General features: G+C 42.6%; 66 protein-coding genes, 3 pseudogenes and 1 riboswitch (1 of these 70 cut by a window edge). Of the genes and pseudogenes, 55 read left to right on the top strand and 14 right to left on the bottom strand.

Annotation, left to right across the window (positions count from 1 at the left end):
* The first annotated feature begins 92 nt into the window (after positions 1-92).
* From DW904_RS01575 to DW904_RS01645, 16 genes are all read left to right on the top strand, one after another.
* A complete protein-coding gene (locus tag DW904_RS01575; protein ID WP_243110271.1) occupies positions 93-542 on the top strand; it encodes a DUF3846 domain-containing protein in 450 nt (149 codons plus the stop codon).
* Between the two features lie 148 nt (positions 543-690).
* On the top strand, positions 691-819 hold the full coding sequence (locus DW904_RS01580) for a DUF3789 domain-containing protein (RefSeq protein WP_242989553.1): 129 nt from the start codon (positions 691-693) through the stop codon (positions 817-819).
* A complete protein-coding gene (mobC, locus tag DW904_RS01585; RefSeq protein WP_024721689.1) occupies positions 800-1,141 on the top strand; it encodes a plasmid mobilization relaxosome protein MobC in 342 nt (113 codons plus the stop codon). Before DW904_RS01580 ends, mobC begins: the two co-directional genes overlap by 20 nt.
* A complete protein-coding gene (locus DW904_RS01590) occupies positions 1,132-2,502 on the top strand; it encodes a relaxase/mobilization nuclease domain-containing protein (protein WP_024721688.1) in 1,371 nt (456 codons plus the stop codon). The genes mobC and DW904_RS01590 overlap by 10 nt, the downstream gene beginning before the upstream one ends.
* Positions 2,486-2,914: a PcfB family protein gene (locus tag DW904_RS24435; protein WP_279254377.1), complete on the top strand. Its 429-nt coding sequence runs from the start codon at positions 2,486-2,488 to the stop codon at positions 2,912-2,914. The genes DW904_RS01590 and DW904_RS24435 overlap by 17 nt, the downstream gene beginning before the upstream one ends.
* Positions 2,915-2,918: 4 nt before the next feature.
* Complete coding sequence (locus tag DW904_RS24440) at positions 2,919-3,281, top strand: DUF3801 domain-containing protein (RefSeq protein ID WP_279254378.1); 363 nt, start codon at positions 2,919-2,921, stop codon at positions 3,279-3,281.
* A gap of 5 nt (positions 3,282-3,286) precedes the next feature.
* Positions 3,287-4,171, top strand: a complete 885-nt coding sequence (locus DW904_RS01600) for a hypothetical protein (protein ID WP_015573064.1) — start codon at positions 3,287-3,289, stop codon at positions 4,169-4,171.
* Between the two features lie 9 nt (positions 4,172-4,180).
* On the top strand, positions 4,181-4,384 hold the full coding sequence (locus tag DW904_RS01605) for a hypothetical protein (protein WP_002606285.1): 204 nt from the start codon (positions 4,181-4,183) through the stop codon (positions 4,382-4,384).
* Positions 4,371-6,167 (top strand): VirD4-like conjugal transfer protein, CD1115 family, encoded by a 1,797-nt coding sequence (locus DW904_RS01610; protein ID WP_024721685.1) that lies wholly within the window; start codon positions 4,371-4,373, stop codon positions 6,165-6,167. Before DW904_RS01605 ends, DW904_RS01610 begins: the two co-directional genes overlap by 14 nt.
* Before the next feature lie 14 nt (positions 6,168-6,181).
* A complete protein-coding gene (locus DW904_RS01615) occupies positions 6,182-6,541 on the top strand; it encodes a glutamyl-tRNA amidotransferase subunit A (RefSeq protein ID WP_014635894.1) in 360 nt (119 codons plus the stop codon).
* Between the two features lie 73 nt (positions 6,542-6,614).
* On the top strand, positions 6,615-7,451 hold the full coding sequence (locus DW904_RS01620) for a hypothetical protein (protein WP_003525214.1): 837 nt from the start codon (positions 6,615-6,617) through the stop codon (positions 7,449-7,451).
* Positions 7,452-7,465: 14 nt separating this feature from the next.
* Positions 7,466-7,651: a hypothetical protein gene (locus DW904_RS01625; RefSeq protein ID WP_015573063.1), complete on the top strand. Its 186-nt coding sequence runs from the start codon at positions 7,466-7,468 to the stop codon at positions 7,649-7,651.
* The gene (locus tag DW904_RS01630; protein WP_015573062.1) at positions 7,651-8,016 is read left to right on the top strand and encodes a PrgI family protein; all 366 of its coding nucleotides are present in this window, start codon (positions 7,651-7,653) and stop codon (positions 8,014-8,016) included. The genes DW904_RS01625 and DW904_RS01630 overlap by 1 nt, the downstream gene beginning before the upstream one ends.
* Positions 8,009-10,342, top strand: coding sequence for a VirB4-like conjugal transfer ATPase, CD1110 family (locus tag DW904_RS01635; RefSeq protein ID WP_015573061.1), 2,334 nt, complete (start codon positions 8,009-8,011; stop codon positions 10,340-10,342). Before DW904_RS01630 ends, DW904_RS01635 begins: the two co-directional genes overlap by 8 nt.
* 37 nt (positions 10,343-10,379) lie before the next feature.
* The gene (srtB, locus tag DW904_RS01640) at positions 10,380-11,150 is read left to right on the top strand and encodes a class B sortase (protein ID WP_015573060.1); all 771 of its coding nucleotides are present in this window, start codon (positions 10,380-10,382) and stop codon (positions 11,148-11,150) included.
* 40 nt (positions 11,151-11,190) lie between these two features.
* Positions 11,191-12,900 carry a CHAP domain-containing protein gene (locus tag DW904_RS01645; protein ID WP_015573059.1) on the top strand — a complete coding sequence of 570 codons (1,710 nt, stop codon included), beginning with the start codon at positions 11,191-11,193 and terminating at the stop codon, positions 12,898-12,900.
* A gap of 58 nt (positions 12,901-12,958) precedes the next feature.
* Here the strand turns inward: DW904_RS01645 and DW904_RS01650 are convergent, their stop codons facing one another.
* Both DW904_RS01650 and DW904_RS01655 read right to left on the bottom strand, forming a co-directional pair.
* A complete protein-coding gene (locus DW904_RS01650) occupies positions 12,959-13,180 on the bottom strand; it encodes a hypothetical protein (RefSeq protein WP_015573058.1) in 222 nt (73 codons plus the stop codon).
* A complete protein-coding gene (locus tag DW904_RS01655; RefSeq protein ID WP_015573057.1) occupies positions 13,167-13,499 on the bottom strand; it encodes a hypothetical protein in 333 nt (110 codons plus the stop codon). The genes DW904_RS01650 and DW904_RS01655 overlap by 14 nt, the downstream gene beginning before the upstream one ends.
* 427 nt (positions 13,500-13,926) lie before the next feature.
* Between DW904_RS01655 and tet(O/32/O) the strand changes: the two genes are divergently transcribed.
* The 5 genes and pseudogenes from tet(O/32/O) (at position 13,927) to DW904_RS01685 (ending at position 19,319) form a co-directional block, all read left to right on the top strand.
* Entirely contained in the window at positions 13,927-15,846 is a 1,920-nt protein-coding gene (gene tet(O/32/O) / locus DW904_RS01660; protein WP_024721683.1) for a tetracycline resistance ribosomal protection mosaic protein Tet(O/32/O), read from the top strand.
* Positions 15,847-15,896: 50 nt separating this feature from the next.
* A pseudogene (gene tet(40) / locus DW904_RS01665) lies at positions 15,897-17,116 on the top strand (tetracycline efflux MFS transporter Tet(40)).
* Between the two features lie 599 nt (positions 17,117-17,715).
* On the top strand, positions 17,716-18,225 hold the full coding sequence (locus DW904_RS01675) for a sigma-70 family RNA polymerase sigma factor (RefSeq protein WP_105116765.1): 510 nt from the start codon (positions 17,716-17,718) through the stop codon (positions 18,223-18,225).
* Between the two features lie 94 nt (positions 18,226-18,319).
* Entirely contained in the window at positions 18,320-18,745 is a 426-nt protein-coding gene (locus DW904_RS01680; RefSeq protein WP_000323895.1) for a sigma-70 family RNA polymerase sigma factor, read from the top strand.
* A gap of 124 nt (positions 18,746-18,869) precedes the next feature.
* Positions 18,870-19,319 carry a GIY-YIG nuclease family protein gene (locus DW904_RS01685; protein WP_015573053.1) on the top strand — a complete coding sequence of 150 codons (450 nt, stop codon included), beginning with the start codon at positions 18,870-18,872 and terminating at the stop codon, positions 19,317-19,319.
* Between the two features lie 41 nt (positions 19,320-19,360).
* On the opposite strand, the gene DW904_RS01690 is transcribed toward DW904_RS01685, so the two are convergent.
* Both DW904_RS01690 and DW904_RS01695 read right to left on the bottom strand, forming a co-directional pair.
* Positions 19,361-19,894 carry an ImmA/IrrE family metallo-endopeptidase gene (locus DW904_RS01690; RefSeq protein WP_024721678.1) on the bottom strand — a complete coding sequence of 178 codons (534 nt, stop codon included), beginning with the start codon at positions 19,892-19,894 and terminating at the stop codon, positions 19,361-19,363.
* 100 nt (positions 19,895-19,994) lie between these two features.
* Positions 19,995-20,405, bottom strand: a complete 411-nt coding sequence (locus tag DW904_RS01695; protein WP_015573052.1) for a helix-turn-helix transcriptional regulator — start codon at positions 20,403-20,405, stop codon at positions 19,995-19,997.
* A 150-nt stretch (positions 20,406-20,555) separates the two neighbouring features.
* On the opposite strand from DW904_RS01695, the gene DW904_RS01700 reads away from it, so the two are divergent.
* The 13 genes from DW904_RS01700 to DW904_RS01760 all read left to right on the top strand — a co-directional run bounded on the left by DW904_RS01700 (position 20,556) and on the right by DW904_RS01760 (position 28,757).
* Entirely contained in the window at positions 20,556-21,791 is a 1,236-nt protein-coding gene (locus tag DW904_RS01700) for a DNA polymerase IV (RefSeq protein ID WP_015573051.1), read from the top strand.
* A gap of 12 nt (positions 21,792-21,803) precedes the next feature.
* Entirely contained in the window at positions 21,804-22,103 is a 300-nt protein-coding gene (locus DW904_RS01705) for a hypothetical protein (RefSeq protein ID WP_024721677.1), read from the top strand.
* Positions 22,104-22,105: 2 nt separating this feature from the next.
* A complete protein-coding gene (locus DW904_RS01710) occupies positions 22,106-22,357 on the top strand; it encodes a hypothetical protein (protein WP_003525178.1) in 252 nt (83 codons plus the stop codon).
* A gap of 19 nt (positions 22,358-22,376) precedes the next feature.
* Positions 22,377-23,108: an ImmA/IrrE family metallo-endopeptidase gene (locus tag DW904_RS01715; protein ID WP_024721676.1), complete on the top strand. Its 732-nt coding sequence runs from the start codon at positions 22,377-22,379 to the stop codon at positions 23,106-23,108.
* Positions 23,105-23,302, top strand: coding sequence for a hypothetical protein (locus DW904_RS01720; protein WP_074124429.1), 198 nt, complete (start codon positions 23,105-23,107; stop codon positions 23,300-23,302). The genes DW904_RS01715 and DW904_RS01720 overlap by 4 nt, the downstream gene beginning before the upstream one ends.
* Before the next feature lie 244 nt (positions 23,303-23,546).
* Positions 23,547-24,086 carry a sigma-70 family RNA polymerase sigma factor gene (locus DW904_RS01725; protein WP_015573050.1) on the top strand — a complete coding sequence of 180 codons (540 nt, stop codon included), beginning with the start codon at positions 23,547-23,549 and terminating at the stop codon, positions 24,084-24,086.
* A gap of 100 nt (positions 24,087-24,186) precedes the next feature.
* Positions 24,187-24,765 (top strand): type II toxin-antitoxin system PemK/MazF family toxin, encoded by a 579-nt coding sequence (locus DW904_RS01730; protein ID WP_024721675.1) that lies wholly within the window; start codon positions 24,187-24,189, stop codon positions 24,763-24,765.
* Positions 24,758-25,018 carry a helix-turn-helix domain-containing protein gene (locus DW904_RS01735; protein ID WP_015573048.1) on the top strand — a complete coding sequence of 87 codons (261 nt, stop codon included), beginning with the start codon at positions 24,758-24,760 and terminating at the stop codon, positions 25,016-25,018. Before DW904_RS01730 ends, DW904_RS01735 begins: the two co-directional genes overlap by 8 nt.
* A 105-nt stretch (positions 25,019-25,123) precedes the next feature.
* Entirely contained in the window at positions 25,124-25,375 is a 252-nt protein-coding gene (locus DW904_RS01740) for a helix-turn-helix domain-containing protein (RefSeq protein WP_015573047.1), read from the top strand.
* Between the two features lie 388 nt (positions 25,376-25,763).
* Positions 25,764-26,063, top strand: coding sequence for a helix-turn-helix domain-containing protein (locus DW904_RS24845; RefSeq protein ID WP_347562001.1), 300 nt, complete (start codon positions 25,764-25,766; stop codon positions 26,061-26,063).
* A complete protein-coding gene (locus DW904_RS01750) occupies positions 26,053-26,259 on the top strand; it encodes a helix-turn-helix domain-containing protein (RefSeq protein WP_015573045.1) in 207 nt (68 codons plus the stop codon). The genes DW904_RS24845 and DW904_RS01750 overlap by 11 nt, the downstream gene beginning before the upstream one ends.
* A gap of 12 nt (positions 26,260-26,271) precedes the next feature.
* Entirely contained in the window at positions 26,272-27,735 is a 1,464-nt protein-coding gene (locus DW904_RS01755; protein WP_015573044.1) for a site-specific integrase, read from the top strand.
* An 812-nt stretch (positions 27,736-28,547) separates the two neighbouring features.
* Positions 28,548-28,757, top strand: coding sequence for a stage 0 sporulation protein J (locus DW904_RS01760; protein ID WP_118577814.1), 210 nt, complete (start codon positions 28,548-28,550; stop codon positions 28,755-28,757).
* Positions 28,758-29,142: 385 nt separating this feature from the next.
* Here the strand turns inward: DW904_RS01760 and DW904_RS01765 are convergent, their stop codons facing one another.
* A complete protein-coding gene (locus DW904_RS01765) occupies positions 29,143-29,820 on the bottom strand; it encodes an ABC transporter ATP-binding protein (RefSeq protein WP_117510587.1) in 678 nt (225 codons plus the stop codon).
* A gap of 11 nt (positions 29,821-29,831) precedes the next feature.
* The gene (locus DW904_RS01770) at positions 29,832-31,331 is read right to left on the bottom strand and encodes a hypothetical protein (RefSeq protein ID WP_118577815.1); all 1,500 of its coding nucleotides are present in this window, start codon (positions 31,329-31,331) and stop codon (positions 29,832-29,834) included.
* 13 nt (positions 31,332-31,344) lie between these two features.
* Between DW904_RS01770 and DW904_RS23425 the strand changes: the two genes are divergently transcribed.
* Entirely contained in the window at positions 31,345-31,740 is a 396-nt protein-coding gene (locus tag DW904_RS23425) for a hypothetical protein (protein ID WP_243110256.1), read from the top strand.
* Here DW904_RS23425 and DW904_RS23430 read toward each other — a convergent pair.
* The 4 genes from DW904_RS23430 to DW904_RS01790 form a co-directional block, all read right to left on the bottom strand.
* The gene (locus DW904_RS23430) at positions 31,733-32,101 is read right to left on the bottom strand and encodes a hypothetical protein (protein WP_243110257.1); all 369 of its coding nucleotides are present in this window, start codon (positions 32,099-32,101) and stop codon (positions 31,733-31,735) included. The genes DW904_RS23425 and DW904_RS23430 overlap by 8 nt on opposite strands.
* A 127-nt stretch (positions 32,102-32,228) precedes the next feature.
* Positions 32,229-33,551 carry a GHKL domain-containing protein gene (locus DW904_RS01780; protein WP_226815829.1) on the bottom strand — a complete coding sequence of 441 codons (1,323 nt, stop codon included), beginning with the start codon at positions 33,549-33,551 and terminating at the stop codon, positions 32,229-32,231.
* A 2-nt stretch (positions 33,552-33,553) separates the two neighbouring features.
* Complete coding sequence (locus DW904_RS01785; protein ID WP_118577817.1) at positions 33,554-34,267, bottom strand: LytTR family DNA-binding domain-containing protein; 714 nt, start codon at positions 34,265-34,267, stop codon at positions 33,554-33,556.
* A 1-nt stretch (position 34,268) separates the two neighbouring features.
* Entirely contained in the window at positions 34,269-34,457 is a 189-nt protein-coding gene (locus tag DW904_RS01790) for a helix-turn-helix domain-containing protein (RefSeq protein ID WP_117524900.1), read from the bottom strand.
* 158 nt (positions 34,458-34,615) lie between these two features.
* Between DW904_RS01790 and DW904_RS01795 the strand changes: the two genes are divergently transcribed.
* The 6 genes and pseudogenes from DW904_RS01795 to DW904_RS01820 all read left to right on the top strand — a co-directional run bounded on the left by DW904_RS01795 (position 34,616) and on the right by DW904_RS01820 (position 37,949).
* Positions 34,616-34,972 carry a helix-turn-helix transcriptional regulator gene (locus tag DW904_RS01795; RefSeq protein WP_118577818.1) on the top strand — a complete coding sequence of 119 codons (357 nt, stop codon included), beginning with the start codon at positions 34,616-34,618 and terminating at the stop codon, positions 34,970-34,972.
* Between the two features lie 218 nt (positions 34,973-35,190).
* Positions 35,191-35,520 carry a MobC family plasmid mobilization relaxosome protein gene (locus tag DW904_RS01800; RefSeq protein WP_117854901.1) on the top strand — a complete coding sequence of 110 codons (330 nt, stop codon included), beginning with the start codon at positions 35,191-35,193 and terminating at the stop codon, positions 35,518-35,520.
* Positions 35,481-35,828 (top strand): annotated as a pseudogene (locus DW904_RS01805) (relaxase/mobilization nuclease domain-containing protein); the annotation flags it as partial. The gene DW904_RS01800 and the pseudogene DW904_RS01805, both read left to right, overlap by 40 nt.
* A 107-nt stretch (positions 35,829-35,935) precedes the next feature.
* Positions 35,936-36,367 carry a radical SAM mobile pair system MarR family transcriptional regulator gene (locus tag DW904_RS01810; protein ID WP_118577819.1) on the top strand — a complete coding sequence of 144 codons (432 nt, stop codon included), beginning with the start codon at positions 35,936-35,938 and terminating at the stop codon, positions 36,365-36,367.
* Entirely contained in the window at positions 36,364-37,053 is a 690-nt protein-coding gene (locus DW904_RS01815) for a radical SAM mobile pair protein A (protein ID WP_118577820.1), read from the top strand. The genes DW904_RS01810 and DW904_RS01815 overlap by 4 nt, the downstream gene beginning before the upstream one ends.
* Positions 37,041-37,949 (top strand): radical SAM mobile pair protein B, encoded by a 909-nt coding sequence (locus DW904_RS01820; protein ID WP_118577821.1) that lies wholly within the window; start codon positions 37,041-37,043, stop codon positions 37,947-37,949. The genes DW904_RS01815 and DW904_RS01820 overlap by 13 nt, the downstream gene beginning before the upstream one ends.
* Positions 37,950-38,115: 166 nt before the next feature.
* On the opposite strand, the gene DW904_RS01825 is transcribed toward DW904_RS01820, so the two are convergent.
* Positions 38,116-38,469: a cupin domain-containing protein gene (locus DW904_RS01825; RefSeq protein WP_117495883.1), complete on the bottom strand. Its 354-nt coding sequence runs from the start codon at positions 38,467-38,469 to the stop codon at positions 38,116-38,118.
* A gap of 142 nt (positions 38,470-38,611) precedes the next feature.
* Between DW904_RS01825 and DW904_RS01830 the strand changes: the two genes are divergently transcribed.
* Positions 38,612-38,944 carry a helix-turn-helix domain-containing protein gene (locus DW904_RS01830; RefSeq protein ID WP_072522465.1) on the top strand — a complete coding sequence of 111 codons (333 nt, stop codon included), beginning with the start codon at positions 38,612-38,614 and terminating at the stop codon, positions 38,942-38,944.
* 294 nt (positions 38,945-39,238) lie between these two features.
* Here the strand turns inward: DW904_RS01830 and DW904_RS01835 are convergent, their stop codons facing one another.
* A complete protein-coding gene (locus tag DW904_RS01835) occupies positions 39,239-40,414 on the bottom strand; it encodes an IS91 family transposase (RefSeq protein WP_118577822.1) in 1,176 nt (391 codons plus the stop codon).
* Positions 40,411-41,259, bottom strand: a complete 849-nt coding sequence (locus DW904_RS01840) for a site-specific integrase (RefSeq protein WP_118577823.1) — start codon at positions 41,257-41,259, stop codon at positions 40,411-40,413. The genes DW904_RS01835 and DW904_RS01840 overlap by 4 nt, the downstream gene beginning before the upstream one ends.
* Before the next feature lie 276 nt (positions 41,260-41,535).
* Here DW904_RS01840 and DW904_RS01845 point away from each other — a divergent pair, with 276 nt between their 5' ends.
* The 3 genes and pseudogenes from DW904_RS01845 (at position 41,536) to DW904_RS01860 (ending at position 45,566) form a co-directional block, all read left to right on the top strand.
* Positions 41,536-42,072, top strand: coding sequence for a TIGR00730 family Rossman fold protein (locus DW904_RS01845; RefSeq protein WP_107001131.1), 537 nt, complete (start codon positions 41,536-41,538; stop codon positions 42,070-42,072).
* A 544-nt stretch (positions 42,073-42,616) separates the two neighbouring features.
* On the top strand, positions 42,617-43,912 hold the full coding sequence (gene ltrA, locus DW904_RS01855) for a group II intron reverse transcriptase/maturase (protein WP_118577824.1): 1,296 nt from the start codon (positions 42,617-42,619) through the stop codon (positions 43,910-43,912).
* A 401-nt stretch (positions 43,913-44,313) separates the two neighbouring features.
* Positions 44,314-45,566, top strand: a pseudogene (locus DW904_RS01860) (ATP-binding protein).
* A 30-nt stretch (positions 45,567-45,596) separates the two neighbouring features.
* On the opposite strand, the gene DW904_RS23435 reads toward DW904_RS01860, so the two are convergent.
* The gene (locus DW904_RS23435; RefSeq protein WP_243110258.1) at positions 45,597-45,932 is read right to left on the bottom strand and encodes a helix-turn-helix domain-containing protein; all 336 of its coding nucleotides are present in this window, start codon (positions 45,930-45,932) and stop codon (positions 45,597-45,599) included.
* Here DW904_RS23435 and DW904_RS01870 point away from each other — a divergent pair.
* From DW904_RS01870 to DW904_RS01915, 10 genes are all read left to right on the top strand, one after another.
* Positions 45,926-46,213, top strand: coding sequence for a helix-turn-helix transcriptional regulator (locus DW904_RS01870; protein WP_226841009.1), 288 nt, complete (start codon positions 45,926-45,928; stop codon positions 46,211-46,213). The two genes, DW904_RS23435 and DW904_RS01870, sit on opposite strands and share 7 nt — an antisense overlap.
* A gap of 133 nt (positions 46,214-46,346) precedes the next feature.
* A riboswitch (cyclic di-GMP riboswitch) is annotated at positions 46,347-46,422 on the top strand.
* 163 nt (positions 46,423-46,585) lie between these two features.
* Positions 46,586-49,459 (top strand): transporter substrate-binding domain-containing protein, encoded by a 2,874-nt coding sequence (locus DW904_RS01875; protein WP_118577826.1) that lies wholly within the window; start codon positions 46,586-46,588, stop codon positions 49,457-49,459.
* 80 nt (positions 49,460-49,539) lie between these two features.
* The gene (locus DW904_RS01880; protein ID WP_118577827.1) at positions 49,540-50,448 is read left to right on the top strand and encodes a hypothetical protein; all 909 of its coding nucleotides are present in this window, start codon (positions 49,540-49,542) and stop codon (positions 50,446-50,448) included.
* A gap of 109 nt (positions 50,449-50,557) precedes the next feature.
* A complete protein-coding gene (locus tag DW904_RS01885; RefSeq protein WP_118577828.1) occupies positions 50,558-51,733 on the top strand; it encodes an ATP-binding protein in 1,176 nt (391 codons plus the stop codon).
* A gap of 636 nt (positions 51,734-52,369) precedes the next feature.
* Positions 52,370-52,843 carry a transposase gene (locus DW904_RS24445; protein ID WP_118577829.1) on the top strand — a complete coding sequence of 158 codons (474 nt, stop codon included), beginning with the start codon at positions 52,370-52,372 and terminating at the stop codon, positions 52,841-52,843.
* 286 nt (positions 52,844-53,129) lie between these two features.
* Positions 53,130-53,756 (top strand): GNAT family N-acetyltransferase, encoded by a 627-nt coding sequence (locus DW904_RS01895; RefSeq protein ID WP_306797052.1) that lies wholly within the window; start codon positions 53,130-53,132, stop codon positions 53,754-53,756.
* 39 nt (positions 53,757-53,795) lie between these two features.
* Complete coding sequence (locus tag DW904_RS01900) at positions 53,796-54,266, top strand: LURP-one-related family protein (protein WP_118577831.1); 471 nt, start codon at positions 53,796-53,798, stop codon at positions 54,264-54,266.
* 39 nt (positions 54,267-54,305) lie between these two features.
* Entirely contained in the window at positions 54,306-54,524 is a 219-nt protein-coding gene (locus DW904_RS01905) for an aspartate dehydrogenase (protein ID WP_118577832.1), read from the top strand.
* A gap of 26 nt (positions 54,525-54,550) precedes the next feature.
* Positions 54,551-54,913, top strand: coding sequence for a YccF domain-containing protein (locus DW904_RS01910; protein ID WP_059086556.1), 363 nt, complete (start codon positions 54,551-54,553; stop codon positions 54,911-54,913).
* Between the two features lie 308 nt (positions 54,914-55,221).
* On the top strand, positions 55,222-55,225 hold the 5' end (the start) of the coding sequence (locus tag DW904_RS01915) for a type II toxin-antitoxin system RelB/DinJ family antitoxin (protein WP_118577833.1). It continues 290 nt past the right edge of the window; the window shows 4 of its 294 coding nt (coding positions 1-4); the start codon lies at positions 55,222-55,224; its stop codon lies off the right edge, out of view.

Consider the following 55,225-nt stretch of genomic DNA (forward strand, 5'->3'; position numbering starts at 1 on the left):
TCGACTATTTTTACTTTTTCTACTGGTTCTATCTTACTCTTTCTGAACATGAAAATACCCCCATATAGGACTTTTATATTTCATTGTCCTATATGAGGGTAGCATATCAATATATTGTTTTTACGGATGACAGCTTTGACAAGCCTTACACAGAGGAACAAAGAACCTATGTTGTCAGCAGTAACAATAAGGCTTTCATTGAGGGTATGGGAGGATATTCTATCTATGCTTCTTCCCTTGACGGCTCGGATAAATGTGTGCGACTGGAAGCGTATATGGCTGATGAACACGGCGGCAAGGATGGTTGGAAGATTGAAAAATGTTATGTGAAAGACGACAGCAACCGTGAAATGCTCGACATTATTGCCGGCAAGTTCTTCATTGCATACGCACCGATTGAGTCGGAAAAGTTCCTCAGTATGCCGAAAGAACTGGCTCGTAAGTACGAGGAAAAGTTCAAATACCCGGAGAGATTTTATAAGTCCTTGGACGGTATTGAAGCAAAGCCGTATAAGCCTGTCTCAAAGGATATGGAGAGATAAGAGTCAATCTATGGGGCAACCCTGAGTGTCTGCATAATCTTAGCGAGCAGACCATTTATGGACAGGAATGTCCAAAACGGTACACTCGTTAGGGGTTGCCCCTAATACCCCAAGCAAGAAAGGAGCATAAGCTTTGCGGGAGATAGTATTGGTCGCCGCCGGGTTACTCATCGGCGGCTTTTTCGGAGTAACAACAATGTGCCTGTTTCAGATAAACCGGGACAGACACTATATTTACAGAAAGGACAGCGATAAAAATGAGCAAGAGAAACATTGAAAAGCACATTCTGATGAACAAGGCAGAAGCTCAGGATTTGCAGAAAAAAGCAAAGCGGGCGTGTCTTTCCGAAGGCGGACTTATCCGTTTGCTTCTCAGAGGATACGAGCCGAGAGAAAAGCCCGATGAAAGATTTTACGATGTTATGCGTGAGCTTTCCGCTATCGGCAACAACATCAATCAGCTTGCGGCGAAAGCAAACACCCTCGGATTTGTGGACGCACCGCAGCTCAAAAAGGAAGCCGAGCGTTGGCACAAGTTTCAGGCTGATGTGGAGCGTACTTTTTTAAGACCCGATAAGAGCGATATGAAATGGCAGTAAGTAAATTGTGGTCGGTCACATCAAGGCTCGGTCAGGTAATCGACTATGCCGCCAATCCCGAAAAGACGGCGGCAGACATTTACACCGAGGAACAGTATCAGGCTCTCCGTGATGTTCTCAGCTATGCAAAGGACGAAGAAAAAACCGAGCGTGAGTTTTTCGTAGAGGGTATCAACTGCAACCCTGCGACCGCAAGAGACCAGTTTATATCTGTAAAAAAAGCATACGGCAAAGACGACGGCATTCAAGCCTATCACGGATACCTGAGCTTTAAGGAACAGGACATATCCCCGGAGCTTGCACAGAAAATCGGAATGGAATTTGCAAACGAAGTGTGGGGCAAAAGATTTCAGGTGGTGGTTACTACTCATCTGAACACGAAACACCTGCACTGTCATTATGTAATAAACTCCGTTTCCTTTGTGGACGGCAAGCGGTTATGGGGCGACGAAAAAGCGTGGTTCAAGTTTCGTTTGGTTGCCGACTGCCTTTGTGAAAAGTACGGACTGTATTACAATCCGAACCCAAACCGCAGTAAGCAATCCTCTTATTACTACAAGCAGGAACAAGCCGGTATGCCGAGCCGATATTCAATGACCCGTGACGCCATTGATGAAGCGATTGCACACAGCACCAACTTAAAGACCTTTGATTATATCCTGACTCAGATGGGCTATGAACATTGTCTCAGCGACAGTCGAAAGTATTGGACGATTGTCCCGAAAGGATACAAGAAGCCGATACGACTTAAATCACTCGGAGAGAATTATACCGAGGACGCAATCAAGCGTAGGCTGACGGAAAATCAAAAGGTTCTTATCGTTCCTTTTGCAAAGGAAACGGTAAGAGTCAGGCAGTACCGAATGCCCACAAGAGAACACAAAGTCAAAAAGGTCGGCGGACTGTATGGGCTGTATCTGCATTACTGCTATAAGCTGGGTTATCTGCCGAAGTACAAAAAACAGAATACCGCAAGGCTTCACTATCTTTTGAAAGAAGATTTGCTGAAGCTCGACAAAATCACTCAGGAGACAAGGCTGCTTGGACGGGAGAACATTTCTACCGACGAGCAGCTTTTCTCATATAAAGAGTCCGTGTTGTCGCAAATCAAATCCTTGACTGACGATAGAACGCACCTGCGAAAACAGTTAAGAAGAAATTTGAGTGACGATGAGCTATCAAATGTCAAAGAGCAGATTACGGCAATCACGAGCAAGCTGTGGACTCTCCGCAAAGAGGTCGGTCTTTGTGATGACATAGCCGAAAGGTCAAAGGTTATTGAAGCCAACCTTGAAACGGTAAGAGTTTACGAAGAAAAACAAGAACGAAAGGAGCAGAACCGTAATGACAAACGGAGGTGATGCGGCAGAACAGGTCGTCAGGCTATCGCTTGAAGGCTTTGAAGTAGCCGCAAAATTAAGCGGAGCGGCAGCAAAGAATATTGCCGTTCTTTTAGTCTCTGTTCTCAAACAGGAACAGAAAACAAAAGGCAAGGCTCGACTTACTAATATGATTAAGTCGGGCAAGGAGCTGAAGGTGTTTTCTATCCCCAACAAGGACTTGAAGAAGTTTACCGAGCCGGCAAAACGCTACGGCGTTCTCTACTGCGTACTCAGGGATAAAAACACAAAGGGCGATAATGTCCCGATTGATATTATTGCCCGTGCAGAGGACGCTTCCAAAATTCAGAGAATCGTTGAGAGATTTGAACTCGGTAAAGTTGATAAGGCTGCGATTGTCACCGAGTCTCAGAAGGCTGTCAGAAAAGCGTGAAGCTTTGGAGAAAGACAAGCCGACGAAAACCAAAAACGAAATCATCACTGAGGAAGCCGTCAGAAAACCTATTCAGAAAGAGGGGTATTCCCAGTCAAACCCCACAGTCGCCAAAACGGACAAAAACCCTCCGTCAAGGCACGACTCCGAGCCGGTAGATATGCAAACTGATAAGGGTACTGTAAGCGACAGACAGAGAAAGCCGTCGGTAAAAGCAAAGCTTGACCGATATAAGGCACAGTCCAAGCAGCAGAAAGAAGCAGAACGCAAAGAGCCGGAGGTATCAAAGCCGGAAGTCAAGAACGCCCCGGCACAGACCGTACACCAGCAGCCGAAACCTAAAAGCAAAAATGTGAAAGAGAGGTAATCACAATGACAAACAATTTTACCCCTGCTAAGGCAGGACAGCAGAGCAAACGACTTTCCAAAGAGGAATATGCCGAGAAGATGAAGGCTGAAAAAGAAGCCGTATATCAGATGGCGGACGACACCGCAAAGGCGATTGTTTCCGACCCGGAAAAGTTCAAAGCCTTCCTTGATACGCAGAGCCGTCTTGACAGATACTCTGCGGTCAACGCACTTCTGATTTTCAAGCAGCTTCCCGAAGCAAGCCAGCTTAAAAACTTTGATGACTGGAGCAAAGATAATGTGAAAATTCAGAAAGGTGCGAAAAGCATTTCCATTCTTGAACCTGTCGAGTATGCAAAGAAAGACGGTACGACCGGCATTTCCTACAATGTGAAAAAGGTCTTTGATGTTTCGCAGACCAACGGCAAAAGACCGCCTGCACCGACTGTCAACCGTGACCCGAAAGCACTCATTACCGTTATGCTGGATTCTTCCCCGGTTGAAGTGGAAGCAACAAATGAGCTTCCGTATCCCAATATGGCGGCGTTTTATAACAACGAGGAACAGACCTTGTATGTAAAGCGTGATGTGGGAGACAGCGTAGCGGTCGCTCAGTGCGTAGCACAGGAGCTTGGCCACGCACAGCTCTCTATCAACAGCGACAGTTACAGCAGAGCGGATATGGGCTTTCAGGCAGTATGTATCGGCTATATGCTTTGCAAAAAGTACGGCGTCGATACACAGAATTTTGCTATCAACCGTATCCCTGAAAAGCTCGCCGGCAAAGAGCCGAAGGACATTCGCTATGAGCTTTCCAAAACGAGAAACGCAATGGCGGATATTCACTCCCGTGTTTCCGATGAGCTTTACAAGAAAAAGCAGGAACGAAGCAAAGACTACGAAAGATAAGGTGAGACTATGGCGAAGGAAGAAATGTATCATATCGCATTGGACGATTATGAACACGGCATTATTATCCGTTCTCTCAACGACGAGAAAACAGATTTGATGAACGAGGGCAAATCTACCGATGCGGTGGACGACCTTATCATCAAGGTCGGAACTGCCCCAAAGAAAAAGTTCAAAGTTATCGAAAAGGAACGCTCCTGTGAATCGAGATAACGAGAGGCAGTCTGCTATTATTCTTTCCGTCATCGGTATTATCCCGGTCGTATGGCTGGCACTTCTGATTGCACCCTCTGTAAAAGGAGGATTGCCGGAAATACTGCCGAGCCTATTAACAGCGTTCAACGAACCATTTCATATTGAGCTATGCGAGGACAGCCTAAAAACTGTCCTCGTTTTGCTTCTCTGCTATGCAATGGGTATTGGGATTTACTTCTCAACACAGAAGAATTACCGAAGGCGTGAAGAACACGGTTCTGCAAAATGGGGCAATGCAAGAGCCGTAAACAAAAAATACAGACAGTCTCCGGCTTCTGCAAATAAGCTGATGACGCAAAATGTCTGTATCGGACTCAATGCGAAGAAACACCGAAGAAACTTAAACACCCTTGTGTGCGGCGGTTCGGGAGCCGGTAAGACAAGGTTTTACTGCAAGCCGAATCTTATGCAGTGCAACACATCATTTGTCATTCTTGACCCAAAGGGCGAAATTCTCCGAGATACCGGAAAGCTGCTTGAAAGCAAAGGCTATGAAGTCCGTGTTCTCGATTTGATTTCAATGGAGAAAAGCCATTGCTATAACCCGTTTGTCTATTTGCAGAATGACAACGATGTGCAAAAGCTCGTGACGAACCTTTTTAAGAGTACCACTCCGAAAGGAAGTCAATCACAAGACCCCTTTTGGGATACCTCGGCTTCAATGCTTTTGCTTGCACTTGTATTTTATCTTCATTATGAAGCACCCGAAGATGAACAGAACTTTGCAATGATAATGGAAATGCTCAGAGCCGGTGCGATTGAGGACGAGGAGGACACAAGACCTTCTCCTCTTGATGAACTGTTTGCGGAATTGGAGATGTCGAATCCCGACCACATTGCTTTGAAGTATTACCGTTCCTATCATTCAGGTGCGGCGAAAACCTTAAAGTCCATACAGATAACCCTTGCGGCAAGACTGGAAAAGTTCAACCTTGAAAGTCTTGCTTCTTTAACCACCACAGACGAGCTTGACCTCCCGTCACTCGGAGAGAAAAAGGTCGCTCTGTTCGCTTTGATACCGGATAACGATTCCAGCTTTAACTTCTTGGTATCTATCCTTTACACACAGCTTTTTCAGCAGTTGTTTTATGCTGCCGACCATATTCACGGCGGCTCGCTTCCCGTTCCCGTTCATTTTTTGATGGACGAGTTTGCGAATGTTTCACTCCCTGATGACTTCGACAAAATTCTTTCGGTTATGCGTTCCCGTGGGGTATCGGTAAGTATTATCTTGCAGAACTTGGCACAGCTTAAAGCCTTGTTTGAAAAGCAATGGGAAAGCATTGTAGGTAACTGCGACGAGTTTTTATATCTCGGCGGCAACGAGCAAAGCACCCACAAATATGTGTCCGAGCTTCTCGGCAAGGAAACCATTGATACCAACACTTTCGGAAAAAGTACCGGTCGAAGCGGCAACTACTCCACAAATTATCAGATTAGCGGTCGAGAGCTTCTTACTCCTGATGAGGTTCGTATGCTTGATAACCAATATGCAATTCTGTTTATTCGTGGAGAACGCCCCGTTATGGACTTCAAGTACGACATCTTGAAGCACCCGAATGTGGCACTTACAACCGATGGAAAGGCTTCTGCATATAAACACGGCGAAGTGACCATCAAGCACTCATCAATTTCCGTTCTTTCTATTGACCCGGAAGAACTTCCGGAGGAAAGCTACGGAGAAACCAATTACGAACTTCTGTCCGATGAGGATTTTGAAGTGAATAAAAACTTATTTTAACGGAGGAAAACACAATGAACATTTTTAAGAAGAACAACGAAAAGAAAACTACTCAGAAGCTGCCTATGACCGGAAAGGTTCAGAAAGGCTTCCGTGCTTACTGCGCCGTAATCGCAGCAGCAACTCTTGTTTGCGGTATGAGCGTTACCGCTTTTGCCGCCAGCGACCCGATTACCGTAGTCAACAATCTGTCCGATTTCATCTTCGGTCTTATCCGTGCCATCGGTCTTATCCTGCTTGGCTTCGGTATCGTTCAGGTCGGTCTCTCTTTGAAGTCTCACGACCCGTCTCAGAGAGCCAACGGTTTCCTGACTCTTGCAGGCGGTATCATCATTACCTTTGCAAAGGAAATCCTTACCCTTATTACCGGTTAAGAGAACACAGTTATCAAACGGGGCATACCTGGCATTTCAGGTATGCCCCTAATCTTAAAGGAGGTGCAAACAGATGAGTGATAACTGGGTAGTTCAGAACCTCGAAAATGCCCTTGAAACTTGGAACAGCAAGCTTTCGGAAATATGGCAGTTGCTAACCACTTCGCCGCAACAGTTCAAAGGCGGCAGTATTTGGTCGGTAATGGTGAATATCAACGGAGCAGTTCAGGCTATCGGTCTTGCCCTGCTTGTTCTGTTTTTTGTTGTCGGTGTGGTTCGCACCTGCGGAAGTTTTACCGATGTAAAGAAACCGGAACACGCATTAAAGCTGTTTATCCGCTTTGCCATTGCCAAAGGTGTGATTACCTACGGGCTGGAGCTTATGCTTGCCCTGTTCGACATCGTACAAGGTACGATTTCAACCATTATGACATCTGCGGGATTCGGTACGCCCAATCAAACAACTTTACCTGCTGAAATGGTAACAACCATTGAAAGCTGCGGATTTTTTGAAAGTATCCCATTGTGGGCGGTTACTCTTATCGGCGGACTGTTTATCACGGTCTTGTCGTTCATTATGATAATGACGGTGTACGGACGATTTTTCAAGCTGTATATGTACACTGCTCTCGCTCCGATACCGCTTTCCACATTTGCCGGAGAACCGTCGCAGAATGTGGGTAAGAGCTTTATAAAGAGCTACTGTGCCGTTTTGCTTGAGGGAGCAGTAATTGTACTTGCTTGTATCATCTTCTCCCTATTTGCTTCTACGCCGCCGGTAGTGAACCCTGACGCAGCAGCCGTTACTCAGGTATGGGCATATATCGGCGAACTGGTATTCAATATGCTTGTGCTTGTCGGTGCGGTTAAGATGAGCGACCGAATTATCCGTGAAATGATGGGCTTATAACGGGAGGTTCTCTGATGAAGAAAAACAAGAATAATAACGATAGATGGCAGGGCTATACGCCTGCCGACTGCGACTGCAAATATTGTGTGTATTACGGAGGAAAGAAAAACGGCAATGTGATTTGCCTTGCGGACACCTGCGTCTGCTCTGATGAAATCCGTCACGCAAAACAAGCATATCGCAGAGAAAGGAGCTTTTGATGGAAGTCAAAATTAACCGAGAGATACGAAATTACACAGAGTCAATGTTTTTTGGACTGTCGCTCAGACAGTTCATTTTTTCTGTCCTCGCCTGTGCGGTAGCGGTAGGACTTTACTTCCTCCTAAAACCGTACCTCGGAACAGAAACTGTATCGTGGGTGTGCATTTTGGGAGCTGCCCCTTTTGCGGCTCTCGGCTTTGTGAAATACAACGGAATGACGGCTGAGAAATTTATATGGGCGTGGATAAAGTCCGAGTTCCTTATGCCGAAAAAGCTGGTCTTTCATTCCACCAACACCTATTACGAATTGATGAAACCGACAATCGAACAAAAACAGAAGGAGGCTTATAAGAACAATGATTAAAACTCTTACAAACCTGTTAAAGCAGGACAAAGAAAAGTTCGTAGTACCAAAGGGCGTACAGGATTGTATTCCCATTACCGCTATTTATGATGACGGCATTTTCCGTGTAGGCAAGGACAAGTATTCCAAAAGCTTCAAGTTCACGGATATTAACTATGCCGTAGCGAGCCGTGAGGATAAGGAAGCAATGTTCCTTGAATACTCCGAGCTTCTCAACTCTCTTGACAGCGGAGCTACTACAAAGCTGACTATCAACAACAGACGGCTTAACCGTCTTGACTTTGAGAAAACCATTCTTATCCCCGAAACCGGCGATGAGCTTGATGTTTACCGAGAGGAATATAACAAAATGCTTCTCGACAAGGCAACCGGGGCAAATGCCATCGTTCAGGATAAATATGTTACTATCTCCATCAATAAAAAGAGCGTGGAGGACGCACGAACCTATTTTGCCCGTGTCGGTGCTGACCTGATTGCCCACTTTGCAAGACTCGGAAGCAAATGTGTGGAGCTTGAAACCGATGAGAGACTGAGAATTGTCCACGATTTCTTCCGTGTCGGGGAGGAAACCGCCTACCACTTCAATATTAAGGAAACGAGAAAGAAGGGACACGATTTCAAGGATTATGTTTGCCCCGATACAATGGAATTTGAAAAGGACTACTTCAAAATGGGAAACCGTTACGGGAGAGTCCTTTTTCTTCGTGAGTACGCTTCCTATATCAAGGACAGTATGGTAGCCGAGCTTACCGACCTGAACCGCAACCTGATGATGTCCATTGACATCGTACCTGTTCCTACCGATGAAGCGGTGCGAGAAGCAGAGAGCAGACTGCTTGGGGTTGAGACGAATATAACCAACTGGCAGAGAAAGCAGAATCAGAACAATAACTTTTCCGCTACCGTTCCGTATGATATGGAACAGCAGAAAAAGGAAATGAAGGAGTTCCTTGATGACCTTACCACTCGTGATCAGCGAATGATGTTCGCTGTACTCACTATGGTTCATACTGCGGACTCCAAAGAACAGCTTGATAACGACACCGAAGCTCTGCTTACTACGGCAAGAAAGCATTTGTGCCAGTTTGCCGTTCTCAAGTATCAGCAGATGGACGGACTGAATACGGCTATGCCCTTTGGAACACGCAAGATTGACGCATTCAGAACCCTTACCACAGAAAGCCTTGCGGTCTTTATTCCCTTCAGGGTTCAGGACATTTACCACGAAAACGGCATTTACTACGGTCAGAATGTCATCAGTAAAAATATGATTATTGCCGACCGCAGACAGCTACTCAACGGCAACTCTTTTATTCTCGGCGTATCCGGCGGCGGAAAATCCTTTGCGGCAAAGGGTGAAATTGAAAATATCATTCTTTCCTCCAATGCAGATGTTATTATCATAGACCCTGAGCGAGAGTATTCGCAGCTTGTAAAAGCTCTCGGCGGCGAAATAATCAATATTTCCGCTACTTCTCCGAGCCATATCAATGCGATGGATATGAACAAGGAATACGGCGACGGAGCAAACCCGGTTATCCTGAAATCCGAGTTCATTATGTCCCTTTGCGAACAGCTTATCGGCGGTACAAACCTCGGAGCAAAGCAGAAATCTATCATCGACCGTTGTACGGCAAGTGTTTACCGAGACTATCAGCAGAGAGGATATACCGGTACTGTTCCTACCTTGCAGGATTTTCGTGCGGAGCTTTTGAAACAGGACGAGCCGGAAGCAAAGGAAATCGCCCTTGCTATCGAGCTGTTTACTCACGGTTCTTTGAATACCTTTGCAAAGCCAACCAATGTTGATACGGATAACCGACTTATCTGTTATGACATTCTTGACCTCGGCAAGCAGCTTATGCCTATCGGTATGCTTGTCGTCCTCGACTCTATTCTGAACCGTATTACACAGAACCGTGCTAAAGGTAAGCAGACCTTTATCTTCATTGATGAAATCTACCTCCTGTTCCAGCACGAGTATTCTGCAAACTTCCTGTTTACGCTTTGGAAGCGTGTAAGAAAGTACGGCGCTTATGCCACCGGCATTACACAGAATGTGGACGACCTTTTGCAGAGCCATACAGCGAGAACTATGCTTGCAAACAGCGAGTTTTTGATTATGCTCAATCAGGCGTCAACCGACAGAATTGAGCTTGCAAAGCTCCTTAACATTTCTGACCTCCAGCTTTCGTATATCACGAATGTTGACGCAGGACACGGATTGATTAAGGTCGGCAGTTCGCTTGTGCCGTTTGCAAATAAGTTCCCGAAGAATACGAAGCTGTATAAGCTGATGACAACCAAACCGGGCGAGGGTGCATAACCCTTGCCCTATTCTGTAAATGAGAAAGGAAACACCTATGAAAAACAAAATCTATATTGCCATAATCTGTGCTTTCAGCATTGTATTTGCCGTCAGTTCAGGTTTTCTCATCAAGCACTATTGCGACTCTGCAAAGCAGGCTGAGATGTACGACAATCTGATTGAGGTTGTGGAGACCGAGCCTGAAGAAACCACAGAGCTGATGAACTACTCCGAAGAAAAGACCTTTATCCCGGAGTATCAGGAGCTTTATCTGCAAAATAACGATATGGTCGGCTGGATTAAGGTTGAGGACACAAAAATCAATTATCCCGTTATGCAGTCAAAGGACAACCCGAACTTCTATCTGAAGCACGGCTTTGATAAGGCATACACCGACTACGGCTGTCCTTATGTTCAGGAAAACTGCGATATGGAACTGCCAAGCGACAATATCATTATCTACGGTCATCATATGAACGACGGCTCTATGTTCGCCGGTCTTATGAAATTCAAGGACAAGAGCTTTTGGGAAAAGCACAAAACAGTATCCTTTGATACGCTGACCGATAGACAGACCTATGAAGTAATTGCCGTGTTCAAAACCGTAGTATATACGGATAGTCCCGACAGCTTCAAATATTATCAGTTCGTCAATGCGGACACCGCCGAGGATTTCACTGCCTATGTTGAGAAGTGCAAGAAACTGTCGCTTTACGAAACCGGCATAACCGCCGAATACGGCGACAAGCTCCTGACCCTTTCCACCTGTGAGTATTCCCGGACAAACGGCAGACTTGTTGTAGTGGCGAAGCTAATAAACGAATAATACAACAGGTAGTTCAGCCTGCATAGGAAGGAGGGATTGTATGGCTGATATTAAAACGAAAGACAATGCAAAAGGTACGATACGAACAATAGATAAGGCTGCCGTCGCAACCCAACGAATGAAGCAGGCGTATATCGCAACAAAAGAAAAGGCGGAGCGGTCGGTAAATGCCAACAGCAGTTCTGCCGAGGAATACGCTTCCGATAAACTGGAAAGCGGTATTGACGAGGTGTTTCACGATGGTGCCTATGCGTTTGACAAGGCGGGACGAAAGGGACTTGAAACCACAAAAGAGAATATCCGCACCGCAAAGGACGGTATTCAGCGTTTCAAGCAGCAGCGAGCCGAGCAGTCTTTGAGAAAACAGGCTTCGCAAAACACAAGCTCTGCGATTAAGACTGTCGATAAGGCGGAAAAGACCATAAAGCAGTCTGCCACTTCCTCCGGAAAGAAAACCATTAAGTTTGCCGGAAAAGAAGCAACAAAGACCGCACAGAAATCGGTTAAGACGGCTGAGCAGACTGCAAAGACTGCGATAAAAACCAGTCAGCAAGCGGCAAAAGCGGCACAGAAAACAGCTCAGGCGACAGTTAAGGCTTCGCAGAAAGCGGCACAGGCGGCAAAAGCCACAGCCAAAGCAACAGCCGCTACGATTAAAGCCGCAGCCAAAGCCACCATTGCCGCAGTAAAAGCAATCATAGCGGCGGTAAAAGGTCTTATTGCCGCTATCGCTGCCGGCGGTTGGGTTGCGGTGGTAGTAATTATTGTGCTATGTCTTGTAGCCTTGATTGCAGGTTCTGTGTTCGGTATCTTCTTTTCGGGAGAGGATTCCGGCACGGGAATGTCAATGCAGACAGTCGTTCAGGAAATCAATCAGGAATATGATGACCGATTGGAACAGGAAAAGAACTCTGTAAGCTATGATGTGCTTGAAATGAGCGGAAGCAGAGCTGTTTGGAAAGATGTTCTTGCGGTCTATTCTGTTAAAGTGAATACCGACCCCGACAATCCGATGGAGGTTGCTACGGTTGATGAAACCAAGAAGCAGCTACTGTCGGATATTTTTTGGGAAATGAACGATATTTCTTCCCGAACGGAAACGAAAACCCATACCGAAATCGAAGAAAGCGACGACGGACACGGCAACATCGTACAGACCGAAACCACAGTAACAGAAACTTTCCTGTATATCACGGTATCGCACAAGACCGTTGATGAAATGGCGGCTATGTACGGATTTAATCAGGAGCAGAAAGAGTATCTTGCCGAGCTGCTAAAGGACGAAAACAATCAACTATGGTCTCAGGTGCTTTACGGTATCGGATACAGCGACGACCAAATCGTAACGGTTGCCTTGTCACAGGTGGGTAATGTAGGCGGTCAGCCTTACTGGTCTTGGTACGGATTTGACTCCCGTGTAGAATGGTGTGCCTGCTTCGTCTCTTGGTGTGCTAACGAGTGCGGATATATCGACGCCGGTATTATTCCAAAGTATGCCGGCTGTGTAAACGGTGTACAATGGTTCAGAGACCGAGGACAGTGGGCAGACGGTTCGTATGAGCCTTCGCCCGGTACAATCATTTTCTTTGACTGGGAGGGCGACGGTGTGACAGACCACACCGGTATTGTTCAGAAATGCGAAAACGGTACAGTCTATACCGTTGAGGGCAACTCAGGCGACACTTGCAGAACCAAAACATACCCTGTCGGAAGCTCTGTTATCTACGGATACGGTATTCCGGCATATTAAAAAGATGGCTGCTCGTTTGAGTAGCCATCAAGTACATTATGAGAAATCAGGTATTTACTCAAGAACAAATATAACCTTCTGAAGCCTTTGTCCCAACAAGAGAAATATGCGGATATATACCATTGACAACATCTTCATAGAATTTACGACCGATTCTTGCAGATGTAACTCTATTTGTGAAAAAGTCTCTAAAGTGGTATGTGCCGGGTAATAATGAAGGAACAACAGCAACAATAAAAGCGTTATATTCATTTTGTTCCATTTTGTTAAGTTTTATCATCAGTGTTCACCTCCTTGTTGATAAGCCTGAATTTGTAAATGGAATTCTGAGTTGTTACTAATAGATTGTTCTTTTTAATATAATAATCATCACGGGAACTAATAATTCCCAAAGAAGTAATTGGTTTAAAATCATCGTCAACAGGATGCCAAACAAAGAATTGTCTGTTTCCATTCTTAAGAATATAGATAACACCGTCTTGACCTATATATCTATTTCTCCAAGATGTAGAATGTGAATTATTATTCTTATCACAAGACTCTATATATGTGACAAAATAGACATCAACAATTTCATCTGCCGTTTTCAAATAATCCATAACATTTTTTCTTTCGCTTGACTTTAGTATCTTTCATATTGCTTGATATTATTGTGTAAAATATCACATACTCTAAATCTGTCAGAACAGTTTTCTATTATGTTCTTTAAATATAGGCTTGACAAATAAAGGGTTAAGGAATATAATTAGATTCAGTATTAGACAAGGAGTTAATAAATATGCGGCAAGGTATTCTTAAATAAACTGTCAATTTGATAGTGGGAACAAAAAGTAGCAGTCCCGTTTCACTTTTAATATGGGGCTTATTTTTTTGTACCCAGTTTAAGAATACTTTTATCATGTAATTTTATATGCCCGAAAACATATAAGTGTTTTGGGGCTATTGGAGTTATTTACCCAGTGATAGGAGTATTTATCACTGGGTATTTTTATGCCCTTTTTTGGGTGTTGATAGGAGGAAAATCACATGAAAATAATTAACTTAGGCATTCTGGCTCACGTTGACGCAGGAAAGACAACATTAACGGAAAGTTTATTGTATACCAGTGGTGCAATTGCAGAACTAGGGAGCGTAGATGAAGGCACAACAAGGACAGATACAATGAATTTGGAGCGTCAAAGGGGAATCACTATCCAGACAGCAGTGACATCTTTTCAGTGGGAGGATGTAAAAGTCAACATTATAGATACGCCAGGCCATATGGATTTTTTAACCGAAGCATACCGTGCTTTATCTGTCCTTGACGGAGCTGTTTTAGTCATTTCGGCAAAAGACGGCGTACAGGCACAGACGCGTATATTATTCCATGCGCTTCAGAAAATGAACATTCCGACAATTATCTTTATAAATAAGATAGACCAAAATGGAATCGACCTACAGCGTGTTTACCAAAGCATTAAAGACAAACTTACCAGTGATATGATTGTCATGCAGGAGGTTTCCCTGTCGCCCCAAATATCCATGACCGATATTTCTGATTTGGACAAATGGGATATGATTATTTCCGGAAGCGATGAACTATTAGAACGATATGTTGCAGAGGATTCTTTGGATATACAGGAATTACAATATGAAAAGTGCAAAAGAACCAGATGCTGCTCTTTGTTTCCTGTTTATCATGGGAGTGCAAAAGACAATTTAGGAACAGAAAAACTGATTGAAGCGGTTACAGAAACTTTCATTACAGAAACAGACGATATTCAGTCTGAATTATGTGGATATGTTTTTAAGGTTGAGTATACAGAGCGGAAAAAACGGCTTTCTTATTTACGCCTGTATCATGGGACGCTCCATTTACGGGATACCCTGCTGCTGTCAAAAAAGAAAAAAATAAAGATTACAGAAATGTGTATTCCGTCAAATGGTGAAATCGTCCCGGCTGACCATGCCTGTCCGGGAGAAATTGTTATTTTAGCTGATGATACTTTGAAACTGAACGACATTCTGGGAAATGAAAAACTCCTGCCTCACAAAACATGGATTGATAATCCCATGCCATTACTTCGGACAACGGTAGAGCCGCAAAAGCCGGAGCAAAGGGAAGCCCTGTTAAATGCCCTCGCAGAGATTGCTGATACAGACCCTCTTTTGCATTTTGACATTGATACTGTTACACATGAGATTATGTTATCTTTTTTGGGAAAAGTACAGTTAGAAGTTATTTGTTCGCTATTAGAAGAAAAATATCATGTGGGCGTGGCTATGAAAGAGCCTTCGGTTATTTATCTGGAAAGACCGCTTAGAAAAGCAGAATATACCATCCACATAGAAGTCCCGCCAAATCCTTTCTGGGCTTCTGTCGGGTTGTCCATAGAGCCGCTCCCTATTGGAAGCGGAGTGCAGTATGAAAGCAGAGTTTCACTTGGATATTTAAATCAATCGTTCCAAAATGCGGTTATGGAGGGGGTTCTTTATGGCTGCGAGCAGGGGCTGTATGGATGGAAAGTGACAGACTGTAAAATCTGTTTTGAATATGGATTGTATTATAGTCCTGTAAGTACCCCCGCAGACTTTCGGCTGCTTTCCCCTATCGTATTGGAGCAGGCTTTAAAAAAAGCAGGGACAGAACTATTAGAGCCATATCTCCACTTTGAAATTTATGCACCGCAGGAATATCTCTCACGGGCGTATCATGATGCTCCAAGGTATTGTGCAGATATTGTAAGTACTCAGATAAAGAATGACGAGGTCATTCTGAAAGGAGAAATCCCTGCTAGATGTATTCAAGAATACAGGAACGATTTAACTTATTTCACAAATGGGCAGGGAGTCTGCTTGACAGAGTTAAAAGGATACCAGCCAGCTATTGGTAAATTTATTTGCCAACCCCGCCGCCCGAATAGCCGTATAGATAAGGTTCGGCATATGTTCCACAAGTTAGCTTAACAGCTTGCAAAAGTCATATAAAATGAGATTTGAAAGGAGAATGTAACTTCATGTTTGCTAAAAATTCAAAGGCATATTCTGTCTACCTGCTGTTCCGATTTGTCTGTTCCCTGGCGGTTTCTATGTCCACAGTGCTTTCCATCGTGTACCACCTGGAGGTGGTGCAGCTGGATGCTTTCCAGCTTGTCCTGGTAGGGACGGTTCAGGAGACCTCCTGCTTTCTGTTCGAGATGCCCACCGGTGTGGTGGCGGATTTGTATAGCCGTCGGCGCTCGGTGCTGATTGGAATGTTCCTCTACGGCCTGGGCTTTCTGATGGAGGGTGCGCTACCGTGGTTCGCGCCGGTTCTGCTGGCCAGGTTGTCTGGGGTTGCGGTGATACCTTCATCACCGGCGCTCTGGAGGCGTGGATTGCCTCGGAGGAAGAGGACAAACCCATAGACAAGGTGTTCCTGCGGGGCAGTCAAATGGGGCAAATCGGCGGCGTTCTGGGCGTGGTGCTGGGCACACTGCTGGGAAACATAAACCTGCAAATGCCTGTCATCTTGGGGGGCAGTTTGTGCTTGTTGTTGGGGCTGGTGATGGTTCGCATCATGCCAGAAACCAACTTCTCCCCTGCTATTGAGGAACGGCAGGGCTTGCTTAAAGACTTTGTCTGCCTGTTCAAGCTCAACCTGGGCTTTGTGAAAGGCGCACCTGTGTTGCTGGCGCTCTTAGCAATCACACTATGCGGGGGACTTGCCAGTGAAGGCTTTGACCGGCTCTCCACCGCTCATTTTCTGGATGACACGGTAATACCCGTTATCGGGCCGCTGAACAGCGTCACTTGGTTCGGTGTTATCAGTCTTATCGGCAGCGGCTTAGGTATTCTGGCTTCTCAGTTGCTCATCGCCCGCATGGAGAAAAAAGGGACTGTCAGCCGAACCAGTGTGGTCATGTCCACCAGCGCCGGGTATATCCTGTTCCTGGTTCTCTTCGCGGTGGGGCGGAGCTTTTGGTTCATGTTGTTGGTGTTCCTGCTGGCGGGGCTTATGCGCACCATCAAGGAGCCTGTGCTGGCCGCCTGGATGAACGACCAAGTGGATGAGAAAATGCGCGCCACAGTCTTTTCCACCAGCGGACAGCTGGACTCTTTCGGGCAGATCATCGGCGGGCCTATTGTGGGGCTGGTAGCCCAGCAGGTGTCCATACCCTGGGGGCTGGTCTGTACCGCTTTCCTGCTGTTGCCCGCGCTGTTCTTAGTGCCGGTGGCGGGAAAGAAGCGGGATTGATATGGCATAGTTAAGTTTACTGACGAGCGGGAGATTACTTCCGCTCGTCTTCATTTAGTAGCGCAAAATTTGAGGACTCTTTATTTCCTTATTCGGTATAGCGGAGGCGGCTGTCAATTCGACATAATTTTCTTGTGATACTTTACCGTACATGAGCATTTGTTTCGTATTTGAAAGAACAAACTCACCAAATAAAAAAAACGATATTCGGGTGGGTTATTTTGTTATACCCTAAATTACCCTCTGAATTTGTTTTTAAATTTGGAGGGATTTTTTTATGTCCTTTTTTCGGGCAGTTATCTATCTGCTCATACGAAGCAAAATTTATCAATACATAGCATATCAGAGAACGGCAGGAAACCAGTTAAAAAAATTTCTGCCAGTGCAACGGTACTTCTCACCTTGAAAGTAGAAGTACAATCTCCATACAATAGAATTACTATTTCCTATAACCGTAAAGGTCACAGAGCCTTTGCGGTTTTTCTTTTGTCGATTTTTGTTGGAAAGTGCCGTAGGGCTGTTTCTGATATGCGGTGTCGTTCTCCGCCTCTCCATCTGGATTTTTTACATTTCAAAAATTCAGATGGGAGGTATTTATGGTGAAATATGCACCAAGAAAGGTATATATCAGAGAAAGTGGCGGCTATGTGGAATTATCCTACACGGAGTTCTGCCGTTGCAGGGAATCCGACCAGACCTATATGGACAAGCTGTTTATCCCCATTCAAGGCTGTCTGCTTGAAGTCGTGAGGGAGCAATACACAGACTTCTACCGTGACAAGGAACGGTGGCGTTATCTGCAAAAATTAGATACAAAGAATAGACTGCTATCTCTCGACGGATTTACGGACAGCGAGGGGAATCCTCTGGACTTTATCACTGATGAAGCGGTGGACATTGCAGAAACCGTTGTCAATGCGGTCATGGTGGACAGGCTGAAAGCCGCCCTGCCTTTGCTGTCGGATAGTGAACAGGAGCTGATACAGGCAATCTTTTTTGACGGACTTTCCGAGCGTGAAGTCGGGGCGAGGTTGGGCATAACCCAGAGCGTTGTAAACAAACGCAAAGCCAGAATCCTAATAAAACTAAGAAAGATAATAGAAAATTAAAATTTAAGGCGTTCAGCCCCCTTGTTTTTTCCTTTGGGAAGATGAGGGGGCTTTTCTCTGCCCTCTCAATCAATTCTGATTGGAGGAAGTAAGAATGGCATACAACCACGGACGGGAGGACAGGAAATGGCGTATCTGGAAAGAAGCGGAGGAAAAGCTGCTGCGTGAGTGCGGCGTTGATGAAGCGACCATTGAGCAGATACGCATGGCGGACAGGGCAGACTTCAATTCCAACAGGCGGTTTTACCGATGGACGAATGACGTTGCGGAATATCTTGAGGACATGGCAGGCAGGGAGCGGCAGGCGGAAGTGGGTACGGTTGCGGAGTTACTGGAAGAGATTGAGAGCGAAAATCTCTATCAAGTATTAGTCACGGTGGACGGGCGTACCTTGAAAATCGTCCTGCTGAAAATGCAGGGGTATTCCACAAAGGAGATTGCCCCGCTTGTGCATTTGACGACTGGTGCCATCTATGCGAGGTTAGACCATCTGCGGAAGAAGCTGCGGAAAATTTTATAGCTTCTAAAACAGCCTGCCATCCTGCGGGCTACTGGGTGAGGGATGGAAATCCCCTCACTCATTTTTTGCAGGAGGACAACAGGATGGCATACAGGGTTAAGGCATGGGAAGAACCTATGAGTCTATGATGGAGGAACTGGAAGTAATAGAAATTCTTTCTACTGCTTATGATGGTGACGAATTTCCGGGTTATGAGAACATAAGATTGAGTTTTTCACAACTGGAAACGATTATTCGGAATAAACGCAGCGGTTGGCTTGATGCTTTGAGAAATCAAAAAGCAGTTTATCTTATAACTGATACCAGCAACGGAAAAATGTATGTTGGCTCGGCAACTGCTCAGTATGGAATGTTGCTTCAAAGGTGGACTAACTATATAGACAATGGACACGGTGGGAATGTTGAACTTAAACATATTGTTGACACCAAAGGGTTTGATTATATAAAAGCAAATTTTCAGTATTCAGTATTAGAAAACTATAACGCACGAATGGATGATAATTACATACTGAGTCGTGAAAAATGGTGGAAAGATACCCTTTGCACAAGACAATTCGGATATAATAAAAACTGATAAAAATTAGACCGTCAGATCTCATTCGAGACTTGACGGTCTTATATTTTTTTACTGTATTTAAGAAAATCGTTTTGGTGTTCCTGTTTGCGAAGTTGATAGCCTTGTGCAATCAGCGTATCTACTTTCAGAGCAATTAGGTTTATGTCGGAACACATTGCCCGTGCAATCTGCTGAATGTCATAGCCGTTTTCAATGTATTCCAAAATGGTGTCGTCCGGGAGCGAAGCCTGAGAAGCGAAGATATTTGCTTCATACTCCATACGGTTCTCTCTCATATCAAAGATGTTGAACTCTTTGAACCCGCCGACAGCAACCGCTTCTTGCCTGTGGAGAACATCGTGTCCGATTTCGTGCCATAGCACTATCTGTTCCACGACCGGGTGCATACCGTTTTTAAGGAAAACAAAGCGGTTCTTCAGAATGACCTTGTATGCTCCACGCTGCTTTTCAAAATCTCGGTAGATAATATTGATACCAAGCTCTTTTGCGACCTTGTACGGGTCACGAGTACCGCAACGGTCAATGAGCTTGTTGACGATTTTCACAATTTCAGCCGTAGTGTAATACCCCAATCCGGCTCACCTCCCATATTATAGTATATCGGATATTTACCCTATAATAAATTATAAACTATTGTGTGTCCCATATATTGGACTTAGTTCACTGTGAGGATTACTCGTCTTTGCGGTATTTCTTCGGGGTGTATTTTTTATTGTTCTTCTTTGCAATAAGATATGCTTCCTGAATAGCGTCAACCATTTCACGCATATCTTCGTCAGCCATTTCGCCGCCGGCAAACAGACCGGTAACTTCTGCAAGCAACTCCTGAGCCTGTCTTGCCCCTCTGCGTCCGTATTTATCCTCTACATCGGCGATGAAAGCGTCATCCTCAGACAGCAGATAATTCACATTTACATTTAATGCTTCTGCCAGCTTCTTGTATCTTTCCGTTCCTCTCGGACGGGATTTATCATTTTCATAAGAACAAATTACACGTCGGGTTACGCCTATTTTTTCAGCCAATTCATCCTGATTAAGACCGAGTTTAGTCCTCTCTGCTTTGACTTTTTCACCGAATGTCATCTTTGATTTCACTCCTTAAAAGAATATTTACAGTTTAACTTCTCATTTACTCTTGACAAGTACACTTAAACTGCGTATAATAAGAAACAGGAAGTTGAACTACTCATAGTTTACACTAAACTTCCCAAAATGTCAAGGGGGGTTCAAAAAATGTTACGAAGCATACTTCATTGTGATATGAACAACTTCTATGCCAGCGTCGAATGTATGCTCGACCCCGCATTGAAGAAATATCCGATTGCTGTCTGCGGCTCTGTGGAGGAACGACACGGTATCGTGCTTGCAAAGAACTACAAAGCAAAGGCTTTTGATGTGAAAACCGGGGACGCAGTATGGCAGGCTAAACAGAAGTGCAAGGACTTGGTTGTAGTGCCGCCCCATTATGAGGAGTATATCAAATACTCAAAGCTTGCGAGAAGCGTTTATGAGCGATATACCGACCAAGTTGAACCGTATGGTATGGACGAGTGTTGGCTGGATATTAGCGGGACAGAAAGCCTTTTCGGTTCGCCGGAAAAGGTGGCAAATGAAATTCGTGAAACGATGAAGTTTGAACTCGGCTTGACGATTTCTGTGGGTGTTTCCTTTAATAAGATATTTGCGAAGCTCGGCTCGGATATGAAGAAACCGGACGCAGTAACCGTTATACCAAAGGATACATTCAAAGAAAAGATTTGGGGACTTCCTGCCGCTGACCTGCTCGGTGTAGGACGGGCAACCCAGCGAGTGCTTGACAGCTATTGTATTCGTACCATCGGGGATTTAGCGAATAACGACCCTGAGTTCTTACGCAGAAGATTAGGAAAGAACGGAGTAGTTTTATGGAACTATGCCAACGGCAACGACCTTTCCCTTGTTGCCAAGAAAGATTTCGTTTCTCCTATAAAAAGTGTAGGACACGGTATAACAACAGTAGCAGATTTAGAGAAACCGGAGCAGGTGTGGCCCGTGTTTCTCGAATTAACCCAAGACATCGGACACAAGCTCCGTGTTCACGGACTGAGTGCAGAAGGTGTCGCAATACATATTAGAGACAACACGCTCAATACAAGGCAATGGCAGACGAAGATTGCACTTCCTACACAGTCTCCGATGATTATTGCAAAGACCGCTTTTCAGTTGTTTGAAAAAAGATATGGGTGGAATAACCCTATCCGTTCTGTGACAGTACAAGCCATAAATCTTATTCCACAAGACACGCCCCGTCAAATAGATATGTTTATGGACGCCGCAAAGCAGGACAAATTGGAGCGAATGGAAAAGTGTGTTGAAGAAATCAGACGGCGTTTCGGAAAGGACAGCATAAGGAATGGGGTTCTGTGTCAGAACTTGCGGCTACCACCGGAAAAAGCCGAAATCACTATGCCGACAGGTATGGTTGGTTAAGGAGGTCTAAATGTGATTGACGAAAAAGAGGTTACGGCTTATGTTACGATGCCCGACTGCTTTTTGCAGGGGTGCAGCGAAGATATTGTTATCTTTCGTGCGGACGGCGGAAACCATTTTACCGACTACGGTATATATGAGGGAATGTTTCTTTTCTTTGACCGGAAAAAACGCTTTAAGAAAGGAAGGCTTTCCTGTTACATCAATACTGCCGGAGATGACCGACCCAAGTACAGGGTGTCGGATAAGAACATCGACGGATACAAGCACTTGGGAAGATTAGTTTTGACTTTGAGAAATTACGAGGAATAAAAATGGAATCCGAAAGAAGAAAAGTTTATGTTGAAGTAAATGTAACACATAGACCTGATGGAACGGCTCGTCCGAACTTCATCAAGTTTGAGAATGATGAAAAATATGAGATAGACCGTGTAATTCAGAAATGCCGTGCGGCTTCCACCAAAGTCGGAGGAACCGGTATCCGCTACACGGTACAGATTTGCGGCAAGCCCACATTTCTGTTCGACGAAGAAAACGGAAAGTGGTTTGTAGAAGCAAAATCCTAATGGTAGGAGGTTTTGTAACTTGAAACATTTATCGAGATTTGACATCGAAGCGATTGCCGACAAGTATGTTCAGGCATATATGGCACTTCCCGATGTCCGTAACACACAAATATACAGAATTGACCCGGAGCTTCTCTTGGAGAAGGTTCTCGGATTGAATGTCGAATACCAGCACCTATCTTATGACGGTAGTATTCTCGGAATGACCTCATTTACGGAAATGGGTGTTCAGGTATTTGAAGATGATGATAACGAAGCCTTTTTCTTTTTGGATGGAAAAACCGTTCTCGTGGAAAAGGACTTGAACTTTGACAGCAAGCTGAAAGGCAGAAAGAATTTCACCTTAATGCACGAGGGCAGCCATCAGATATTTAAGATGTTGTTCCCGAATGATTACGGTGTGACACAGAAATCTGCCGGAGTACATTATTACAAGGCAAATTCCGAGAGAAATAAGCCTATATCCGATTGGGAGGAATGGCAGGCAAATACGCTTGGAGCTGCTATCCTTCTTCCCGAAAACCTTATAAAGCAGGGAATGTATCTGTTCAGTCTTGGAGAAAAGATTGAGTGTCTGAACAAAATATACTATCCGAGCGTATATAAGAGATTTGATGCACTTGCGGATTTTTTAGGGTGTTCCAAAAAAGCACTTGCTATACGAATGAAACAGCTCGGACTTTTGAAAAAGGAGTATCTTGATAATCCTTTTGATTTGGTTACGGTTTATCCGGAGGTGAGCGAGCTATGAAATCGTTGGAACAAAAGATAATCGTAAGGTGCAAAAACTGTGGCTGGCGTATTTTTGACAAGGTAACAATGACAACAGGCGTGATTGAACTGAAATGTCCGAACTGCCACAGAGTAGTAGAGGTTGACCTATCCCTACGCAAGGGAACAGTCAAGTACAGATTAACAAGAAGTAGTAACAGAGCGAACAATTAAATATCGGACAGATGTACCGAGCCACGAGTCCTTGAGCGAAAGCTCTTGAGTCATCAAATTGCCGGACGCTGAGAATTAAGGGATAGAAATATCCTAATGTTCTTGGTGTCCGGCTTTTTTGTCGCTCCCGAAAGGAGCAAGACCGTGACATATAAGTGGCTGGCGTATATCGCCAAGTATCCGTAATCTCCGAATTTTTGATTTCAACCAAATTCAAAAATTCAAATTTAAGGAGATTACGACAATGACAAAACTTACATTAGAACAACAGGAATTATTATTTGCGAACGACTGCAAGCTCATTAACCTGCGGTATGAATATCACGGCTACACCGGCACGGAGAAATGGGCGATTGTAACAGAACTGGCGGAAGAAGAATTGTGGGTTAAATACCCTGATGTTATCCGTCGGTACACTCCGTTCATTCTGCTTTCTATGGCTCAGGGCGAAGTGATAACGGAGTATCAGAACTACGAAGCAAGAGAGAGAATGAGAAGGCTTCTTTTCGGACACGCATTTGACATCAATGACGGAGAATTTGAAGTGCATCATCCGGAATTGGCAGTCGATACAGACCCAATCGAAGAAATAATGCTGAAAGACAATATTAAGCGACTTCGGGAGGTTTTGTGTTACTTAAGCGAAACACAGAAACGCAGAGTTTTTAAGTATTTCTTCTACAACAAAACACTTGAAAAAATCGCAGATGAAGAAGGAGTCGATTTTACTTCTGTAAGGGAATCGGTAAACAGTGCAATAAAAAAGTTGAGGAAATTTTTCTAAAACACCCCCCAAAAACGCTCTCCCATTTCAAACAAGTGAAGGGGTTAATTCTAATCCGGATATGAATTACCTCAGAATAATCGAAAGCGAGGATTTACATATGAAAGAAAAAGAATTTAAGAATGTCAGATGGGGCGATATTTATTACTGCGACTTGGGGGTTACAAACGGTAGTGTGCAATCGGGAATGAGACCGGTTCTTGTGGTTCAGACAAATCGCTTAAATGAAAGCAGTCCTACGGTCGTTGTAGCCGCTATAACGGCTGTTAAAAAGAAAACGGCAATGAATACTCATATTGAGCTAAACACGGATTGTGGCTTAAAAGAGCCGTCGATGGTAATGCTTGAGCAGCTACGCACCGTGGATAAAGCCACAGAGCTTGATAATTTTGTCGGAAGAATTACCGACGCAGATAAAATCAGCGAAATCAAGCGAGGATTGAAATTTGCAGTCGGTATTCCCGTTAAACCCAAGACAGAGCGTAAAGGCATTGTACTAAGTCTTTGCCCTCGTTGCAGAAGCGAGTTTCAGTCTATCCCTGAAAACATTGTAAAAAGACTTGACCCCTTTCAGGCAGATAAAGAGATGTGCGATAAATGTCAGGTAGGATACGGCTATGACTATATGATTTTCAAAAAGAACCATCATCACGCTAAGGGAGGTGTTGACAATGTTTGAAGATAAGATTGAAGCAATGAACAAACTACCCAACGCTGTTGATGATAGTTCCGGCTTTGAGAAAAGAGTTTATACGGTAGAAGAAATAATGGATATTCTCAGCATTGGAAAGAACACTGCTTATGCTCTCGTCAACTCAGGCGTTTTCCATTTTGTAAAGGTCGGCGGACATTACAGAATTTCCAAGAAGAGCTTTGACCGATGGCTTGATAATATGGACAGCGAAAGCTCCGGTTGTCAATTATGCGATTAAACCAATCGCATAATTAACAAAAACTCCGATTTTCAGTACCATATAGCCAAGTCACTTGCTATATGGTAGTCAGAGTGGCAAATAAGAAATCGGGGGTAAACGGTAATGCGAAAGAAAATTGAAAAGAGCGATACTCGACTTCCTAATACATTCAGGCAGACTGAACCTGATATACGAGCATACACGGTAGATGATATACAGCACATCTTGAAAGTGAGCAGAACTACCGTCTATGAGCTGCTTAAAAGCAAGAAATTCCATAGCGTTCGTGTCGGAGGTCAATATCGAATATCTAAAAAGAGCTTTGAAAATTGGCTCAATGGCGAGAAAGGAGGTTCTGAAGATGGCATTTGTTAATATGTTCAATGACCGAGTGGAGCAGTTTAATCTCAGAGAGGAAAATGAACGCTTGGCAGAATTGTTCAGCGATGAAAAGCTTCAGGAGGAAGCACAGTGGCAAGCCTATTCTGTCAAGGAAATATCTCGGTTGTTTTCCATTTCCGAAGAAGAAGCACTGAAACTGATGAATTGCGGCTTATTCAAAACATACCGAGTCGGCAACGAATACAGAGCTTCAAAGAAAAGCGTTGAAGAAAATAAGAAAATCGTCAAGGCAGTTCTTACATATCAGGACAAAAAGACAATGTCTGTACCCGACGTAATGAGAATACTCGGTCTTGGAAAGACGGCTACATACCGACTCATCAATCAGTGCCGATTTAAGACCTATTTGGTACTGGGCAAAATGAGAGTTGATGTGGATAGCTTTGAAGATTGGTATGCAGGACAATTCCATTATGAGAAAGTAAACGGCGAAAGACCCGGTAAGAAATACGGCAAAACGCTCTCTCCTCTTACTGTTGCAAAGGTACTCGGCATTCCGAGAAGCACCGCAAATGACCTTATGAACGATGGCATTGTTGAGTTTATATGGGTTGACGGTAAACGCCGAATAAAAAGAGAAAGCTTTGATAAGTGGTACGCTTCGCAAAGTAAATACACTAAAGTTAAGGAAATCGAGGAGGTGGAGGGATATGTCGATTGAGGATAGAGTTCGTGAATTAAACGGCGGTACATATACAAAAAAGAGCTATTCCGTAGAGGAAGTTCAGTCAATCTTGGGTATTACCCGACAGACCGTATATAAGCTCATCAAACAGGGGTGTTTTCAGGCAGTAATGCTCGAAACCGGATACCGCATAATAAAGACCAGCTTTGATAAATGGCTGGATAATGAATAAGGAGGAACGACTATGGCTTCTATTGTAAAGAGAAAGAATCGATATTCCGTCGTTTATACCTACAAAGACGATGACGGAAACCAACATCAAAAATGGGAAACCTTTGATACAAACGCAGACGCTAAAAAGAGAAAAACTCAAATTGAGTTTGAACAGCAAAGCGGTACATTCATCATTCCTAATGCTACGACAGTTGCGGATTTGCTTGAAGAATACTGCTCCGTGTACGGAGTAAATAACTGGGCAATGTCAACCTACCGTTCAAAGAAAGGGCTTATGTATAATTACATCATTCCGCTTATCGGCGATGTGAAACTTGATGAACTGACTCCGAGACTTATGGATAAATTCTATCAAAGCCTTCTGAAAGTTAAGACCAAAGTGGTACAGAATAAAAAGCCTAAAAATGAGTATCTGACCGTACATACCGTAAGAGAAATCCATAAGTTTTTAAGGAGTGCCTTTAATCAGGCGGTAAAATGGGAGTTGATGACAAGAAACCCGGTTCTCAATGCAACGCTCCCGAAAGAGGAACATCAGAAACGAGAAATATGGACAGCAGAAACTCTTATGCACGCTCTTGAAGTGTGCGATGATGATATTCTCGCATTAGCCATCAATTTATCCTTTGCCTGTTCACTCCGTATGGGTGAAATGCTCGGTCTTACTTGGGATTGCATTGATATTTCGGAGGAAAGCCTGAAAGAAAACAACGCTTCCATTTTTGTAGATAAAGAGCTTCAGCGAGTAAACAGAGATGTAATGGAGGTGCTTGATAATAAGGACATTATCCGTGTCTTTCCGAGAACTCTGTCAAATACAAATACCTCCCTTGTTTTGAAAACGCCAAAAACTAAAACAAGTGTGAGAAAAATCTTCTTGCCGTCAACCGTAGCTCAAATGCTGTTAGAGAGAAAAAAGCAGATTGACGAAATGAAAGAGCTTTTCGGTGATGAGTATTTGGATTATGACTTGGTATTCTGCCATTCGTCAGGCAGACCGATGGAAGGTCAGGTAATCAACCGTGCTTTGAAAAAGCTGATACAGGACAACGACTTACCCGATGTGGTATTTCACAGCTTCCGTCACGCAAGTATAACCTACAAGCTGAAATGGAACGGCGGCGATATGAAATCGGTTCAAGGCGACTCAGGACACGCCCGAATGGATATGGTTGCCGATGTTTACAGCCATATAATCGACGAGGACAGGCGATATAACGCACAGAAGTTTGAGGAACAGTTCTACAACGCTAAAGGTCTCAAAAATGCGGAAGAAGGTAAAACTGCTCCAATGCCCAAGTTTGAAACTTCGGTTGAACTCCTTGACCCAATGGCAGAGGTTCAAAAAGAGAGCGAAGTTGAAAAAGAAAAGCCTGCTGAGAACAGTACAGATGAAAACGCCGCCTTGCTCACAAAACTGTTATCAAATCCGGAAACAGCAGCATTATTAAAGGCTTTAGCGAAAACAATTTAGTCATACAAAAAAGGCAATCCGTCAGGGTTGCCTTTTGTAATTCCTGAAAAATCTTGAAATCAAGAAGAAAAACCATTATAATATTTGAACACAGATTATTGATTTGCATAAGAGAATGCGTAAACTTCAAATGCGTTTCCTGTGATTTATGGGCTACAGATTAACTCAATGATGTTTCCCATATTTCTTTGCATTTGCTAATACCCTGCTAAAAGGAAGGCAAAAAACCACGAAAAATTAGCAGGTTTTGGACGAGAATTTACTAACAGTGAAATCCCAGAAAAGCCAGTAAAATCAAGGATTTTCGGGGATTTGTAGGGAGTCAAAAATGCCCCTCGGGGGCTTCTCCTAAGCGAGGGGTCGGAGGTTCAAATCCTCTTGGCGACGGGCTTCAAAGCGTTCGAAAATGTTAGCTGGATTAGCTGACAACGAACGCTTTTGTTATTTTCAAATCACGTTCGTGACACAAAATTCCATTCAAAATGATCAATTTCCAGCTAACGCAATCCGATTTTTGTTAGCTGACAGCTAATCAAAATTACCGGTTTGCAAACATGGGTTTTAGGAAGTCCAGCTAACATTTGGGTTCCGCTTTGTTTACACCCCCCTTATTTGGGGATGTAAATCAGAGAAAAGGCGGGAAAAGAAACAATCTCTCCCAAACCTGCAAACATAAATTAGCTGAAACAGTACTCAATTCTATTAGCTACAGCTAATGGTCAAACAGCAATGTCTGTTTGGAACTTTACTATCTATAAAAGTTCCAGGCAGGCATTTTTTAGTGTCCTGAATCCTGGAGGAAAGGAGTCAAGATGACTGAACTAAACAGACAATCAGAAGAAAACGAAGAAAGAATCATAGAAATTGAGATTGAGCGTCTTCGACCATTCAAAGAGCATCCGTTTCAAGTGAAAGATGATAAGGAAATGTTTCTTCTGCAGGAAAGCATTGAGAAGTATGGCATTTTAAATCCGCTAAGGCTTGCGATTTTGGCAACCGCAGAGGGAAGAAAGTTTTTATGAAAGGCTTCCCTACATGGAGAAGGCTCACATAAACAGCAAAAAGCGCCTGCCTGCAAAACGCAGACAGGCGCAGAGGAATTATAAAATCTATTTACATGATTTTTATGTTCATACTCATGCCCAGAATACCCCCATGGAGGATATGAGCTTTTTTTGACCGTAAAATATTAGGCAGATTGTTGAAGGCAAAAATGAACACGGCAATATTACCTCCTATTGGCTACCGTGTCCCTGTAGGTCGTCATTGGTTTGTGCAAGCGCAAAGAAACGGCGGCTCTGAAATTCAAAGCCGCCGTTTCTTATAGGCGTGTTGATAGGACTGCTGGACGACGACTTTTTTCTTTGCCGCCGTCCGGCAGCTACCTTTCTTATTGCTTTTAACGGGTTATTCCATCTCTCTATAGCGGGCAGCAATTTCCTCCGTAATCGGAATTAGTCTGCAATCTTCAATCGAGTACACCTGATCGCATAGCTGTTCAATGTCTTTGAAATGGTGTGAAGTCAGAAAAATGGTCTTGCCTTCCGCTTTCAGCATACGGATGATGGCCTTTACATCCTCATAGGTTTTGTAGTCCAATGCGTTAAAAGGCTCATCCAAAATCAGAATATCCTGCCCCTCCATAATTGCCTGTGCAATCCCCAGTTTCTGCTTCATACCAAGAGAATAATTGTCTACTTTCGTTTTATTATCAGGGTCAAGCCCCACTTTGCCCATGGCCTGTCGGATTTCTTTTTCTCCAATTTTCCCTTGAATGTCCGCAAGAAATTTCAGATTTTGAAAACCACTGTAAATGCCAATAAACCCGGGGGAATTGATAAATACTCCCAAACTTTCGGGGAAGTCGCGGCCATTTTTACCAAGCTGTTTTCCGCGCACATAAACACTGCCCCGATCAGGCTTCTCGAAACCGCATAAAATCTTGAACAGCACCGACTTTCCGCTGCCGTTAGCGCCAACCAAACCAACAGCTGTTCCCTGTTCTATGGACAGTGAAACGTCTTGAAGAATTGCCTTGCCACCAAAACTTTTTGATACATTTTTCACTTCAATATATGAACTCATATTCTGTCCTCCTAATTCAATATTTTCTTGTAGCCACACATAAGGATTCCTGCAATCATCAGCGTTAAAATAGCGGCCTCTATCCCAAAGGCGGACACAGCGGAAATTCCAATTCCCGGTTCCACAACAGAAATTCTTGTCAGGCTGGAAAGGCCAAAAGGCGAATAAGCTACCCAATTCCCCGGAAGGACACAGAGCAGATTTCCCGCCACTAACACAAGGAAACCGATTGTAACCTGTCTTGTGGCAATGTAGATGCCGAGCATAATCAGATATTGCGCCAATATATCAAGGCACTTCATCAAAACCGCATAGAGCAGGAATCTGAAAGAAACGATTGTTAATCCAGTGCTGAATAGGGATGCCCCTATAAGGCCAGCCATAAGCCAAAAGATTGCATATACCATGAGAAACTTTATGCTGACCAATAAAATGCTCTTCATCAAATGCCTGCGGCCCTTCGAGCGCACAGAAACAAATATAGATTGCCCGTTCACTGTTTGCTCCACAAAAGCGGCAAGCAGGTAAAGGGGCACACCGCCGGTAATCAGCAGTTCAAGAAAAGGTAAAACTTGAAAATATCCGGTTCCATGTCCTGCAAACAGGGCATAAATCCATTCCAATCCTGATAGGGCGGTGCCATTGCCTAAGCCTTTGTAAATCGAAACTCCCAACACAACACCTAAAAGAATCAGCAGATTACGAGGGATCATGAGCGCATGGAAATAGTAGCCAGCTATACCACGGTGGGACAACGGTATATGCGGCAACTGTCCCCGCCACGCAAACCGAATAGATATAGCAATTATCAAAACAATGAGCAGCAAAGTAAAGGCAGTTATCTCTAAACGATGGGGCACGCCCAAATTGTGGTGTAAAATCAGCAAATGATTAAAACTCGTCAGCGGAATATTTTGAATTGCCGGAAGCTTGATCCACACAGCCGAGAGGACATAAAGAACGATTACAATTCGAATCGTCCACTTTCTCCCAGTGAAATGTCCAATCCACATACAGATTCCAAATATCAGCCAACTTCCAATAAGCTGATAGAGGGTAAAACAGACAAACGCCTGCAAGGGACTGGCAAAAAGCTGTTCCAGAGTGGAAAATAACTCGGCTTCCGTTGCACCCGCAGCAAGGTTCCATTCGTTGCCTAAAGGTAATCCTATACCAGACAGAAGAATTGCCCCAGTTTGAACAGCCGTCAGAATGACTGCAATCAAACCGACCCCAATCCATTTTTTCAGAAAATAAGAATGGTAACTTTGAAACCGTAAGATTACTGGCTCTCCGTCGTCATCAATAAAGGAAAAGCAGCTTAACAGTACAATCGGCAGCACAAAATAGGTCAGATAGTAATGGTCTGATACCGCCGACAAGATGTGCCGCTCGTATGCAATACCTCCGTTTAACCTCCCGCTGATGGAAAAAAGTATACATCCGGCAAATAGGGCAAGCGACTTTCCATATCCCCACAAACGGAGATTTTTTCTGATAAGCGCAATCATAACGGACTCCTAAATGGTTACGATAGCATTTTTCTTAGAAAGGAGAAACGCTGTCAGGCCAATCACAATGCTTAAAACGATTGGGCCAAAGAGGAAAGAGGAGATCGATACGACCTTTGGATCGACTGTTGTGGGATCAAAAGCTACGACCAGCCGCAGTCTCTCCAAGCGGAGAATCGCCAGAACGAAGTTTTCTAAAATGGAATACATAAACGGCCCGGTAAGGATCACAAAAATGTTCTTGCAGTATAAAGCGAGGACAAAACCGAAGGTCATTACAAAAAGGCTGACGATGCCTCTCCAAAGGGACAGGGCAACTGCATATAACAGCGGGGTCTTTATAAACGCGTTTTCAAATACATGGCGAAACGGATTTTCAACGAAAGGAACCACGGGCGTTTTTACATAGAGGCAAACACCGCCGATAGTATATAAGGGATTACAATAATACAAAGGGTTCCCAGTGCATACGCAATCCATTTGGCAGTCAGGTACTTCTTAATTTTCACTCGCGGCATGACATAGAGCAGGAAGTTGTTTTTGCGCTCGTAATACAAATTCCAGCATAGCGGCACCACAACAAACAGCGGATAAAGCAGAGAAAACAGCTCTGTTCCAACTTCCCATGCCTCTAAATCGTAGTGTAGTGTATAGTTTTGATAAATTGTGCAGGACAACACACTCATGGCGATTGCCAGAAGAACTGTTGTCAATAGCACCGGCAGAAAAACTTTTTTCCACTCATTTCTCACAAGGCCTATCATATTCATTCATCCCTTTCTTTGTTTTTTCCAGTATATCGAACTCTTTCAGGCGCTTCAATAGCCGGAAACAAGAGAGGGTTTTAAGGGAACAAGATAAATTTCGTTCCCTTAAAACCCTCGTTCATACCCTTTTTTATGGCATGAGTACGCCAAAGACAACATAATTTTCATTCAAAATGGATTCGTTACGGGTCAGGATTTTTCCATGATACCGTTCCGTCATGCGTAGGATGTTATACAGGCCAAAGCCGTGGCCGTCCCGATTTGCCTTTGTAGTTACACCTTTTCCAAACAAGGCCATAAATTCAGTATTTGACAGCGGCGGAGCCGGATTGGAAACTGTCAACTCCAGAAAGTCCCCCTGTTTCTTACTGGATAAAAAAACCGTACTTCCTTTCGGTGAAGCCTCGATTGCATTGTCCAATAAAATTCCAATGGCCTCGATCCATTCTGTTTCCGGGGTGACGGTTTTCTTGAAAAGACCGTGTAAGGATAATTCTATGTGAAGATTTGCCACTTCTGCCTGCTTTATTTTTCCAAACAGCATCCCGGCAATCATTTTGCTGTCGCATGAGAGCAGTTCCCGATCATTAAGACTGATTCCAATACTTCCTGTAAGATCTGCTACTTCTTTCCGGGCTTCTTCTAAAGTATCAGCAGAGGCAACGGCAGCTTCAATCGCCATCATCCGGTTATTAAATTCATGCTGCCTTGCCCTAACCTGTGAGATCAATTCTTCTACAATAGGCACATACTGCTCAATCATGTGGATTCGCTTTTGCTCCTGCGTCCGACGCTGATGTAGGAACAGCAATATACTGTCCAGCAGCAACACCGCAAGGATCAGAATTATAATCACCCACAGATGGGAAAGAATTCTATCCACATCAAAAGAGAGGATAGAAAGCACTGCCATGAGAAGGACAGAGATATTGGCAGATACGATCAGAACTGTGAAATCGCTTCTTTGGACGAGCTGATGGATCAAGCCGAAAAGTGGCGTGAACTCCAGTACGACTATAAGGCACAACGCCGCTATACGGCTGCCCAACAGGAGTAAAATATCCGTAGCTCCGCAGACAGCAAAAAGAACCGCGCACAGGCATTTGACGAACAGGAAAATGGAGAAGGCCGCCATTGTGCCGCAGAAAACCGTTCCGCTGGATTTGGAGCCGAAGAAAATACTGCTCAACAACAATACTGCAAAAATCAAAAACAGCAATCCAACAATATTGTCTGCTGGTAGTATTTCAAAGCCTTCACTGCGGAAAGATGCCGTCATATTTGCTCCGACAGAAAAATCCACTCTCGGTACAACACAAAGAACAAGAAGAATGGGAAAAATGAGAAAATCTTTTGCCTTTATTTCTGATTTTTGCCGGAAAACGGCTTCACAGCAGAGAGCCAGTATTCCCACATCCAATCCTAACTGTATCAGATTCATTAGAAAGTTCATGTTTACCCCCATAATTCGGCCTGATATTTATTTCCGATGGGGATTGTATCTGTAAATCCTTTCAGAAAAATCTTCCGCTCGGATTTGTCAATTTTCTCAATATGGGATTTGTTCACGACATAACTCTTATGGCACTGAACAAATGCTGGATCATCAAGCAACGCCAATAAACCAGACAAAGTGTACCCGGAAATCGTATCTTCTTTGATGCCGGACAGACGGCTACTGGTATGGATCACAAGTTTTTTTCCAAAGGCTTCGATATAGGCAATATCCTGTGTAACATATTCTAAGATAAATTGCTTTTGCTCAATCTGAATGGTTTTTGCTTGTTGGCTCATCTGTTTAGACAATCCCAACGCGTCACGAAATGCCGTTACAAATTCTTCTTCGCCAAATGGCTTTACAAGAAAACTGTAACACTTCACATCTCGATAAGCTGAAAGTTCTTCTCCTGCCAATGCCGTTTCAAAAATAATCGGCGTATATTTATATTCCGGCAATTCGCGGAGCTGCTTTGCTAAGCTGGTTCCTTTATAGTCCTCTAACTGAATATCAAGGATAAAAAGGGAAACATCGTTCGCTTTTGCATATTGCAAAGCTTCTCCGGCCTCGGAAACAGAATGTACCTCAAGATCGGCAGATATATTGTCAATATAACGCACAATTTTCTTTACTGCACTTGTATTATCTTCTACTAATAGCACCTTACTCATGTTACAATTTCTCGCCGCCTTTCTTTTGTTTTTGCCGTTTATCTACTGGCTTATCTGCTGCCTTTGGTATAAGCCACATATATCCGATTTTTGAAATGCCAGGTATGCGGGCATCCTCACAAAGCCGCTGTACCCGCCTTTCAGAAATGCCCCACTTTTTCGCTGCTTCGGGACAGGACATATACTCCATCTTCATCCGCCCTTTCTCTAAACTCTATCAGTATAATTATGTACGGAAATCCGTATAATATCAAGGCTAAAATATGAATTATTTTAGCTAATAACGGGAACTATAAAGACATATCCAGAAAGAAAGATGAACTGTAAAATGTAGTTTGGTGAATGAATATGGCAAAGAGACCAGTACAGAAAATTGACTTTCGCCCTTATGGGGCAGCAATAAAAGCAGCACGGACGGGGCAAAAAGAGTCCCGCAACAAAGTGGGGGACGAGATATATCTTTCTCCCCGCTATCTCGCCAATATTGAGAACAAGAGGCGACATCCGAGCCTCCAAATCTTTTTTGAGCTCATGTCCCGCTATCACATCTCCGTGGATCAACTTCTCTTTGGGGATACGGCAGATGGGAAATCCACGGCGCGCCGGCAGCTTGACGTCCTGGCAGATGAATTGACCGATCGGGAGATCGGGATCATCATTGCCACCGTACAGGCCGTGTTGGGCGCCAGAGAAAAGGGGGAGTGACCATGCTCCCGGCACAACTGAATAGGAACTAACAGACGCTATGAACGGATAAAGTTTGTAGCGTTTTTTTCTTTGCGTTTTGGTAGCAAAAGTGAAGGTTTTGGTATTACTTAGGTACGAGAAAAGAAACGATAGCAAGCACAGCAAGTGAGTACCCACTTGCGAAATTTCTGCTTGTTGGGATAATCCCAAACCCTTATAAAGAACGGAGGCGGCGCATGGCAAATCGAAAGCGAAATATTCAGATGAAGTTTTATGTCACGGAGGAAGAAAAACGCCTCATTGACAAGAAGATGGCCCAGCTCCCCACCCGGCGCTATGGCGCCTACCTGCGGAAGATGGCGATTGACGGATATATCATCTACACCGACACCACGGAGATCAAAGCGTTTACCTCGGAACTTTCCGCCATCGGCCGGAATATCAACCAGATTGCCAAGCGGATCAATGCCGGAGGCCCTGCGTATCAGGCCGACATGGAGGAGATACGGGAAAGGCTGGATGAGATATGGCAGTTACAAAGACGCATCCTATCAAGTCAACGCTGAAAGCGGCCATTGACTATATCTGCAACCCAGAAAAGACGGATGGAAAGCTGCTTGTATCCGCCCATGGCTGCGCCGCCGAAACCGCGGATATCGAATTTTCCTGGACCCGCCGCCACGCCATCGACAAGGGAACGAACCTGGGCCGCCACCTGATCCAAGCCTTTCAACCTGGGGAGGTCACGCCGGAGCAGGCCCATGAGATCGGCATGGAGCTTGCAAAAGAAATCCTGGGCGGCAAGTATGAGTTTGTGCTTACCACCCATATAGACAAAGAACATGTTCATAACCACCTGATTTTTAATGCGGTTGAGGTGCAAATCGGTATTTACTTCTACTTAGACATACAAACTGTTGACAGTAAAACTCCTATATAGTATTATTTGATAATATACTATATAGGAGTTTTTGTGCGAAAATGAATGGCGGATTTCTTGTTACCAAAATAAAACAACTTGGAGATCGAATCTTTGAGAAGATTCTCAGCGAAAAGAATATTGATGCGTTTAACGGAGCCCAAGGGCGTATTCTTTATGTACTGTGGCAGGAAGATGGAATCTCAATCAGGTCACTCTCGATTAAATGTGGATTAGCGATAACTTCTCTTACTACGATGCTGGAAAGAATGGAAAAACAAGGGCTGATAAGCCGTGTTCAGTCTGAAACGGACAAAAGGAAAACACTCCTGTTTCTGACTGAGAAAGCACATGCCTTAAAGGGCGAGTACGATTCTGTATCTGATGAGATGGGCAGTATTTACTACAAAGGTTTTTCAGAGGAAGAAATTACCCGGTTTGAGGAATGCCTCGACCGCATCAGAAAGAATCTTGAGGAGTGGCAGAAGTCATGAGTATTTGTATCAAAGATCAGATTCAGAACATGAATATCGTCATTGGCTGCACAGTGGGGTGTGCATATTGCTATGCCCGCAACAACGTGAAACGCTGGCATATGATTGATGACTTCGCTGACCCTGAATTCTTTCCGGGTAAGCTCAAGATGATGGAAAAGAAACGTCCGCAGAACTTTCTTCTTACCGGCATGAGCGATCTCTCCGGATGGAAGCCGGAATGGAGAGACGAGGTATTTGCAAAGATCCGTGAAAATCCACAGCATCAGTTCCTGTTCCTTACCAAGCGACCTGATTTGCTGGATTTTGATACCGATCTGGAAAACGCATGGTTTGGCGTTACGGTGACGAGGAAAGCAGAACTGTGGCGTATCGACGCCCTTCGGAAAAACGTCAGAGCAAAACATTACCATGTTACCTTTGAGCCGTTATTCGATGATCCCGGCACAGTTGACCTTTCCGGAATCAATTGGATCGTTGTCGGCACCATGACCGGAGCTCAGAGCAGGAAGATTCATACGGAGCCGGAATGGGCATGGTCTCTGACGGACCAGGCACATAAGCTCGGCATTCCGGTGTTTATGAAGGAAGACCTTGTCCCTATCATAGGGGATGAAAATATGATTCAGGAAATGCCGGAAGAATTTAATAAAGTGTTAGAGGTACAGAAATCATGGAAGAAGTAATGAATGGAATCCTCATTCGTGAGGTGGAAACAAAGAACATCATGACTAAGTCTAGTCTGCCGGTAGGCGGTTACTCGGTCAATCCCTATGTGGGCTGTACACATGCCTGCAAGTATTGCTATGCTTCTTTTATGAAGCGCTTTACCGGGCACAAGGAGGAATGGGGCACTTTCCTTGATGTGAAGCATTGGCCAGAAATTAAAAATCCGAAGAAATATGCCGGACAGCGGGTGGTCATCGGTTCTGTGACAGATGGCTACAATCCACAGGAGGAGCAATTCGGGAATACCAGAAAACTTCTGGAGCAGCTGATCGGCAGTGACGCAGATATTCTGATCTGCACAAAGTCGGATCTTGTGGTACGGGATATTGATCTGTTGAAGAAGCTTGGACGTGTAACCGTTTCATGGTCGATCAACACACTAGATGAAAATTTCAAGAACGATATGGATTCTGCTTCGAGCATTGAGCACCGTATCGCTGCTATGAAGCAGGTATATGAGGCAGGTATCCGTACAGTCTGTTTCGTATCCCCGGTATTCCCCGGTATCACGGATTTTGAAGCAATCTTTGAGCGGGTAAAGGATCAGTGCGATCTGTTCTGGCTCGAAAATCTCAATCTTCGAGGCGGTTTCAAAAAGACAATTATGGATTATATTGCCGGAAAATATCCTGATCTTGTACCCCTTTACGACGAGATCTATAACAAGCATAACCGCAGCTACTTTGAAGCACTTGAAGTAAAAGCTGAGGAAATGGCTAAGAAGTATGATTGCCCATTTGTGGATAATGAAATGCCTTATGGCAGAGTCCCGCAGGGACATCCGGTGATCGTAGATTATTTCTATCATGAGGAAATCCGAGGGACAGAGAATACAGGAAAAAGAAATCGTTAATCTAAATGAAAATTAAACTGATGATGGTGGAGAGATTTATTTATCGCCATTTGAAATCGAGAAATTCTTGTTTGAAAAATAGAGAAATTGTAAAATTGAAGAAAAAAGAAATGCACAGTTCTTAGCTTATCGAGAACTGTGCATTTTTGTAAATAAATACTTTTAATTAGCCGATTACGGCGTCCTCTGCTGTAAAATGTTCCAGAGAATTTTCTTTTACCTGAATGCAGATATAAGTAATTCCGGAAATATCGGATGCAAAAAACTGACGCTTTGCAGCAGGTGCGATTTTTAGCCAGTCTCCAGTTGAAAGGCTGATTTCTTCTCCATCAATTATGGCTTTGCCGTTACCTGAAAGAATTCCATAGATTTCCTCATTTTCTTTATGAGAATGAACAAATGGGACATTTGCTCCTGCAGGTAGTTCGTTTAAACTGATTTCTGCACCTGTTAAAGACAACTTTTCGTGCAGCTCAATTCGGTTTTCCTTTCCAATAGTTGTTTTTGTGTAATTTGTCATAATGATACCTCCATAGTTGATTTGTAGTTTCGGGTTGCTTGGTATTAGTATAGTGTGAGACACATACAAAAACAAGTACGCACCTTTTTGTAACTGTGCACTCAAAAATGAATGTGTTACAATAGACTCGGAGGTGAGAATTATGCGAGCAAAAGAAGAATTACCGGAATGCCCAGTTGCAACAGCGGTATCTCTCATCGGAGGAAAATGGAAACTGCTGATTTTGCGTAACTTGAAAGAGCGCCCATGGAGATTCAATGAGCTACAACGAAGTATAGATGGTATTTCACAAAAGGTTTTGACGGATAGTTTAAGGCAAATGATGAGTGATGGACTGGCATATCGCCACGATTACCATGAACAGCCACCGAGAGTTGAATACGGATTAACGGAACTCGGAACAAAAATGCTTCCAATTGTTAATTCACTTGCTGACTTTGGTAACTACTATAAATCACTTATTGAACAGAATTAAGTACGTTAGTATTTGAAAAGCTCGAACAATCGTTAAGGAAAGAATCGAAGGTGGTGCAAACGAAAAAGCAGTATGGAGACTTTTCATTAACTGCCCTTTCGTTTGCATCAATTTCGATTTTTTCTGGTTGAACAAAGCGCGTCAACTCTATATGGGCTTTTAATTCTGACACTCTATTTATAATAGGATAGCGTGTACACATAGAAACACATAAAATTTATAATTCAGTCCTGTATTATGACACCAGAAATAAGCCTCCCTAAGGAAGCTAAAAAAATATACAGTTATGATACGTTAACAGAGCATATGTGGTTTTGGTTTTATAAAATATTGTTCTGTAGGCAGAGGAATAATCTTACCACCACAGGAAGAGCACTTGCATATATCTTTATTATAAAGAAGACGGATAATGGCAGGTGCATCCATATCTTTCAGCTTGGAAATATATTTTTTGCAGCCAAGGATGTTTCTGCATAGGGTAATCTTTTTCTTCTTATTTCTGGATGAAAGAAGACCGTAGTGCCTGATACGTACAAAACGTTTTGGAGGAACATGCATTAAAAATCGACGGATAAACTCCTCACCAGATATGGTAATCTCCTTCCACTTACCCTGTTTTTTATAATCCTTAGCAGAAAAGGTAACTGTAGCTTCTGTCATACTTTTGATACGGTAGTTGCTGATAGCAATCCGGTGGGTGTATTTTCCAAGGTATCTGATGACAGATTCGGCACCATCAAATGGTTTCTTGCAATAAGGAATCCATTCCTTTGCATAGCAGGTATTTAACAATTCCTTGAAAGTATAGTAGTTTTTGTAAGGTGCAGCCGATCCATGAAATTCAAGCCTGTCATTTTCCCAGAGCTGCTTAAGTTCAGCCATGTATTTTCCACGAAACGTTTTTGAGATTACCTTAATCGGAAGGAAAAAATCTTTCCCATTGTCTTTCCAATGATTTTTCACATCCAGCCCTCCACCAAGAACAATCGCATGGATATGAGGATGAAAATTCATGGTACTTCCCCATGTATGGAGGATACAGATATAGCCGATATCAGTGCCAAGATATTTACAATCAGCAGCAAGTTCACTGAGAGTATCTGAAGCCGCATGATAAAGAGCAGTGTATAAGACTTTCTGGTTGCTGTAGATAATGGGATTAAGTTCTTCCGGAACTGTAAAAACCACATGGAAATAAGGAGCATCTAAGGTATCCTCACGCCGTGCATCTACCCACTTTTCTTTTGGAAACTCCTGACACATAGGACAGCATCTGTCACGGCAGGAGTTATAGTGGACTGATATGCAGCCGCAGTCCTCGCATACGCTTACATTCACACCAAAGGCGCCGGTTTTGCAATTCATGATGTGATAAGCGGCCTTTCGCTGAGCGGGAGAAATACTATGTGTGGATTCAAAAGATGGATAAAAACGATGAAAAACATCCTGAATCGTACAATCCTTACTCATGATTCACCACCTTCCGGGTTGTCGAACGGGCTGCGGATCCCAAGAAGTGTCTTGTTGCTCACATGAAGGTAAACATCTGTAGAGCGAGGATCAACATGTCCCAGAAGTGACTGGATATATTTTATATCTGTGCCACTTTCGAATAAGTGGCTGGCAAAACTATGACGACATGCATGAGAGGAAACATGACGGGTAATGCCGGCGAGTTTAGCACTTTTCTTAAAGAACTGGTTAACACCGGTTATATCAAGATATCCACCGGTCCAGGAACTTGGAAAAAGGATATCTTTAGGGCGACCACATTTGTACCAATACTCAGTGAGAAGGTCTAAATTCTTTTGAGACAGAATCGTATACCTGTCAATTCTGCCTTTGGTTTCACGAACATGAATTGTCATGTTGGTACGGGAAATGTCATCATAATGGAGATGGACGACCTCCGATACACGTAATCCGGAAGAATACATAGTTGCAATAATCGCTTTATGTTTCAGATTCGGAGTGGCGTCAATGATTGCATTTATTTCATCGCGGGACAGAACGGCAGGAAGATTTCGCTCTCTTTTCATAGCCGGAACAGTGTCATCATCCCAGAGAATCTTCAGCACCTTTTTATATAAGAACTTGATTGCAGACCGATAGTGATTGTGAGTTTCGGGAGACCTGCCTTCCAGACGTTTGGCAGTAAGAAAACTTTCCGCATCTTCAAGTGTAAGATCAGAAACATTTTTTTCGATCCAACGAAGGAAGTAACTGACATCAGAGCAATACAGTTGAATAGTTCTTTCACGCAGGTTACGTTTTTCCGCTTCATTGCGGATGGATTCAAAAATATCTTTATACATAATAAAACCTCCAGAATAAGTAGTGTTAATAATTACATCTACCTATTCGGAGGTGCATTAGCGTCATAATTCCGATTGCGGAAGAGACTAGAAAATGTTATTCTTATCATAGGCAGTGGAGCTTTCTTAGTTCAGTTGTTTCGTGTGGTAACTTAACAATAACGGATTATGGAAAGTAATTCCACTGCTTTTTTGAATGAAAAAACTGCGCCACAGCCTTGACAGGCCATCGCGCAGCGATTTTGTTCAATCGGAAGTTGTAGGAGGAAATTTTTAATGAATATAACAGTTTATCTTGGGGCAAACGAAGGAAATGACCCATGCTTACGAAAAGCAGTTGAGGAATTGGGGGCATGGATTGGAAACAGTGGAAATGCACTTGTTTACGGTGGTTCTAAAGGTGGTTTAATGGGAGCATTGGCAGACAGTGTATTGAAGGCAGGCGGTGATGTTACGGGTGTTGAGCCGAATTTTTTTATTGAAAATGAGTTTCAACATGATGGACTGACAAAACTGATTGTGACTAAGGATATGTCTGAGAGAAAAAACAAAATGATTGAGTTAGGAGAAGCCTTTATTGCCTTCCCGGGCGGCACGGGAACATTGGAGGAAATTGCAGAGGTAATGTCGAAGGTGTCTTTGAAACATCTGGAGGCACCCTGCATTCTCTACAACCTGAACGGTTACTACGATGATTTGAAAGCACTTCTAAATCATATGATTGAAAAAGGATTATCTTCTAACGAGCGACAGGAGGGAATCTTTTTTGTTGAAAATCTGGATGATATAAAGCGAATCTTGAGACGGGCATAACTTATGTTTGCACAGTAAAATGGAGTTGCATTAGCGAAAGACAGAGCACGATCAATTCCAGCTGTGCGCCCAGCTAAGGGTGTGTAGTCAAGCCGGTGGGATTCCGGTTTATCCAAGGTTTAGCCAACCAGATAATAGCGAGTCTTGGGATGATGCTGGTAACGGCATCTGACAAGCGTAGACAGCAAGAAAGCAGGGTTGAATAGTGATTGAGCTTCGAAACGTTAACTTCAGTCGGTCGACGTCTTAACTGGTGCGGAAGACAATATCATATAATGCGATATGGCGAGTGTTATGTGGCACTGCGGAGTCAGAGAACCAATCATGTTTTACATTATGAATACACATCAACTGGGGAGAACCTGCCATTTCTCGAAGAAGAGTATGAAATTGCAACTGAAAACGGAGTATTTCAAATGAATGGTAGGTGGTCGGACAATCCCATAGTACTGTAGAAATCGGGCAATGCCGATGGAGGGAAGGGGATTGCATAGTAAAGGTCTTACTGAGGACACATTATCCGTACTCAGGGACGGAGGAAATAATGGAAACGAAATTAGTAAGAATAGCTGAGATATCGGCAACATCAAAACATCCTATATTTACATCAGTGTACCACTTGATAAATGAAGATATGCTAAAGCAATGCCATAAGGAATTAGATGGGAACAAAGCAGTCGGAATTGACAAGGTAACTAAGGATGAGTATGGGAAGAATCTTGATAGAAATATCAAGGAACTGGTACAGAGGTTGAAAAACAAATCCTTTAAGCCACTTCCGTCACTGAGGGTATATATAGCTAAAGGAAATGGAAAGAAACGACCATTAGGGATTGCTTCCTATGAAGATAAGATTGTACAAATGGCAGTGAAGAAAATATTGGGAGTTATTTATGAACCGAGATTCCTAAACTGCATGTATGGATTCAGACCGAATAGGGGGTGTCACGAAGCAATAAAAGAAGTATACCAACGGATAGGCTATGGAAAAATCAGCTATATCGTAGATGCCGATATCAAAGGTTTCTTTGACCATATCGACCATGATTGGATGATGAAGTTCCTTGAATGGAATATACAGGATAAGAACTTATTGTGGCTAATACGTAAATACCTTAAAGCAGGAATAATGGAGCAAGGAAAATTCGAGCCAACAGAGGAAGGTTCGGCACAAGGCTCAGTAATGAGTCCGATGCTTGCAAATATATACATGCATCATGTGCTGACGCTGTGGTTTAAGCTGGTGGTGCAAAGGGAAATGCAGGGAGAGTGTTTTCTCGTCAACTTTGCGGATGATTTTGTTGCAGGATTTCAATATAAGTCAGAAGCTGAAAGATACTATAAAGAGTTAAAGGAACGAATGGAAAAGTTTGGACTGGAGCTGGAAAGTAGTAAAAGCAGACTAATTGAATTTGGGAGATTTGCAGAGCAGAATCGTAGAGCAAGAGGAGAATGTAAGCCTGAAACAATTGATTTTCTGGGGTTTACCTTCTACTGTAGCAAAACTCGAAAGGGAGGTTTCGTGCCAAAGGTACAGACTTCAAGAAAGAAGTTTGAGCAAAAGGTTAGAGCATACAAGAACTGGATTTACGATAATCGAAATCGACCAATGCGAGAAATAATTAAAGAGTTGAACGTAAAACTAATTGGACACTATCGGTATTATGGTGTTACATGGAATTTTCGGAAGATAACAACATTCCTGCATAGAGTACAACAGTTTCTATTCAAAGCCATGAATCGGAGAGGTTGTAGACGGGCATACACATGGAATGGATTTGTGGAAATGCTCAAGTATTACCCGTTAGCAAAACCTAAAACGTACTATTGTTTATATTGAAGCGAATGTTACTATGAGGAGCCGTATGCGGGAAAGCCGCACGTACGGATCTGTGAGGGGCTAAGATTGAGAGGTCTTAGTCTACTCGACTGTCTTGCTGTGTTCAAATCACAAAAAGGTCATCGTTTCACGATTATGGTAAAACGATGATCTTTTTTATTTCTTCCAGTAACAGATTAGCAACAGGAGTGAATTTCCTTTTTGTTGTTTACCTATAATAATGATTGGAGTAATCGATTATAGACACTGCAATCAAAAAAATCTGAAAATATATTTATCAACATTACATAAAAGTGTGTAGATGCACATAAAATGGGAATACATATTGAAATTCAGGTCGTTCTGTGATAGAATCTCATTACTAAAAAATGTGTAGATGCACGGAAATGGGGAGCGTAACGATGGAGATTAAAAGAGACACTTACCTACAGCAGCTGATCGAGCGAAAAGATAATGGAATGATAAAGGTGATTACCGGCATTCGTAGATGTGGCAAATCCTTTTTGCTGTTTACCATCTTTAAGAGATACTTACTGGAGAACGGCGTTGATGTTGATCATATTATTGAAATTGCATTGGATGGTATTGAGAACGAGGAATTAAGAGATCCCAAGGTATGCTTCAAGTACATCAAGGATGCCATGAAAGACGACGGGAAGTATTATCTCCTTTTGGATGAAGTGCAGTTCATGCCACGATTTGAGGAAGTGCTGAACAGCCTGCTCCGCATGAGCAATATTGATGTGTATGTCGCCGGAAGTAATTCCAAGTTCCTGTCCAGCGACATTGTGACCGAATTCCGTGGCAGAGGTGATGAGATTAGAATCTACCCTCTCTCCTTTGCAGAGTTTTATTCTGTCTATGACGGCGATTATGATGATGCTGGGATGACTACATGATCTACGGAGGATTGCCGCAGATCGTAAGTTTCCAGAGCGAACGACAGAAAGCGGACTATCTGAAGAACATCTTTGCAAATGTCTATCTGAAGGATGTTATTGAAAGAAATAAGATTCAGAACGTGGATGAGATTGGGATTCTGGTTGATGTGCTTGCATCTGCAATCGGCGCACCGACCAACCCTTCAAAGATTGCCAATACCTTTGCCAGTGAGCGCCAGATGACTTATGCTAATAAAATCATCTCCAAGCATATCGACCATTTGACAGATGCCTTTTTGATTTCCAAGGCAAGCCGATACGATATTAAGGGCAGAAAGTATATCGGTGCAAATCTGAAATACTACTTTACTGATCTGGGACTGAGAAATGCACGTCTGAATTTCAGACAGCAGGAGCCTACTCATATCATGGAGAACATTGTTTATAACGAGCTGCTGATCCGTGGCTACAATGTTGATGTGGGTGTCGTGGATATCTTCGATAAGGATAAAGAGGGCAAACGTGTTCGCAAGCAGTTGGAGGTTGACTTTGTGGTGAATCAAGGAAACCAGAGATACTATATCCAGGTTGCATATGACATGACTTCGGAAGAAAAACAGACGCAGGAGTTCAATTCTCTGCGTAATATCCCGGACTCTTTCAAGAAGATCGTCATTGTAAATGGCAGCAAAAAGCCTTGGAGAAATGATGAAGGTTTTGTCATCATGGGAATGAAGTATTTCTTGCTGAATGCGAATAGTCTGGAATTTTAAGTCGATTTGAGTTGTTGCTGTGGTGTTGTTCTATTTCAAAAAAGAGTGAAATGATATAAATAAGGCCACGGCTGATTTCATGTTGGAACAGCCGTGGCTCAGTTTATTTATCCGTACAAATGAGACTGTTCCGCAGATTATGTAGAACAGACAGAGTACGATTCCGATAGTGAGAACATCAGATGCATAATTACCAGAACCACGAACAGGAATATCACCTGATTCCCGGAAGTCTTTCAGCCATTTTGTTAATGTGCTGTATCCGATGCCAAGATTTTCTGCACATCCACGTATTCCGAGATTTTTGTGATCCTGATAGTACTGGACTGCATCAAGTTTAAATTGTTTGTCATGTTGCTTTGCCATATGAGATCCTCCTTCAGCATGCCTCTATTGTATCATGCTTATGTGTATTTGGAATTTCCCAGTCATCACTGGGAAGAATCATGGCGCAGGAAAACCTGCCGTCGCTGATCACACTTGAAAAAATATGTACAGCTTTGGGCGTGACATTATCACAGTTTTTTCAGGAAGGTAATTCAGAGAATCTGACAGAAAAACAGAAAGAAGTTTTAAGGATATGGAACAATCTGAGTACAAATGAGCAGGAAACAGTGATGTCAATGCTGCGTGGTCTTCGGAAGTAGAAGAACAGTTCGAGTATATGTATCGGCTGTTCTTTTTTTATTTTTGTCGTTAAAACGGTAATGTTTTCTTGTGTATACTAGAGCATTAAAGTATAATGAAATCAGTTTTTTTGCATAAGTATTAAAGCTATAATAAGGAAATCGGCAAACCAGATGAAAGTCTGGGACGCAAAGCTACAGGGCCTGTAAAATGGCAGCCAGTTGCATGAAATGAGGTTGCACTGTCTGTTTGGCAGTGCTTTTTTATGGTAGAGCACTTGAATAAGTAATACAGAAGCTGTTTGGAAAAATAGCGGGGAGGTTATTGACAATTAATGAATGTAAAATTAAAATCTGGAAGCAAGCAACTGTAGCCTAGAGGAGGGGAGAAAGATGAAGAAGTGCAAATTAGTACAGAATATAATGAATTTCAAATTTTGTTACATTATATTTTGCACAATTATATGTTTTATTGTTTTATCCGTTCCTACATTTGCCAAAGAAAACTCTGACAATGTTATCCGGGTAGGATCTTTTGAAGAAACTTATAATACCGTCAATGAAAAGGGAGAAAGAAGCGGCTATGGTTATGAGTATCTTCAAGATATTGCAGGTTATGCAGGATGGACATATAAATACATAACAAGTGATTGGAAAAACTGCTTTACACAGTTGGAAAATGGAGAGATTGATATTCTTGGTGACATTTCCTATACAGACGAACGTGCTGAAAATATGCTTTTTTCCGATATGCCTATGGGGGAAGAGAAATATTACATCTATACGGATGCATCCAATATGGATCTTACAGCAGGAAATTTGGATTCTTTTGAGGGAAAAAATATTGGTGTGTCTAAAGATAATATAGTGGAGGATGTGCTTAATGAATGGGAATCAAAATATGGTCTGCATACGAAGCATATCAATGTTTCTACAACCACAGAAATTATGGACAAACTGTCGAAACATGAAATTGACTGCTTCGTTTCGGTAGAAGAATCCCGTTGGGAAGAATCGGATATTTCACCGCTTACAAGTATTGGAGAGACAGAAATCTATTTCGCTATAAATCCAGAACGTCCGGATATCAAAGAAGCACTGGATAGTGCTATGCGCAGAATCAAGGATGACAACCCATTTTACACAGATGATCTCTACAGGCGTTATCTTTCTGCACAGAGCAGCTCGTTTCTTTCAAAAGAAGAAAGTGAGTGGATCGGGCAGCATGGTGCAATCCGGATAGGGTATCTGAATCAGGATGGAGGTATCAGCAGTGTAGATCCATCAACAGGTAAACTGACAGGTGTTATTACAGATTATGTGGATCTTGCAGAAAATTGTCTGCAAGGTCAGACTCTGGAATTTGAATTAAATGGATATGAGACAAGAAGTGAACTGCTTCAGGCATTGCAGGATGGAAAAATAGATCTGATTTTTCATGCAAACCAGAATCCATACTTTGCAGAAACAAATGGATTTGCTTTGTCGGATACGCTGTTGACTCTCAATATGGCAGCAATTACGGCAAAGGATTCTTTTGATGAAAATAAAGAGAATATAGTTGCCGTTGAAAAAGATGATTTTGCATTGAAAGCATATCTTTCATACAATTATCCGCAATGGAAGGTTGTGGAATATGAAACATCAGATGCAGCAGTAAAAGCAATGCAGAAGGGGGAGACGGATTGTATTGTAAGCAATTCAGGTTCTGTTTCAGACTATTTGAAAAATAATAAGCTTCATAGTGTTTTCCTGACAAAAGAAGCTGATGTTCCATTTGCTATTCTGCAGGGAGAACCGGTTCTTTTGTCCATTCTGAATAAAACACTGACATCTATGCCTACAACTCAATTTTCAGGTGCAGTAGTTTCGTATAATGCTTCCTTACGAAAAGTTACAGCGAAGGATTTTATTCAGGACAATTTACTGACAGTTTCACTTATCGCTGGAATTTCTTTTTTCGTTGTTCTGTGTATAATTCTTGATTCTTTGAAAAAATCAAAACGTGCGGAAGAAAAATCCAAGAAGTCTGCTGAGCAGGCATTGAAGCTGAATCAGGAGCTTGAAGAAAAACAGCAGGAATTACAAAATGCACTTGTAGAAGCACAGAGTGCCAATAAGGCTAAGACTTCCTTTTTAAATAACATGTCTCATGATATCAGAACACCGATCAATGGTATTATTGGCATGCTTACGATTCTTGAGAAAAGCGGAAATGATGCTGAGCGGGCAAAGGATTGCATGAATAAAATACATGAGTCATCGAAACTGCTACTATCATTGATAAATGATGTTTTAGATATGGCAAAGTTAGAATCAGATACAGTGGTTTTTGGTGATGAATCCATCAATCTGGATCAGGTATGTCAGGAAATCACGGAGTCACTATCTTTTCAGGCAGAAGAAAAAGGACTTCATGTTATAGGAGAACATGATGATTACAGTGGTATATATGTTTGGAGCAATGCAGTTCATCTGAAAAAAATATTGATGAATCTGTTTACAAACAGTATGAAGTACAATAAGGTGAATGGTTTTATTTACATGAGTATGAGAACGATTGAAAGATTAGAAGATCACATGACATGTGAATTTAAAATAAAAGATAATGGAATTGGAATGTCAGAAGAATTTATAAAAAATGAATTGTTTACTCCATTTGTACAGGCAGATAATTCCCCACGTTCTGATTATAATGGGACAGGTCTGGGAATGCCTATTGTGAAACAACTTGTAGAAAAGATGGGCGGAACCATAACAGTTGAAAGCAAGCTTGGTGAAGGAAGCTGTTTTACTGTAATACTTCCATTTAAAATTGATACGAATGCACGGCCGGAAGAAAAAGAAGATTTCAATGCAGATATATCAGATGTCCGGATATTATTGGTTGAAGATAATGAGCTGAATGTGGAAATAGCAGAATTTATGCTGACGGAAAATGGAGCTAAAGTAGAAACAGTGAACAATGGGTTAGAAGCTGTTCAGCATTTTGAAGCTTCCGAACCGGGAACATACGATGTTATTTTAATGGATGTTATGATGCCGGTGATGGATGGGCTTACTGCCACAAAAACAATAAGATCCCTGGAACGGCAGGATGCAAAAACAATCCCTATCATTGCTATGACTGCAAATGCATTTAGGGAAGATGCAGAAAAGTGTATGGAAGCAGGAATGAACGCACATCTTGCAAAGCCGCTGGATGCGGAAAAAATTAAGCAGACCATAAGCGAAGAGTTGAGAAAGCAAAATGCCTGTCATAAATGATTATGAGGCAACCGCAGCAATCAGGAGCTTTCCAGATGCATGGGAAAAGCAGACAGGAAACATAGAGAGAGGATTTTGTTATGACAGAAATTAATTTATTTCCGAAGCAACCGCAGTCTGTGACTGTTTTGGTTTTTATAACTGTGCTGATCGTTCTGCTTCTTATCCTGACTGTAATGGTACATATGAGGAACAGAAAACTGAAAAGTACGTTGGAAGAACAGATGGCGGAAAGACGGCTTTTGGATAAGATATGTGCAGATTTTACGGCTGTCTATTATGTTGAATTAAATACCGGTTCCTTTGAAATTCTCCATATAAACGATGGAACCAACGTAAAAAAAATGAATCTGAAACAGGGTGATAATTTCAATTCTTCTGCTGACCAATATGCGGTTCAATATCTGTATGAGAAAGAAAGACAGGAATTTAAGGACTGGATTTCGACAGGGCATCTAAAGGAACAGCTTTCCCGGAAGGAGCGTATTACATACCATTATAGAAGTAAACCGAATCCGAACCAGCATGAATTTTTTGAGGCACAGGCAGCCAAAATATACGAGGATGAGAAACATTTTTTCGCACTGGTGGGTTTTCGGCATATTGATGATATCATGGAAAAAGAAACAACGATCCAGAATCAATTAAAGCAGGCACTGGATGAAGCACGGCTGAGTAATGAAATAATCTCAGCAATTGCTAAGAGTTACTGTTCTATCTACAGGATTGATGTGCAGAAAGATTTTTTTGAAGAGATATCAAATGACAGTGAAATACACAAACTGACAGGAAACAGAGGCAGTGCATCGGAGAAACTGTATCAGCTTTGTGATACAATGGTTGCATCTGAATACCGTTCGCTGATCCGTCCATTTCTGGATGTCTCTACACTTTCAGCAAGATTGAAGACGGAAGAATATATTTCTACAGAATACAGAATGTGTGATGGCAGTTGGCACAGGATGCTTTTTACTGTAAAAACGGGATGAGTCTGGAAATGTAACCCATGTTTTATGTACAGTCCGTAGTATCAGCGATTCCAAGAGACGTGAAGAGGATCTTAACTTTGCTGCGGAAGCAGCAAAGCGGGAAGCCGAAATGAAAACAAGGTTTCTGGCAACGATGAGTCATGATATCCGTACACCACTGAACGGTATTATCGGTATGGTAAATATGGGAAATCAGTACGCAGATGATCCACAGATGCAGCAGAAGATCAGAGAAAAGGTAATGGAATCCCTGAAATATCTGGTGTCTCTGGTAAATGATGTGTTGGATATGAATAAACTACAGAGCGGGGATTTGAAGGACCAGCAGCTTTTATTTGATCTGACAGAGGTACTGCAGGAACTGAATCAGATTTATGATGAGCGGGCTGCCAAGAAAGGCATCCGGTATGAGATTGACTGGAAAAATGGTACATACAGTCACAGCACTCTGGTTGGAAACCCGGTATATCTTGGAAGGATTCTGTCGAATATTATGGACAATGCCATAAAATTCAGTCAGTCGGGTAGTGTGCTCACGTTCGGGGTTAAGGAAGAAACTCTGGATGATGACAGAGCAAATTTCACTTTCTACTGTAAAGACCAGGGTGTGGGTATGAGTGAAGATTTTATTGCACATGCTTTTGATATGTTCTCTCAGGAAAGCGAGACAAGCAGATCCAGGTATGAAGGCACCGGACTGGGGCTTGCAATTACGAAGCAACTCGTGGACAGAATGGATGGAAGTATTGAACTGAAGAGCAAAGCAGGTGTCGGGACAACAGTTATTGTAAAAATTCCGTTCAAAATTGGCACACAGGATAAAAACAGTAATTTATCAGATAAGCCAGTAAGCCTTGATGATTATTCGGTAGAAGGCATGCGGGCATTGGTTGTGGAAGACAATGAGTTGAACATGGAAATTTCCAGATGTATACTGGAAGACAGCGGTATGGAAGTTACATGTGCAGTAGACGGGCAAGAAGCAGTTGAAATCTTCGAGAAATCTGCACCGGATTATTTTGGGGTAATTTATATGGATATTATGATGCCGAGGATGAATGGTCTGGATGCGGCAAGGACAATCAGGGAAATGAAAAGAAGGGATGCCAGGAGGGTTCCGATCATTGCAATGTCCGCGAATTCTTTTGCAGAAGACATTATCAACAGCCGGCTGGCTGGAATGAATGTTCATCTTGCAAAGCCACTGGATGCGGAAAAAATGATCATTGCCTTGAAACAATGCATGGCAGATAATAGCGATGTAAAACTGCACGAAGATTTGTAGGAATAAAAAGACAGAGCATATAAAGTTGTTATATGGTCTGTTTTTTTATTCCTTAGAAGAAGCAGGCTGTGAAAATTCATATGTCTTTTTGGGACTGAAATAATTACTTAAATGAAAAACTAATTTCCAGCTGTGGACTATCCCTGTCTGACATCATTAGCAAAATCAATGCAAGGGGAACATAATTAGGATAAAAGCAGACCGGTGGAGAGCAAAATCTCTGCTGGTTTTATATATGAGATCAAATCAGAGCATGTGAGAAAAAGTCCAGCTAACATTTGAGTTCTGCTCTGTTGTCACCCCTTATTCGGGGATGTAAATCAGAGAAAAGGCGGGAAAAGAAACAATCTCTCCCAAACCTGCAAACATAAATTGAACAAAATCGCTGCGCGATGGCCTACCAAGGCTATGGCATAGCGATTTTCTTTTTTCTATAACAAAACAGTGGAAAGCAAGTCCTAAAAGTAGTATTGTTAAGTCACCACAACGAAACAATCAAACAGGATCGACCTTCCCACTGCCTATGAAAAGAATACCACCCTTCCGCTTGGTTGGCAAGCGGTTTTATGACCAAAATGCACCTCCATATAAAGCAGTGTTCCGGATAACTACTGATTTTATATGGAGGATTTTATTATGTATGAAAAATATTTAGAACAGCTTGAGGAAGCCGGAAAAATCCGTAACCTTAAAGAACGTTCCATCAACTGCTATAAAAACTATGTCTCTTATTTTCTGAAATATCAGAATAAGAATCCTGAAGAGCTTGCCTGTCAAGATGTCAGGACTTTTTTGCTTGCAAAAAAAGAGGAAGGGCAATGGAAGGAACTGACCCTTTCTGGTATTGAATTTATACGGCGTTTTCTGATGCATGTGCCACCCAGACGTTTTGTCAGGCTCCGGCATTATGGGCTTCTATGTTCCCGCAGCAAACACAAAAAGCTCACTTTATGCCGGAATCTCCTCGGATGCAAAAAATATCTTTCAAAGCTCAGGGATAAGGAGATGCCAGAAATATTGAAACAGCTATACGGGATAAACATCTATGTATGTAAATCCTGCGGTGGACATCTTGGAAAACCACAACTGAGAATACCGCAAAGGTGTTAAAATCCAAATCTTTTATATGTTTTCTAAGCCTCAAAATCCTGAGGTTTAATTGTTATACCTATTTATCTGAAAATTCTTGATTTCTGTAGCGTCTGCACAGGAAATCCTGTATAATCATGGATAAGAACAAAAGATTAAAAGTCCATAGGTAGTAGCTACTCGGACGCTCACTTTGTTCAATTAGGTCAAATCGAAAATGGAGTAAACGAAGGGGCAGTTCACTGAAATGTCGAAACTGCTTTTTCGTTTACTCCATCATCGATTCTAACCTAAAGAATTGTCTTAATTGGATAAATCGAAATTGAATACTGAAGGGATATATTTTAAAATGATACTAGAAACTGAAAGATTAATTTTAAGAAAGTGGACGCAAGATGATGCAGAAAGTTTGTTTACTTATGCAAAAAATCCAAAAGTAGGGCCAATTGCCGGATGGCCTCCTCACAAGGATATCGAATCAAGTAAATATGTTATTGACAATATTTTCACCGGAGCAGAATGCTATGCAATCTGTGAAAAAGAGAATAATGTTGCAATAGGAGCTGTTGAACTAAAACTAAATGGACATACAGATATGACAGATAGAGATGATGAATGTGAACTTGGTTACTGGTTGGGAGAACCATTCTGGGGCAGAGGGTATATGCCAGAAGCGGCATATGCGCTTATGAAACGAGGATTTGAAACGCTTGAAATGACTACAATATGGTGTGGCTATTATGACGGAAATAAAAAGTCCAAAAGAGTACAGGAGAAACTTGGATTTATTTATCATCATACTTGCGATGAGGTTCCAGTACCATTGCTTAATGAGGTAAGAGTTGGCCATACAAATGTCATAACAAAAGAACAATGGAAAAGCCATACACAACCTGATGGAAAAATCCACGTAGCCAATATCGAAGAAGTGTAAAGAACCAATTATATCTGTTGGAGAGCGCGGTGAAAAGTTATGAAGTTATTATTTAAACAAAGGCTATTTTCATGGTTTGACAGCTATGATATTTATGATGAAGCAGGCAACACTGTTTATGTAGTAAAAGGTCAGTTGTCCTGGGGACATAAACTTGTAATTTATGATGCCTATGGAAATGAAGTAGGAATGGTTGTTCAGAAAGTACTTACTTTTCTTCCTAAATTTGAGATTTATAAAAATGGCAGTTATATTGGATGCCTGAGCAAAGAATTCTCATTCCTGACGCCACATTATAATATTGATTACAATGGATGGCATATTGATGGAACCATTATGGAATGGAACTATAGCATTCTTGATCGAAGCGGTTATTCAATTGCACGGGTTAGTAAAGAACTGTTTCATATGACTGATACATATGTTATTGATGTGCAGGATCCAGGAAATGCGTTGGATGCGCTGATGTTTGTACTGGCAATCGATGCAGAAAAATGTTCCGGAAATTAATAGTTAATCTTGTTTCTGTAATTATTCGGAGGATGAAGTATGGGATTATTCAAAAAGAAAATCATGAAAAAAACATATGACCGAGAACATATGAAACCAGTTATTCGTGCAAGTATTTGTACCGGAGAAGAAGTAGCAGGGTTCAAAGACATACGGACCGGAAAAATCGAAGAAATCATGCTGATCAGATCGCCGGAGGACTTAGAAAAATTTAAAGAGATATATGAGATAACAGAGGAAATTGCAAAAGAATATTAAACATTGGATAAGGAGGATGTATTGTCATGAGAACTATAGGTAATATTCTTTGGTTTATATTTGGAGGATTACTGGGTGGACTGGCATGGATTTTTGCAGGATGCATATGGTGTATTACAATTATTGGAATTCCGGTAGGTCTGCAATGCTTTAAATTTGCAACCCTGGCATTCTGGCCGTTTGGAAAAGAAATCGTATATGGAAATGGCATGTTTTCGTTTCTGGTAAATCTTATATGGATTATATTTTTTGGATGGGAAATGGCACTTGGAAACCTGATAGTTGGTTGTATATGGTGTATTACGATAGTTGGAATTCCATTTGGAAAGCAGTTTTTCAAGATGGCAAGACTCTCTTTCATGCCATTTGGTGCGAGTGTGATAGGATAAAAGAAAAAATAAAAAAGAATTTGTTTAATTGGATAAATCGGAATTGTGCGCCCAGACAAGCTCTCCGGCAATCAGGACACAGACAGGTGGTTATCCTGGCATCCTAATCATTGGACGTCAGGAACTGAATGAGTACAGAAAGAAAAAGTTGTGCCGATTGTATTTTTATTGTACCTACCTCAATTGTAATCTAAGATTCCATACCTACTATCTTAGATAAGTGCAAAGAAATAAGTGAAATATCAATACAATTGTATTGAATTAGTAATGAAATAGCATTATAATGAAGAGAAAAGGAGGTATCTAAAATGG

The sequence above is a fragment of the Ruminococcus sp. AM42-11 genome (assembly GCF_003480145.1).
Lineage (GTDB): Bacteria > Bacillota > Clostridia > Lachnospirales > Lachnospiraceae > Blautia_A > Blautia_A faecis.

What these genes read in the sequence shown, in the direction of transcription:
- DW904_RS01575 (WP_243110271.1), top strand. Translation starts at nt 93, where the DNA reads ATGAGGGTAGCATATCAATATATTGTTTTTACGGATGACAGCTTTGAC.
- mobC (WP_024721689.1), top strand. Translation starts at nt 800, where the DNA reads ATGAGCAAGAGAAACATTGAAAAGCACATTCTGATGAACAAGGCAGAA.
- DW904_RS01590 (WP_024721688.1), top strand. Translation starts at nt 1,132, where the DNA reads ATGGCAGTAAGTAAATTGTGGTCGGTCACATCAAGGCTCGGTCAGGTA.
- DW904_RS24435 (WP_279254377.1), top strand. Translation starts at nt 2,486, where the DNA reads ATGACAAACGGAGGTGATGCGGCAGAACAGGTCGTCAGGCTATCGCTT.
- DW904_RS01600 (WP_015573064.1), top strand. Translation starts at nt 3,287, where the DNA reads ATGACAAACAATTTTACCCCTGCTAAGGCAGGACAGCAGAGCAAACGA.
- DW904_RS01605 (WP_002606285.1), top strand. Translation starts at nt 4,181, where the DNA reads ATGGCGAAGGAAGAAATGTATCATATCGCATTGGACGATTATGAACAC.
- DW904_RS01615 (WP_014635894.1), top strand. Translation starts at nt 6,182, where the DNA reads ATGAACATTTTTAAGAAGAACAACGAAAAGAAAACTACTCAGAAGCTG.
- DW904_RS01620 (WP_003525214.1), top strand. Translation starts at nt 6,615, where the DNA reads ATGAGTGATAACTGGGTAGTTCAGAACCTCGAAAATGCCCTTGAAACT.
- DW904_RS01625 (WP_015573063.1), top strand. Translation starts at nt 7,466, where the DNA reads ATGAAGAAAAACAAGAATAATAACGATAGATGGCAGGGCTATACGCCT.
- DW904_RS01630 (WP_015573062.1), top strand. Translation starts at nt 7,651, where the DNA reads ATGGAAGTCAAAATTAACCGAGAGATACGAAATTACACAGAGTCAATG.
- DW904_RS01635 (WP_015573061.1), top strand. Translation starts at nt 8,009, where the DNA reads ATGATTAAAACTCTTACAAACCTGTTAAAGCAGGACAAAGAAAAGTTC.
- srtB (WP_015573060.1), top strand. Translation starts at nt 10,380, where the DNA reads ATGAAAAACAAAATCTATATTGCCATAATCTGTGCTTTCAGCATTGTA.
- DW904_RS01645 (WP_015573059.1), top strand. Translation starts at nt 11,191, where the DNA reads ATGGCTGATATTAAAACGAAAGACAATGCAAAAGGTACGATACGAACA.
- DW904_RS01650 (WP_015573058.1), bottom strand. Translation starts at nt 13,180, where the DNA reads ATGATAAAACTTAACAAAATGGAACAAAATGAATATAACGCTTTTATT.
- DW904_RS01655 (WP_015573057.1), bottom strand. Translation starts at nt 13,499, where the DNA reads ATGGATTATTTGAAAACGGCAGATGAAATTGTTGATGTCTATTTTGTC.
- DW904_RS01680 (WP_000323895.1), top strand. Translation starts at nt 18,320, where the DNA reads ATGGCATACAACCACGGACGGGAGGACAGGAAATGGCGTATCTGGAAA.
- DW904_RS01685 (WP_015573053.1), top strand. Translation starts at nt 18,870, where the DNA reads ATGATGGAGGAACTGGAAGTAATAGAAATTCTTTCTACTGCTTATGAT.
- DW904_RS01695 (WP_015573052.1), bottom strand. Translation starts at nt 20,405, where the DNA reads ATGACATTCGGTGAAAAAGTCAAAGCAGAGAGGACTAAACTCGGTCTT.
- DW904_RS01700 (WP_015573051.1), top strand. Translation starts at nt 20,556, where the DNA reads ATGTTACGAAGCATACTTCATTGTGATATGAACAACTTCTATGCCAGC.
- DW904_RS01710 (WP_003525178.1), top strand. Translation starts at nt 22,106, where the DNA reads ATGGAATCCGAAAGAAGAAAAGTTTATGTTGAAGTAAATGTAACACAT.
- DW904_RS01720 (WP_074124429.1), top strand. Translation starts at nt 23,105, where the DNA reads ATGAAATCGTTGGAACAAAAGATAATCGTAAGGTGCAAAAACTGTGGC.
- DW904_RS01725 (WP_015573050.1), top strand. Translation starts at nt 23,547, where the DNA reads ATGACAAAACTTACATTAGAACAACAGGAATTATTATTTGCGAACGAC.
- DW904_RS01730 (WP_024721675.1), top strand. Translation starts at nt 24,187, where the DNA reads ATGAAAGAAAAAGAATTTAAGAATGTCAGATGGGGCGATATTTATTAC.
- DW904_RS01735 (WP_015573048.1), top strand. Translation starts at nt 24,758, where the DNA reads ATGTTTGAAGATAAGATTGAAGCAATGAACAAACTACCCAACGCTGTT.
- DW904_RS01740 (WP_015573047.1), top strand. Translation starts at nt 25,124, where the DNA reads ATGCGAAAGAAAATTGAAAAGAGCGATACTCGACTTCCTAATACATTC.
- DW904_RS24845 (WP_347562001.1), top strand. Translation starts at nt 25,764, where the DNA reads ATGAGAGTTGATGTGGATAGCTTTGAAGATTGGTATGCAGGACAATTC.
- DW904_RS01750 (WP_015573045.1), top strand. Translation starts at nt 26,053, where the DNA reads ATGTCGATTGAGGATAGAGTTCGTGAATTAAACGGCGGTACATATACA.
- DW904_RS01755 (WP_015573044.1), top strand. Translation starts at nt 26,272, where the DNA reads ATGGCTTCTATTGTAAAGAGAAAGAATCGATATTCCGTCGTTTATACC.
- DW904_RS01760 (WP_118577814.1), top strand. Translation starts at nt 28,548, where the DNA reads ATGACTGAACTAAACAGACAATCAGAAGAAAACGAAGAAAGAATCATA.
- DW904_RS01765 (WP_117510587.1), bottom strand. Translation starts at nt 29,820, where the DNA reads ATGAGTTCATATATTGAAGTGAAAAATGTATCAAAAAGTTTTGGTGGC.
- DW904_RS01770 (WP_118577815.1), bottom strand. Translation starts at nt 31,331, where the DNA reads ATGATTGCGCTTATCAGAAAAAATCTCCGTTTGTGGGGATATGGAAAG.
- DW904_RS23425 (WP_243110256.1), top strand. Translation starts at nt 31,345, where the DNA reads ATGGTTACGATAGCATTTTTCTTAGAAAGGAGAAACGCTGTCAGGCCA.
- DW904_RS23430 (WP_243110257.1), bottom strand. Translation starts at nt 32,101, where the DNA reads ATGAATATGATAGGCCTTGTGAGAAATGAGTGGAAAAAAGTTTTTCTG.
- DW904_RS01780 (WP_226815829.1), bottom strand. Translation starts at nt 33,551, where the DNA reads ATGAACTTTCTAATGAATCTGATACAGTTAGGATTGGATGTGGGAATA.
- DW904_RS01785 (WP_118577817.1), bottom strand. Translation starts at nt 34,267, where the DNA reads ATGAGTAAGGTGCTATTAGTAGAAGATAATACAAGTGCAGTAAAGAAA.
- DW904_RS01790 (WP_117524900.1), bottom strand. Translation starts at nt 34,457, where the DNA reads ATGGAGTATATGTCCTGTCCCGAAGCAGCGAAAAAGTGGGGCATTTCT.
- DW904_RS01795 (WP_118577818.1), top strand. Translation starts at nt 34,616, where the DNA reads ATGGCAAAGAGACCAGTACAGAAAATTGACTTTCGCCCTTATGGGGCA.
- DW904_RS01800 (WP_117854901.1), top strand. Translation starts at nt 35,191, where the DNA reads ATGGCAAATCGAAAGCGAAATATTCAGATGAAGTTTTATGTCACGGAG.
- DW904_RS01810 (WP_118577819.1), top strand. Translation starts at nt 35,936, where the DNA reads ATGAATGGCGGATTTCTTGTTACCAAAATAAAACAACTTGGAGATCGA.
- DW904_RS01815 (WP_118577820.1), top strand. Translation starts at nt 36,364, where the DNA reads ATGAGTATTTGTATCAAAGATCAGATTCAGAACATGAATATCGTCATT.
- DW904_RS01820 (WP_118577821.1), top strand. Translation starts at nt 37,041, where the DNA reads ATGGAAGAAGTAATGAATGGAATCCTCATTCGTGAGGTGGAAACAAAG.
- DW904_RS01825 (WP_117495883.1), bottom strand. Translation starts at nt 38,469, where the DNA reads ATGACAAATTACACAAAAACAACTATTGGAAAGGAAAACCGAATTGAG.
- DW904_RS01830 (WP_072522465.1), top strand. Translation starts at nt 38,612, where the DNA reads ATGCGAGCAAAAGAAGAATTACCGGAATGCCCAGTTGCAACAGCGGTA.
- DW904_RS01835 (WP_118577822.1), bottom strand. Translation starts at nt 40,414, where the DNA reads ATGAGTAAGGATTGTACGATTCAGGATGTTTTTCATCGTTTTTATCCA.
- DW904_RS01840 (WP_118577823.1), bottom strand. Translation starts at nt 41,259, where the DNA reads ATGTATAAAGATATTTTTGAATCCATCCGCAATGAAGCGGAAAAACGT.
- DW904_RS01845 (WP_107001131.1), top strand. Translation starts at nt 41,536, where the DNA reads ATGAATATAACAGTTTATCTTGGGGCAAACGAAGGAAATGACCCATGC.
- ltrA (WP_118577824.1), top strand. Translation starts at nt 42,617, where the DNA reads ATGGAAACGAAATTAGTAAGAATAGCTGAGATATCGGCAACATCAAAA.
- DW904_RS23435 (WP_243110258.1), bottom strand. Translation starts at nt 45,932, where the DNA reads ATGGCAAAGCAACATGACAAACAATTTAAACTTGATGCAGTCCAGTAC.
- DW904_RS01875 (WP_118577826.1), top strand. Translation starts at nt 46,586, where the DNA reads ATGAAGAAGTGCAAATTAGTACAGAATATAATGAATTTCAAATTTTGT.
- DW904_RS01880 (WP_118577827.1), top strand. Translation starts at nt 49,540, where the DNA reads ATGACAGAAATTAATTTATTTCCGAAGCAACCGCAGTCTGTGACTGTT.
- DW904_RS01885 (WP_118577828.1), top strand. Translation starts at nt 50,558, where the DNA reads ATGAAAACAAGGTTTCTGGCAACGATGAGTCATGATATCCGTACACCA.
- DW904_RS24445 (WP_118577829.1), top strand. Translation starts at nt 52,370, where the DNA reads ATGTATGAAAAATATTTAGAACAGCTTGAGGAAGCCGGAAAAATCCGT.
- DW904_RS01900 (WP_118577831.1), top strand. Translation starts at nt 53,796, where the DNA reads ATGAAGTTATTATTTAAACAAAGGCTATTTTCATGGTTTGACAGCTAT.
- DW904_RS01905 (WP_118577832.1), top strand. Translation starts at nt 54,306, where the DNA reads ATGGGATTATTCAAAAAGAAAATCATGAAAAAAACATATGACCGAGAA.
- DW904_RS01910 (WP_059086556.1), top strand. Translation starts at nt 54,551, where the DNA reads ATGAGAACTATAGGTAATATTCTTTGGTTTATATTTGGAGGATTACTG.